The sequence below is a fragment of the Vreelandella sp. L-25 genome (genome assembly GCF_056857535.1).
This window is the reverse complement of record NZ_JBSXNH010000075.1, coordinates 57672-98326: the sequence shown is the minus strand read 5'-3', so window position 1 is coordinate 98326 and position 40655 is coordinate 57672. Positions and strand designations below refer to the sequence as shown.

Annotated in this window: 39 protein-coding genes (1 of these 39 only partly in view); 18 read left to right on the top strand and 21 right to left on the bottom strand. The window is 59.0% G+C overall.

Features of this window, described 5'->3' with window-relative positions; translation table 11 throughout:
• On the top strand, positions 1–457 hold a 457-nt coding region (locus AC13CN_RS12730), incomplete at its 5' end, for a phosphomethylpyrimidine synthase ThiC (RefSeq protein WP_483053192.1).
• Between the two features lie 4 nt (positions 458–461).
• On the top strand, positions 462–725 hold the full coding sequence (locus AC13CN_RS12725) for a hypothetical protein (protein WP_062374793.1): 264 nt from the start codon (positions 462–464) through the stop codon (positions 723–725).
• On the opposite strand, the gene AC13CN_RS12720 is transcribed toward AC13CN_RS12725, so the two are convergent.
• The 4 genes from AC13CN_RS12720 to AC13CN_RS12705 all read right to left on the bottom strand — a co-directional run bounded on the left by AC13CN_RS12720 (position 703) and on the right by AC13CN_RS12705 (position 4620).
• Complete coding sequence (locus AC13CN_RS12720; RefSeq protein ID WP_084812770.1) at positions 703–1821, bottom strand: DUF2955 domain-containing protein; 1119 nt, start codon at positions 1819–1821, stop codon at positions 703–705. The genes AC13CN_RS12725 and AC13CN_RS12720 overlap by 23 nt on opposite strands.
• Positions 1811–2872: an HlyD family secretion protein gene (locus AC13CN_RS12715; protein WP_062374792.1), complete on the bottom strand. Its 1062-nt coding sequence runs from the start codon at positions 2870–2872 to the stop codon at positions 1811–1813. Before AC13CN_RS12715 ends, AC13CN_RS12720 begins: the two co-directional genes overlap by 11 nt.
• Before the next feature lie 185 nt (positions 2873–3057).
• Complete coding sequence (locus AC13CN_RS12710) at positions 3058–3567, bottom strand: porin family protein (RefSeq protein ID WP_058575966.1); 510 nt, start codon at positions 3565–3567, stop codon at positions 3058–3060.
• A gap of 132 nt (positions 3568–3699) precedes the next feature.
• On the bottom strand, positions 3700–4620 hold the full coding sequence (locus tag AC13CN_RS12705) for an EamA family transporter (protein WP_483053191.1): 921 nt from the start codon (positions 4618–4620) through the stop codon (positions 3700–3702).
• Between the two features lie 153 nt (positions 4621–4773).
• Between AC13CN_RS12705 and AC13CN_RS12700 the strand changes: the two genes are divergently transcribed.
• Both AC13CN_RS12700 and pta read left to right on the top strand, forming a co-directional pair.
• A complete protein-coding gene (locus tag AC13CN_RS12700) occupies positions 4774–5958 on the top strand; it encodes an acetate/propionate family kinase (protein WP_074210922.1) in 1185 nt (394 codons plus the stop codon).
• Positions 5955–8138, top strand: a complete 2184-nt coding sequence (gene pta, locus AC13CN_RS12695) for a phosphate acetyltransferase (RefSeq protein WP_483053190.1) — start codon at positions 5955–5957, stop codon at positions 8136–8138. Before AC13CN_RS12700 ends, pta begins: the two co-directional genes overlap by 4 nt.
• Positions 8139–8254: 116 nt before the next feature.
• Here pta and cyoE read toward each other — a convergent pair whose 3' ends face one another.
• From cyoE to AC13CN_RS12665, 6 genes are all read right to left on the bottom strand, one after another.
• Positions 8255–9178: a heme o synthase gene (gene cyoE, locus AC13CN_RS12690; RefSeq protein WP_483053189.1), complete on the bottom strand. Its 924-nt coding sequence runs from the start codon at positions 9176–9178 to the stop codon at positions 8255–8257.
• Complete coding sequence (gene cyoD, locus AC13CN_RS12685; RefSeq protein WP_044629017.1) at positions 9136–9462, bottom strand: cytochrome o ubiquinol oxidase subunit IV; 327 nt, start codon at positions 9460–9462, stop codon at positions 9136–9138. Before cyoD ends, cyoE begins: the two co-directional genes overlap by 43 nt.
• Before the next feature lies 1 nt (position 9463).
• Positions 9464–10075, bottom strand: coding sequence for a cytochrome o ubiquinol oxidase subunit III (gene cyoC / locus AC13CN_RS12680; RefSeq protein WP_058575962.1), 612 nt, complete (start codon positions 10073–10075; stop codon positions 9464–9466).
• Positions 10075–12102 (bottom strand): cytochrome o ubiquinol oxidase subunit I, encoded by a 2028-nt coding sequence (gene cyoB / locus AC13CN_RS12675; protein ID WP_062374783.1) that lies wholly within the window; start codon positions 12100–12102, stop codon positions 10075–10077. The genes cyoC and cyoB overlap by 1 nt, the downstream gene beginning before the upstream one ends.
• A 2-nt stretch (positions 12103–12104) precedes the next feature.
• Entirely contained in the window at positions 12105–13151 is a 1047-nt protein-coding gene (gene cyoA / locus AC13CN_RS12670) for a ubiquinol oxidase subunit II (protein WP_288102434.1), read from the bottom strand.
• A gap of 309 nt (positions 13152–13460) precedes the next feature.
• Positions 13461–14228, bottom strand: coding sequence for a DeoR/GlpR family DNA-binding transcription regulator (locus tag AC13CN_RS12665; protein WP_062361389.1), 768 nt, complete (start codon positions 14226–14228; stop codon positions 13461–13463).
• Between the two features lie 280 nt (positions 14229–14508).
• On the opposite strand from AC13CN_RS12665, the gene AC13CN_RS12660 reads away from it, so the two are divergent.
• The 7 genes from AC13CN_RS12660 to cdd all read left to right on the top strand — a co-directional run bounded on the left by AC13CN_RS12660 (position 14509) and on the right by cdd (position 21423).
• Positions 14509–15354, top strand: coding sequence for an outer membrane protein OmpK (locus tag AC13CN_RS12660; protein ID WP_044629012.1), 846 nt, complete (start codon positions 14509–14511; stop codon positions 15352–15354).
• 34 nt (positions 15355–15388) lie between these two features.
• Positions 15389–16672, top strand: a complete 1284-nt coding sequence (locus AC13CN_RS12655; RefSeq protein ID WP_089675338.1) for a NupC/NupG family nucleoside CNT transporter — start codon at positions 15389–15391, stop codon at positions 16670–16672.
• An 83-nt stretch (positions 16673–16755) separates the two neighbouring features.
• Complete coding sequence (gene deoC / locus AC13CN_RS12650) at positions 16756–17562, top strand: deoxyribose-phosphate aldolase (protein WP_089675337.1); 807 nt, start codon at positions 16756–16758, stop codon at positions 17560–17562.
• Positions 17563–18915, top strand: coding sequence for a thymidine phosphorylase (gene deoA, locus AC13CN_RS12645; protein ID WP_253557123.1), 1353 nt, complete (start codon positions 17563–17565; stop codon positions 18913–18915).
• On the top strand, positions 18915–20159 hold the full coding sequence (locus tag AC13CN_RS12640) for a phosphopentomutase (RefSeq protein ID WP_253557124.1): 1245 nt from the start codon (positions 18915–18917) through the stop codon (positions 20157–20159). Before deoA ends, AC13CN_RS12640 begins: the two co-directional genes overlap by 1 nt.
• 93 nt (positions 20160–20252) lie before the next feature.
• A complete protein-coding gene (gene deoD, locus AC13CN_RS12635) occupies positions 20253–20978 on the top strand; it encodes a purine-nucleoside phosphorylase (RefSeq protein ID WP_253557125.1) in 726 nt (241 codons plus the stop codon).
• Between the two features lie 37 nt (positions 20979–21015).
• Positions 21016–21423: a cytidine deaminase gene (cdd, locus tag AC13CN_RS12630; protein ID WP_044629006.1), complete on the top strand. Its 408-nt coding sequence runs from the start codon at positions 21016–21018 to the stop codon at positions 21421–21423.
• A 139-nt stretch (positions 21424–21562) separates the two neighbouring features.
• On the opposite strand, the gene AC13CN_RS12625 is transcribed toward cdd, so the two are convergent.
• The 5 genes from AC13CN_RS12625 to AC13CN_RS12605 all read right to left on the bottom strand — a co-directional run bounded on the left by AC13CN_RS12625 (position 21563) and on the right by AC13CN_RS12605 (position 27332).
• Complete coding sequence (locus tag AC13CN_RS12625; protein ID WP_172515545.1) at positions 21563–22546, bottom strand: LacI family DNA-binding transcriptional regulator; 984 nt, start codon at positions 22544–22546, stop codon at positions 21563–21565.
• An 84-nt stretch (positions 22547–22630) separates the two neighbouring features.
• Positions 22631–23893 (bottom strand): ABC transporter substrate-binding protein, encoded by a 1263-nt coding sequence (locus tag AC13CN_RS12620; protein ID WP_253557126.1) that lies wholly within the window; start codon positions 23891–23893, stop codon positions 22631–22633.
• 63 nt (positions 23894–23956) lie between these two features.
• Positions 23957–25006, bottom strand: a complete 1050-nt coding sequence (locus tag AC13CN_RS12615; RefSeq protein WP_044629003.1) for a Gfo/Idh/MocA family protein — start codon at positions 25004–25006, stop codon at positions 23957–23959.
• Positions 25003–25782, bottom strand: a complete 780-nt coding sequence (locus tag AC13CN_RS12610; RefSeq protein WP_253557127.1) for a ThuA domain-containing protein — start codon at positions 25780–25782, stop codon at positions 25003–25005. Before AC13CN_RS12610 ends, AC13CN_RS12615 begins: the two co-directional genes overlap by 4 nt.
• A 140-nt stretch (positions 25783–25922) precedes the next feature.
• Positions 25923–27332, bottom strand: coding sequence for a hypothetical protein (locus AC13CN_RS12605; protein ID WP_044629001.1), 1410 nt, complete (start codon positions 27330–27332; stop codon positions 25923–25925).
• A gap of 111 nt (positions 27333–27443) precedes the next feature.
• On the opposite strand from AC13CN_RS12605, the gene AC13CN_RS12600 reads away from it, so the two are divergent.
• Both AC13CN_RS12600 and AC13CN_RS12595 read left to right on the top strand, forming a co-directional pair.
• Positions 27444–28418 carry a DnaJ domain-containing protein gene (locus tag AC13CN_RS12600; protein ID WP_253557128.1) on the top strand — a complete coding sequence of 325 codons (975 nt, stop codon included), beginning with the start codon at positions 27444–27446 and terminating at the stop codon, positions 28416–28418.
• 31 nt (positions 28419–28449) lie between these two features.
• A complete protein-coding gene (locus tag AC13CN_RS12595; RefSeq protein ID WP_058575949.1) occupies positions 28450–28881 on the top strand; it encodes a hypothetical protein in 432 nt (143 codons plus the stop codon).
• Here AC13CN_RS12595 and AC13CN_RS12590 read toward each other — a convergent pair.
• Positions 28798–31224 carry a mechanosensitive ion channel domain-containing protein gene (locus tag AC13CN_RS12590; RefSeq protein WP_483053188.1) on the bottom strand — a complete coding sequence of 809 codons (2427 nt, stop codon included), beginning with the start codon at positions 31222–31224 and terminating at the stop codon, positions 28798–28800. The genes AC13CN_RS12595 and AC13CN_RS12590 overlap by 84 nt on opposite strands.
• A 126-nt stretch (positions 31225–31350) precedes the next feature.
• Between AC13CN_RS12590 and AC13CN_RS12585 the strand changes: the two genes are divergently transcribed.
• Together AC13CN_RS12585 and AC13CN_RS12580 are read left to right on the top strand one after the other, a co-directional pair.
• The gene (locus tag AC13CN_RS12585) at positions 31351–32349 is read left to right on the top strand and encodes an amidoligase family protein (protein ID WP_474188273.1); all 999 of its coding nucleotides are present in this window, start codon (positions 31351–31353) and stop codon (positions 32347–32349) included.
• Entirely contained in the window at positions 32342–33010 is a 669-nt protein-coding gene (locus AC13CN_RS12580) for a gamma-glutamyl-gamma-aminobutyrate hydrolase family protein (RefSeq protein WP_044628996.1), read from the top strand. Before AC13CN_RS12585 ends, AC13CN_RS12580 begins: the two co-directional genes overlap by 8 nt.
• On the opposite strand, the gene tpx is transcribed toward AC13CN_RS12580, so the two are convergent.
• Entirely contained in the window at positions 33007–33510 is a 504-nt protein-coding gene (gene tpx, locus AC13CN_RS12575) for a thiol peroxidase (protein WP_044628995.1), read from the bottom strand. The genes AC13CN_RS12580 and tpx overlap by 4 nt on opposite strands.
• 112 nt (positions 33511–33622) lie before the next feature.
• On the opposite strand from tpx, the gene AC13CN_RS12570 reads away from it, so the two are divergent.
• Positions 33623–34333: a glutamine amidotransferase gene (locus AC13CN_RS12570; protein ID WP_044628994.1), complete on the top strand. Its 711-nt coding sequence runs from the start codon at positions 33623–33625 to the stop codon at positions 34331–34333.
• Here AC13CN_RS12570 and nfi read toward each other — a convergent pair.
• Both nfi and AC13CN_RS12560 read right to left on the bottom strand, forming a co-directional pair.
• Positions 34330–35019 carry a deoxyribonuclease V gene (nfi, locus tag AC13CN_RS12565; RefSeq protein ID WP_044628993.1) on the bottom strand — a complete coding sequence of 230 codons (690 nt, stop codon included), beginning with the start codon at positions 35017–35019 and terminating at the stop codon, positions 34330–34332. The genes AC13CN_RS12570 and nfi overlap by 4 nt on opposite strands.
• A 141-nt stretch (positions 35020–35160) precedes the next feature.
• Positions 35161–36873, bottom strand: coding sequence for a DEAD/DEAH box helicase (locus AC13CN_RS12560; RefSeq protein ID WP_044628992.1), 1713 nt, complete (start codon positions 36871–36873; stop codon positions 35161–35163).
• A gap of 571 nt (positions 36874–37444) precedes the next feature.
• On the opposite strand from AC13CN_RS12560, the gene AC13CN_RS12555 reads away from it, so the two are divergent.
• Positions 37445–37927 carry a PRC-barrel domain-containing protein gene (locus AC13CN_RS12555; protein WP_044628991.1) on the top strand — a complete coding sequence of 161 codons (483 nt, stop codon included), beginning with the start codon at positions 37445–37447 and terminating at the stop codon, positions 37925–37927.
• Between the two features lie 81 nt (positions 37928–38008).
• Here the strand turns inward: AC13CN_RS12555 and AC13CN_RS12550 are convergent, their stop codons facing one another.
• Both AC13CN_RS12550 and AC13CN_RS12545 read right to left on the bottom strand, forming a co-directional pair.
• Positions 38009–39001: a glutathione S-transferase family protein gene (locus tag AC13CN_RS12550; RefSeq protein ID WP_044628990.1), complete on the bottom strand. Its 993-nt coding sequence runs from the start codon at positions 38999–39001 to the stop codon at positions 38009–38011.
• An 81-nt stretch (positions 39002–39082) separates the two neighbouring features.
• Positions 39083–40003 carry a LysR family transcriptional regulator gene (locus AC13CN_RS12545; RefSeq protein WP_228219463.1) on the bottom strand — a complete coding sequence of 307 codons (921 nt, stop codon included), beginning with the start codon at positions 40001–40003 and terminating at the stop codon, positions 39083–39085.
• A gap of 593 nt (positions 40004–40596) precedes the next feature.
• Between AC13CN_RS12545 and AC13CN_RS12540 the strand changes: the two genes are divergently transcribed.
• On the top strand, positions 40597–40655 hold the 5' end (the start) of the coding sequence (locus AC13CN_RS12540; protein ID WP_054641367.1) for a peptidoglycan DD-metalloendopeptidase family protein. The gene runs 1636 nt beyond the window's last position; 59 of the gene's 1695 nt are visible here — the first part of the coding sequence; it begins with the start codon at positions 40597–40599; its stop codon lies off the right edge, out of view.

The following is a 40655-nucleotide window of genomic DNA, read 5'->3' as shown; positions in this document are numbered from 1 at the left end:
TGGCTGCGCCATGCTCTGCTACGTGACGCCGAAAGAGCACTTGGGCCTGCCCAATAAAGATGACGTAAAAACCGGCATCATCACCTACAAGATTGCCGCCCACGCGGCGGATTTGGCCAAGGGCCATCCGGCGGCGCAGCGCCGTGATAACGCGCTCTCTAAAGCGCGCTTCGAGTTCCGCTGGGAAGACCAGTTCAACCTGGGCCTAGACCCGGATACCGCGCGGGAGTACCACGATGAAACCCTGCCGAAGGATTCCGCCAAGGTGGCGCATTTCTGCTCCATGTGCGGGCCGAAGTTCTGCTCCATGAAGATCAGCCAGGAAGTGCGCGACACCTACCGCGACCGCACCCCGGAAAACGCCGCTGAAGGCGATGCCGAAGCGGTGAAACGCGGAATGCAGGAGCAGGCGGAGAAGTTCCGCCGGGAAGGCAGCGAGCTGTACCAGGAGGTGTAGCCCTGTGACACCCCAACCGGAGCCATGGGCTCCGGTTGTCCCTTTTGCGCAACAAGCATCACTTTTTCTTCTTGTTCTTCTTGGCCCCTTCCTTGGCATCGCCTTTACCTTTTTGCAGTTCGCCTTTGGCTTGCTGGGCTTTGCCTTTGACTGCGGCTTTGCTGCTGCCGGTGGCCTTACCTGCGGCTTCTTTAGCTTTCCCGGCGGCTCTTTTCAGCGTAGTCCGTCGTTAAAAATCACCTCAACTACTTTTCGAGCAGGCGAGTAGGTTCCCAGCGGTTGAGCAGATAGTGCAGACAAATCATCACCGATAGCGTGCCGATCAGCGCTATGCTCATGGACGAAAAGCGATACAGCGCGCTGTAGACCAAGTCCTGCTGTGGCCCCAACGACTGGCCGAACAGAATGCCCATGGTGGTGAGCCCGCCAAACCCGATGCCGGAACCGCCGCCTTCCAAGATGTGCTCCCGCGCAAACAGCATCAAACCCAGCCAATAAAGCAGAATCACCAGCACAAAGTGGTGGCTTTGGGTGTAGAGCGCCAGCTGCATCACCAGCGCGAGGTTACAGCCCAAGAGCGTGCCCACCGCGCGCTTGGCCGCCGACACCTGCGCGCCAAAGTAGCCCAGCGTAAACAGAATCAAGATGGTGGCCATTTGCGCCGAGAGCGACCCGCGCAGATCGAGCACCTGAAACACTACGAACGAAAGCGTGGCGGTGATGCCGCCAATCAGGGTTTCATGGCGGATTTGCGCCGTCGATTTGCTGCCTCTGGGTGGCGGTTGGCGGGGTTCCCTATCGGGGAACAGGGTGTACATTAGCATGGCGATGAACACCGCCAGCACACTGGCCATGAGGTTGCTGGCCAACAGGTCGCTCAAATCCACACTGGGGTAGCTGGCAAAGTGCAGCAGTATGCTGAGCGTCAATACTCCGTTGGCACCAAACAGAAACAGCGGGCCTTTGGCCATTAAGTTGAAACGCAGCAAAAACAGCCCCAGCACTACCAGCGTCATCACCACGGGCATGTGTTTTAACAGCCCGACCACCAGGCTCACCTCCAGCACGTTGAGGCTCACGTTGGAGAGAAACTGGCGAATGATCGAGCCATTCAGCACCGGCACCAACCCCAGCAAGAACATCGGGAATACGGTAAAGAAGACGCCGTAATTCCAGCCCATCAATTGGCTGATGATGAACCCCAAGGTGCCGCCGCCCGCGACCCGCAGGCACTGGCGCAGTCCGTTTTGGCTAAGTCCGTTCTGGCTAAACCCATTCTGACTGAGCGCCGAGGAAGCGGGCACTGAGCGCGTAGCGGATGTTCCCGTACGCGCACTTGATTGAGTAGGCGATTTAGTAGACATAATGAAGCCAGCTCACGAGCCGAGCCTGCAGCCAGGCAAACGGCTTGGCCAGCGCGTGCTCGCCGGGCACTAGCTGCACCGTGGCCCGCGCGCCGCTGGGCGGAAGCTCGTCCAAAGGCTCGTCCAGCGTGATGTGAATACGCACCCGCTGGGCATCGCGCACCCAGCGGTCGGAGGTCGGAATGTCCACCAGCTGCCCGTCGGCCACTTGCTGCCCTTCCCGCACACCGGCATCGAACGCGCTCACGTGGCCTGCCAACAGTCGTCCCGGCAGCGCATCGAACACCACCGTTGCTTCGTCGCCTTCCTTCACGTGGCGCAAGCTTTTCTCGCGAAAATCGGCCACGACGTCGACACGGCTGGCCACCAGCGCCACGGCGGGCTGGCCGGCCTGTACGTAATCCCCCGGCTGTAGCTGCAGGTTGGTGACTTCGCCCGCCTCCCGCGCTCTTACCGTGGCACGGGCCACGTTTAACTCGGCTTGGGCGAGCGCATTGTCGGCCTGGCGCAGCCGCAGGTTGGCGTCGCCCTCTTCACCTAGCTGCACTTCTAGGCTATCGATTTGCGCGCGGGCAAACGTCACGGCAGCTTGGGCCGTATGCTCGGCGGCCACTTGCTGCTCGTACTGCTGGCGGGAGATGCCCTGCCGCCCTAACAACGCCTCAGCGCGGTGGCGCTCACCGCTGCGCTCTTCGAACGTGGCTTGAGCTGATGCCAGCGAGGCTCGCGCCGCCGCCAATTCGGCGGTTAGCCGAGCGTTCTCCTGCTCGGCCTGCTCGCGATTCAGCGCAGCCTGCTGGCGTGCCAGCTCGAACGGCGTCGTATCTAGCTGAAACAGCACATCGCCCGCGTTCACCCGCTGATGGTCCCGCACCACCACGTCTTTCACCGGCGCGCTGAGCTCCGGCGCAATACGCGTCACGGGCCGCATCGCGCGCGCTTCCGGAGTCATGGGCATAAAGCTATCGGCGAGTAAGAAATAGACGAACAGCACTACAAACGCCGCCAGGGCTATTTTCACCCAGCGGGTAAATCGTTGATCAGGGGTCATGGGTATTACTCGTTCACTGGCCCCCAAGCGGTCACGTGCACTCGGGGTAGCGTTAGATGGAATACCTTAGTCTAACAAATTTATTAGCACGCTAACAATAATCGTAAAAAAACCCCGCTGCCGAGTCTGTGCTCGGTCAGCGGGGTCCTATTCCCTTGATGAATAAGCGCTAAACGCTTGCCGTGTTAGAAGCGGTAGCGAAGGCCTACGCTCGCCGCATCGAAATCGTAGGCGGACTCGTCCAGGTAGCGCATGTAGTCGGCACCAATCGAGACGTTGTTAGCAATATCCATCTCGGCACCCGCGCCGTAAGAGAGACCACTTTCGCGATTATCGCTGATCTCGACCTCGGAGAAACCCGCTAAACCGTAAAGACGGAAGTTGGGCGCTACCGGGAGGATGCCTTTAGCATACGCACCCGCCAGATGGTCTAGATCGGCGCCGCGATCCGAACCGCCGGTGCCTAGGTGGCCCTCGAGGGCGAAATAATCGTTGAATTGGGCACCACCGCGCAGGCGTAGGCCGACATCGTCACGGGAGTCGCCACGGTCAGGGTTGAGGCTCCAAAACATGGCATCGCCACCCACGTATCCTTGTGGGTATTGGAAAGATTCTTGGGCTTGGGCGGATGCCGCAAACGCACCTGCACCTAACAGAAGCGCTGCAGAGGTCAGTGATAGTACGGTCATCTTCATGGGGATCACCTCAGTTAAAAAAACAGTGTTTCCTTACGCTTTCGAAGTGTGGCCTAGGCCCATGAAGAACGCAATTCACCTACTGGCACTTGCATCGAGTTTCCTTTTTTCTTGCGCTGTTGATGACGTTTTCTAACGCCCTTTGGAAAGGCTCAGTACGACGATGCCCCCAACCACCACCGCGCCGCCCACGAGTTGGCTAGGGCTGAGCATTTGGCCCAGTACCAGATAGGCTATCAACAGCGACGCCACCGGCTCGAAGTTCATCACTGGAGCGTTGCGGGCCATATCTAGCCGGGGCACGAAAATAAACAGAATCGAGAATCCACTACCGTACAGCAGCGCCAGTAGCGTTAACCCTATCCAGCCAGTACTGTTATCCGGCAGGCTCATACCGCCCGGCACCGCCCCTAAAAACCCACCAATAATCATGGCGATAAACACGGTTTGCATAGTCAGCAGGCTGCGCAGCGTGCTGCCTACCCCGGCCAAGCGATGCTCGGTCACCCACAGCGCACAGGCAAACGCGAACGCGGCAAACAGACCAAAGCCAATGCCTGCCAGCCACTCCGGCCCCATGGCATCGGCGTTGGCCACCCAGCTAGGAATATCCAGCACCACCAACAGGCCAATCAGAATGGTGCCCATAATCAAGCAACTGCGCAGCGATGGCCGAGGGCCGCCCAGCGCCCAACTAATCAGCGCCAGTTGAATAGGAAAGGTATTCACTAGCAGCAGCGCAATCACCACCGGCAAGCGCGCCACGGCGGAATATAAGCTGACACTTTGCAGCGTAATAAGAAGCCCCACCGCGAGCTGCCAGCGCCACGCTCCCGGAGGCAGCCAAAGGCGTTTTTTCTGAAGAATCACCAAGGAAAGCAGAATCAAGCAAGCCACGCCTGAGCGCATCAACACCGCTAAGAGCAATCCTGTGCCATTATCAAACGCCAGCCGAGCTGAGACGTGGTTAGCAGCGAACATCGTCGCCACCGTCATCATCAGCAGAATAGCGAGATGTCGGGGTAGCAGTGTGGGGCTTGAAATTGAGGACATAGGAACAAAACGGCTCACGATTGGTTATATAAGGAACAGGATGCCGACATTTTACATAGAAGGCTAACAAAATTCTTCGCTGATTTTCCGCGTCGCAGCATGTTAAACTAAAGTCTATTCCCTTAACTTCCTCATTACGTTACAAAGGTGGTTATGAACGCACCGGTGCTGGTCATTAACTGTGGCTCTTCTTCTATTAAATACGCTTTGATCGATGCGGACCCGCAGGCACCACGCTTGGCCGGGCTAGCGGAGCGCTTAGGCAGCAGCGACGCCCGCTTGAAAGGTAAAGACAGCGCCGGTGAAAGCTTTACCCAACCGCTGCCGAATGCTGACCACGCCGACGCCTTGAACGCCATTCTTCAGCGTTTGGAAGGTCGCGTACCGGGGGCCGTGGGCCACCGCATCGTTCATGGTGGCGAGCACTTCACCCAAGCAGCGCTGATCGATGACAGTGTGATCGAGGCCATCGAGACCACCGCTGCCTTAGCACCGCTGCATAACCCCACCAACCTAGCGGGCATTGCCGCGACTCGTAAGGTGTTTCCGGACCTGCCTCAGGTGGCCGTGTTCGATACGGCGTTCCACCAGACGCTGCCGCCCCGCGCCTATCGCTATGCACTGCCGGAAGCGCTGTATACCGAGCACGGCATTCGCCGCTACGGTTTCCACGGTACCAGCCACGCCTTTGTTAGCCAGCGCGCTGGCGAGCTGAGCAGCCGTGGCGCAGGCGGCTGGCTGACCGCCCACTTGGGCAACGGCTGCTCCACCAGCGCCGTGTGGAACAACCAGAGCCTGGATACCAGCATGGGCCTTACCCCGCTGGAAGGCCTGGTGATGGGCACTCGCAGCGGTGACGTCGACCCCGGCCTGCATGCGCATCTGCACCGCCAGTTAGGTTGGTCGCTAGATGAAATCGATAACGTACTGAACAAGCAGAGCGGCCTGCTGGGGCTTTCCGGCCTGACCAACGATATGCGCGAAGTAGAAGACCAAGCCATGGCCGGGCACCCTGGCGCCAAGTTGGCGCTGGACGTCTTCTGTTACCGCATTGCCAAATCCCTGGCGGCGCTGTCTTGTGCATTACCTAAGTTAGACGGCGTGATCTTCACTGGCGGTATTGGCGAAAACTCGCCTATCGTACGTCGTGAAGTGCTGGCGCTGCTGCCCCACTTCGGTTTCAGCATGGACGAAGCCGCCAACGAAGCGACCATTCGCGGCAAGGAAGGCAAATTGGACACCGCGAGCCATAACGGCCCTGAAGTGTGGGTGATCCCCACCGATGAAGAGGGCCGCATTGCCATGGAAACCCGCCACTGCGTGGAGACCCCTGAATGAATAGCTCCCCCGAGCAACCGCAAGCCATTCTATTGGTACCCACCAGCGTCGGTGCTGGCCTAACGTCTGCTTGCCTTGGTTTGATTCAAGCGCTCGACACCATCGGCTTGAAAGCCGGCTTTCTGAAGCCGTTCATGCAGAACGAGCTGAACGGCCCGGGCCTTGACCGCTCGACGGCGCTGGTCTCGCGGACGCTGAACCAGCGCCCGCCCTCGCCTATTTCCCAGGCACGCCTGGAGCGGCTGCTGCGCGACGACCAAACCGACGAGCTGATGGAAAACGTCATCGAGCTCTACGAGCAGGTGGTGCAGCAGGCCTACCGAGACGGCAGCGCGCTGGATCTGATCGTGGTGGAAGGCGTCGTGCCGACCCAGCACACCACCTACGCCACTCAAACCAATGTGCAGCTCGCTCATGCGCTGAACGCGCGGATCATTCTGGTGGGCTCCGGGGATCTCAACGAGCCCCAGACGCTGGCGGAAGAGCTGGATATGCACGCTCGAAGCTTTGGCGGCGTCAGCTCCAGCCGCACCTTGGGCGGCATTCTGATGCGCATGAAAAACCTGCCCTACGGTCAGGAGGATGACCTTTCGGCCGCGCCGGGCACCATCAAACCGCAGTTGGAAGAGCCGGTACTCAACGAACTGCGACGCTACTCCCCGGCGCTAGCCACCGACCGCTTCCACCTGATTGGCGTAGTGCCTTACAGCAAAACTCTGAGTGCCCCGCGCACGCTGGACGTGGCCCGGGCGCTGAATGCCAAGATGCTCAACGAAGGCGAAGCCGCCAGCCGCCGCGTGCTATCTACCAGCCTGTGCGCCCGAAGTGCGGCCAATGCGCTGCATATCTTCACCCCGGGCAGCTTGGTCGTGGCCTCCGGCGACCGTGACGATGTGGTGCTGGCCTCCGCGCTGGCCACCATGAACGGCACCCAGCTGGCGGGCGTTTTGCTCACCAACGGTTTCTTGCCCAACGAGGGCATGATCGAGATGTGCCGCCCAGCGCTGAAAACCGGCTTGCCGGTGCTGGCGGTAGAAACCGACAGCCTGACCACGGCCCAGAACCTCAGCCAGCTCAGCAGCGAAATTCCCATGGACGACTTCGAGCGCGCCGAGCAGGTGGCACGCTACGTGGCGGCACACATGGACCTGGAGTGGCTGAAAGCCAAACTGAGCCGTGGCTACCCCCGCCGCCTGTCGCCGTCGGCGTTCCGCCATCAGTTGGTGAAGCTGGCCCAGCAGGCCAAAAAGCGCATCGTGCTGCCGGAAGGCGACGAGCCGCGCACCATCGAGGCGGCAATCATCTGCCAGCGCCGTGGCATTGCCAACTGCGTGCTGTTGGGCAAACGGGAGGACATCGAAAGCGTGGCCCACCACCGTGGCCTCACGCTGCCCGATGCGCTGACCATTATTGACCCGGAAAGCACCCGCGCCCGCTACATCGGCCCGATGGTGGAGCGTCGTCGCGGCAAACTGAACGAGCTAACCGCTGAAGCACAGCTTCAGGATAACGTGGTGCTGGGTACCATGATGCTACAGCTGGATGAGGTGGACGGCCTGGTGTCGGGCGCGGTACACACCACCGCCAACACGGTTCGCCCGGCGTTTCAGCTGATCAAGACGGCCCCGGAGTACAACCAGGTGTCGTCGATCTTCTTCATGCTGCTGCCCGAGCAGGTGGTGGTGTACGGCGACTGCGCGGTGAACCCGGACCCGGATGCCGAAACCCTGGCGGAAATCGCCCTGCAGAGCGCGCGCTCTGCCGAGGCCTTCGGTATCGAGCCCCGGGTGGCGATGATCAGCTACTCCACCGGCGACTCCGGCACCGGCGCCGACGTGGATAAAGTCCGCGAAGCGACCCGCATCGCCAAGGAGCGCGCGCCGCACCTGGCTATCGACGGCCCGCTGCAGTACGACGCCGCCGCTATCGAGAGCGTGGGCAAGCAGAAAGCCCCCGACTCCCCCGTGGCGGGCAAGGCCACCGTGTTCGTGTTCCCCGACCTCAACACCGGCAACACGACCTACAAGGCCGTTCAGCGTAGCGCCCGGGTAGTCAGCGTGGGCCCGATGCTGCAAGGTTTGAACAAACCGGTGAACGACCTGTCCCGCGGTGCCCTGGTGGATGACATCGTCTACACCATCGCCCTCACCGCAATCCAGGCCAGCCAGCGGGAAAGCTAGGCACTCGCCGAGCCCTGTATACGTATCCGCTGAAAGCCGCGCTAAAAAGAACGCCCCGAACAGTTCACTGTTCGGGGCGTTTCAAGTTTTGCGTCAGGTTCAATCGTTGTTAGGCATTACACCCACATGGGCACCATGGCTTCCAGCACCATCACCAAACTCATCGCGGTGATCGTCAGAATAGAGACCCCAAACACTTTCCTGGCCCAACGAACATCGTCATCTAACCGATAACCGCGCAGTGCGAGGTAGAGCCAGTAGCCGCCCATGACCAGCGCCACACACAGATACCCCATCCCTGCCTGGCTGGCCAGGACCAGCGCCAGCGAGGCGGGAATGAACGCCACGATATAGCCCAGGATGTGATGCTTGGCCATTTTGATCCCGTGCACCACCGGCAGCACCGGAATTGATGCCCGCTGATAATCCGCATAGCGGAAAATCGCAATGGCATAGGAGTGCGGCATCTGCCACAGGCAGAAAATCACCAGCAGCATGAACGCGCCGCTGTCGAACTGCCCCGTGACCGCGCAGTAGCCCACTACCGGCGGCATCGCACCGGAGAGGCTGCCCACCAGCGTGCCGTACTCGGAATGGCGCTTCATATAGAGGCTATACACCCCCACGTAGACGCCCCAGCCGATTACCGCTAGCGCCACCGTTAAGCCGTTGGTACCCAGCGCCAAGCAGACCACACCGGCTACCCCCAACAGCGCTGAAATGCCCAGCGCCTGGGTGATTGAGATGCGCCCCTTGGCCAGAGGGCGATGGCGCGTACGCGCCATCAGTGCATCAATATCCCGGTCGATGACGTTGTTACAGGCGCAGCCCGAAGCAATCACCAGGGCAATGCCCATCATCACCGAGGCAAAGGTGACGACATCGAAGGTGCCGTGGGCGGCTAGAAAATAGCCCCCCAGCGTGGCGATCAAGTTACCGCCAATGATGCCCGGCTTGGTGAGCGCCAGCAGGTCTCGCCAGCGGCTCGGTGCCACGTTTAGCCGATCATCATGTTGAGATGCAGATGCTGCATGATCCATAACGAGCCCCCTACCACCAGGACGAGTATCGTCAGTGTGAAAACGAAGGACATCACGTTCCAGCCTTCGTCGGCTTTGGTATTCATATGCATAAACATGACCAGCTGGACCAAAATCTGCAGCACGGCTGTTATAGCGATGACCACCACCGTCGTGGCGGTGCTCAACGCACCGCTCATAACGACCGCGAACGGAATCACGGTTAGCACTAAAGATAGCAGAAGCCCCGTCACATACGATTTAACGCTGCCGTGGGAAGACGTTGAAGATGATGAATGACTCATGTCACAGCACTCCCATCAGATAAACGAACGAGAACACGCAGATCCACACGATGTCCAGGAAGTGCCAGAACAGGCTCAGGCACAGAATCCGCGGACGTGTCATCGGGGTGATGCCCATGGTCGAAAGCTGCACCAGCATCACTAGAATCCACACCAAACCAACGGTCACGTGGAGGCCGTGGGTGCCGACCAAGGTAAAGAAGGACGAGAGAAACGCGCTCTGATCAGGGCCGTAGCCCTGATGAATCAAGTGCTGAAACTCGTACACTTCCATACCGACGAACGCGGCACCGAGCAAGAAGGTGATCGCCAGCCACGCTTTTACTTGGCCGACGCGCTCGGCATTCATCGCCAGTACGCCCATGCCAAAGGTGAAACTACTGAACAGCAGCAGAAAGGTTTCCACCAGCACAAAGGGCAGCTCGAAAATATCTGCCGCCGTTGGCCCGGCGGCCGTGCCTTTCATCAGCACGGCGTAGGTAGCGAACAGTGACCCGAAGATCACCAGGTCACTCATCAAGTAGACCCAGAAGCCAAATACTTTCGTGCCGGTCGCGTCGTGGTGCTCATGGGGCTCGGACGCGGCGCCATGATGTAGGGTATCGGTGGCCATTACGCGCGTGCCTCCACATAGTTGGTCTGTTCACGGTCAGACGCTGCGCTGCTCGGCGCAGACGTTTTGCGCTTTTCATGCGCGCGCTCGATGCGCGCCACTTCGGCGGCGGGCACGTAGTAGTCGATATCTTCGTTGAATACACGGGCGATGAAACTGACGACGACGCCCAATGCACCCACGGCTGCCAGCCACCAGATATGCCACACCAGCGCAAAGCCTAGAATCAGCGCGAAGAAGCTGATGACCGGCCCCGCCACGGTGTTACGCGGCATGTGAATATCGGTGTAGGGCGCTTCGTCCAACTGCTCGTTACCCCGCTGCTTTTGCGACCAGAAGCTGTCGATGTCACCGACTTCCGGCAGGCGAGCAAAGTTGTAGAACGGCGCAGGAGAAGAGGTCGACCACTCCAGCGTGCGGCCATCCCAGGGGTCGCCGGTTAGATCTGCATTCAGCTTGCGGTCGCGGATACTGACCCAGAACTGAATGATGGTGCAGGCAATCCCCATCATGATGATCACGGCACCTACCCAGGCCAGAATCATCCAAGGTTGCCACTCAGGATTGGCGTAGGACTGCATACGGCGCACGGCACCGAAGAAGCTCAAGACATAGAGCGGCATGAACGCGACGTAAAAGCCAATGAACCAGCACCAGAACGAGCGCTTGCCCCACTTCTCGCTCAGCGTGAAGCCGAACGCTTTCGGGAACCAGTAGGTCAGGCCCGCCATCATGCCGAACACCACGCCGCCAATGATCACGTTGTGGAAGTGGGCAATGACGAACAGGCTGTTGTGCAGGACGAAGTTGGCTGCTGGCAGCGCCAGCATCACGCCGGTCATACCGCCTAGAGTAAAGGTGATGATGAACCCCAGGGTCCATAGCACTGGCGAGGTCAGCTCCAGGCTGCCGCGGAAGATGGTAAACAGCCAGTTGAACACCTTCACCCCGGTGGGGATGGCAATGATCATCGTCATGATGCCGAAGAAGGCATTGACGTTGGCCCCTGCACCCATGGTGAAGAAGTGGTGCAACCAGACGATGAACGACAGCAGCGTAATGGCCACCGTGGCCCAGACCATGGTTTTGTAACCAAACAGGCGCTTGCGGGCGAAGGTGGCGATGACTTCAGAGAACACGCCAAAGGCCGGCAGAATCAGAATGTACACTTCCGGGTGACCCCAGGCCCAAATGAGGTTGACGTACATCATCATGTTGCCGCCAAAGTCATTGGTGAAGAAGTGCATGCCGAAGTAGCGGTCAAGGGTTAGCAGCGCGATGGTCGCAGTCAGAATCGGGAACGAGGCAATAATCAGGACGTTGGCGCACAGCGACGTCCAGGTAAAAATCGGCATGCGAAACAGGGTCATGCCTTTGGTGCGCATTTTCAGAATGGTAACGAAGAAATTAATGCCGGTGAGCGTGGTGCCTATCCCGGATATTTGCAGTGCCCATATCCAGTAATCGACCCCCACCCCAGGGCTAAACTCTATCCCCGATAAAGGCGCATAAGCGAGCCAGCCGGTTTTGGCGAACTCCCCTACCACGAGGGAAATATTGACCAAAATCGCCGAGACAGCGAACAGCCAGAAACTCAGGTTATTCAAAAACGGGAAAGCAACGTCGCGGGCGCCGATTTGCAGCGGCACCACCAGGTTCATCAGGCCGATGACCATGGGCATCGCAACGAAGAAGATCATGATTACGCCGTGGGCGGTAAAGATCTGATCGTAGTGTTCAGGAGGGAGATAACCAGCAGCCCCACCGGCCGCCATGGCCAACTGGGTACGCATCATAATCGCATCGGCAAAGCCGCGAAGCAGCATCACCAAGGCCACCACAAAGTACATAATGCCGAGCTTTTTGTGGTCAACGGAGGTAAACCACTCGTTCCACAGCCAGCCCCACTTACGGTAATACGTCAATGCGCCAAGTAGCGCGGCACCCCCGATCGCCATAAAGGCAGCAACGACCATAATGATCGGTTCGTGATACGGAATTGCTTCTAACGTGAGTTTTCCAAACATGCTTAACCCCCCGCTTCAACGCTTGTGGGATGGCCGCCCATGGCGTGGTCATCACCTGCATGCTGATTGGTAACGTGGCCGATCGCGGCCTGCTGTTGAGAAGCGCTGGCGCTCTCTAGCTCGCTGGATTCACCGTGACTTTCGTGGGCATCGCTGATGGCATCACCGTGGCTTGCATGACCGCCGTGCCCGCTGCCGTCACCACCGTGGAAGCTGCTGACAACCGACTCATACAGCTCGGGCGTGACCGCCGAGAAGTACTCCACCGGGTGGTATTCACTCGGCTCTGCCAGGGCGTTGTAGCCTTCAGGGAAGGTAAGGGTGTCATCGGCTGCGCGCACGTTTTCCACCCAGGCATCGAATTCCGCCGGAGAGGTGACGTGGGCATCGAAGGTCATCCCAGAGAAGCCAGCGCCGCTGTAGTTGGTGGAACGGCCGGGGTAGACGCCCTCTTCGTCGGCAATCAGGTGAACGTCGTTATCCATGCCCGCCATGGCGTAAATCTGGCTGCCTAAACGTGGAATGAAGAACGCGTTCATTACCGAGCCAGAACTCACTCGGAAGCGCACTGGGGTATCTACCGGGAACGCCAGTTCATTGACGCTAGCAATGCCCTGTTCGGGATAGATGAACAGCCACTTCCAATCCAGCGCCACGGCTTGGATCTCCATGGGCGCCACGTCGCTCTCAAGCGGCTTGTGGGGGTCCAGGCTGTGGGAGGTTTTAAAGGTGAGGAACGCCAGAACGGCAATGATCAAGCAGGGAACGGTCCAAACGGCCGCTTCGATGGCATTGGAGTGCGCCCAGTCCGGCAGATACTTGGCAACGCGATTGCTGCGCCGATAGCGCCAGCCAAACAGCAGCGTCATCACAATCACCGGAATGACCACAATCAGCATCAGCCCAAAGGAGGTCAGAATCAGCGAGCGCTGCTCAACGCCAATCTGCCCCTTGGGATCCAGCAATGCAGAACTGCAGCCCGTTAACAGCAAGCACAATACGGCGAGCACAAAAGTGCCTCGCCTGCGCCAGTGGGTAGGTAGTTGCATGGTGTGATCTCATCAGAGAGTTGTCTAAAACAGCCCACTATCTAGCCGACTAAATAGCCAGCTAAGTAGCAAGCTAACTATCACCCCATACTTTTCCCAGAACAGTGAGCGCAACTGCGTTGCTCCGGGAAAAATATGCGCCACCTTATGGGGTTAGTGGCGAGCCTTGGCCGTGCACCTTGCGTGCATCAACTAAGACGAAAGTATTTTCTATTGATCTCGGTCAATCAGAAAGAGACGCTATGCCGCACCCTGCGCACCCGTTTGGGCACAGGGCACTGGGGAGTAGTGGCTGAGGAGTGGCTGTTGTTAGGCGAGCGAGATGCTCAGCGTGGACAGCGGGTGGCGCTCTAACAAGCCCGGGGCACGCTCGTCGTCGGTGACGACGATATCGAAATCCTCCAGCGAGGCAAAATAGGCAGGACGCACCACGCCGAACTTACTGGCATCGACAATCAAAAGCCGCTGCATCGCGGTGGCAATCGCCGCCTGTTTAGGCCCAACTTCATGAAAATGGAAGCAGCTCACGCCTCGCTCGCAATCCACCCCAGCAGCGGAAATCAGCGCTTTATTGATGCCCAAACGCTCGATGGCCGCGCCCATGCCGTCGCTGCCAAATGATTGGGAGGAAGCGTAGAACAGCCCGCCCAGCAGCACTAGGCGCACATTGGGCAGCGCTGCCACGGCGTTGGCAACGTTAAGGGCATAGGTGACCACCGTTAATTCATGAAAACGGCTTAGCTGGCTGAGCAGCGGAATCAGCGTAGAGCCGCAGTCGATAAACAGCGTGTCGCCCTCTTCTATAAAGCTGGCGGCCCGTTGGCAAAGGCGCTGTTTGACCTGATAGTGGCTCGATTGCTGCTCAGTAAGGTCGTATACCGGCGTCACGCCGGGGCAGCTTGCCATCACTAGCCGCCCACCCAGCAGGCTAATGGCTGAAGGTTGCGTTGAAAGATCCCGACGAATGGTCATTTCGGAGACTCCGCACAGCTCGGCGGCATCGCGAAGATGCAGTGTTCCCCCGCTAGCCAACGCTTCTTGCAACATCGCCATGCGCTGTGCGCTCCGGTCATTCATAGCAGGCATCTCCTTATGATGCATGTTGTTATCGATGTTAGACCCAACTGGGCTACCTATGCTGCGTCAGCCCCTTACTGATTTCCACTGCGACACAGCGTTAGACTCCGCCATGATGCGCTTATCACATTTAAACAGCGTTGATGTGACAATGCTTGCAAATCAACGTTAAAAAAATAACACTCAATGTTATAATTTTAACATTACGCCAGCCTACACGACCCACAACGTCGGTACGCCAGTTGCTCTGGTACCGTATTATAACCCTGTTGAGGCTTCCATGACTGCTTTATCCCACTCTCGTTCTTCTTCGTTCGTCACGCTTGGCGCTGGCGTTTTACTGACAAGTGCTGCCTTGGCAACTCCAGCGTTTGCCGACGATGCCGAGCCGCACACCCTTGACCGCCTTTGGTCGTTTGCCAACGTCTCAGTCAACTATCTCGACTGGTCGAACGGCACCGAAGCGCGCACTGCTAGCAACGCAGCGAAAAGCGACTTTACGTATGTTGAAATCGAAGGCGGCGTTGGCTTTAGCTGGGGCGAATTTTACGGCTTCTTCGATTTCGAGAACCCCACTAACGATCAGTTCGACCAAGCCAGTGGCGGTAAAGACAACTTCCGTACCTCCGGCCAAGTGACCTCGCACATCTACCTGGGTGACAGCCCACTTTCGCTGTACGCCCACCTGTACGATTTCCGCGACTACGGCTATGAACTTCGCGAGCAAGACCAAATTCTGGGTCTTGGCTACCGCACCACGTTCGATAACGGCCTATGGTTCAAACCGTTCATCGGCGCCGCGCGGGTACAGAGCAATAGCTACACTGGCATGAACGGCTTTATGGCTGGCTGGGTCGCGGGCTACGACTTCACCGCTCTGAACCAAAACTTCAGCGTGACCAACTGGCACGAGCAGACCTTCGGCCGTGATGACGAGTACCTGACCCAGAACTACGTGGGCGATAAAGCAGGCAGCGTAGGTACCAACGGCGCACTGAGCCTGTGGTGGCACCCGTCTGATCTGATCACCACGGGCGTGCAGTACCGCTACTCAGAGAATAAACTGGGTACCCCGGACGCTTACCAAAATGCGATGATCTACTCAGTTAAGTTGAACTTGCTGTAATCGCTCCCACACCTCACGATCCGAAGGTACTCCCATGACCCTCATCATGAGCTTGGTTGGTATGGTCACCCTGGTGGCCATCGCCCTAATCTTCTCTTATGACCGCAAGTCGATTCGGCTGCGCACCGTACTGGGTGCTTTTGCTATCCAGGCCGGTATCGGTGCATTCGTGCTCTACGTGCCGTTCGGCCAGGCGGTGCTGCAAACCATTTCTGCCGGTGTTAGCCAGGTACTGGTGTTTGCTAACGACGGTATCGGCTTCCTGTTTGGCGGCCTAGCCGATGTGGAAAACGTCGGCTTTGTCTTTGCTATCAAAGTACTGCCGGTCATCATCTTCTTCTCGTCGCTGATTGCCGTGCTCTACTACCTAGGCATCATGCAGTGGGTCATTCGGATTCTGGGCGGCGCACTGCAAAAAGCACTGGGCACCTCGCGCACCGAATCGCTCTCTGCGACTGCGAACATCTTTGTCGGCCAAACCGAAGCACCGCTGGTGGTGCGTCCGTTTATTGCTCGCATGACGCCTTCGCAGCTATTTGCGGTGATGTGTGGTGGCTTAGCCTCGGTAGCCGGTTCCGTTCTAGCAGGCTACGCAGCGCTGGGCATTCCCATGGAGTATCTGGTGGCGGCCTCGTTCATGGCGGCGCCTGGCGGCCTGCTGTTCGCCAAGCTGATCATGCCGGAAACCCAGAACGTGGAAGATAGCGACAGCGTTTCCAAGGTCGATGAAGAGCTGAAAGAGCAGGACGACAAGCCTACCAACGTACTGGATGCCGCGGCGTCCGGCGCGACCTCCGGCCTGATGCTGGCGGCCAACGTGGGTGCCATGCTGCTGGCGTTCATCGGCTTGATCGCGCTGATCAACGGCATTTTAGGCGGCGTTGGCGGCTGGTTCGGCTTTGAATCGCTGAGCCTCGAGCTGATTCTCGGCTGGCTGTTTGCGCCGCTGGCGTTCCTGCTCGGCGTGCCCTGGGAAGAGGCAACCCTGGCGGGTTCATTTATCGGCCAGAAGCTGGTGGTCAACGAGTTCGTGGCCTACATCAACCTGGCCCCCTATATCGATGGGGAACAGGTGGTGGCGGCAACGGGTCAGATGATGACCCCGCACACCATGGCGATTCTCTCCTTTGCGCTATGTGGCTTTGCCAACCTGTCGTCCATTGCGATTCTGCTGGGCGGCCTGGGTAGCATTGCGCCCACGCGCCGCAAAGAGATTGCCCGCTTCGGTGTGAAAGCCGTATTGGCCGGTACGCTCTCTAACTTGATGTCGGCATCCATTGCTGGCTTCTTTATTGCGCTTGGCAACCTGACGGCTTAACGCAGCGAGCACCACACCATTCAACGGGCGCTGCTATGTTTTCGCAGTGCCCGTTTTGTCTTTTATCGATTTGCGAGAATTTCATGAACGCGACTGCCTTCCCCCAGCTCACTCAAGCCCAACTCACCCAAGCCGCTCGCCAAGCGTTGACGCTGATGGATTTGACCAGCCTGAACGACAGCGACACCGACAGCGTGATCGAAGCGCTGTGCCAGCAGGTGAAGACGCCGTTCGGCAACCCGGCGGCGGTGTGCGTTTATCCGCAGTTCATCGTCACCGCTGCCCGCGCGCTCAGCGCCCACAAGCTGGAGAGCCAAGTCAAGATCGCCACGGTCACCAACTTCCCCCACGGCGGCGACGATATCATGGGCGCTGCCCGTGAAACCCGCGAAGCCGTGGCGTCTGGCGCTCACGAAGTCGACGTGGTGTTTCCTTACCGTGCGCTGATGGCAGGCGATGAAGAGACCGGCCGCGAGCTGGTAGAAATGTGTAAAGCCGCCTGCGGCGGACAAGCCCAGCTAAAAGTCATCATCGAATCTGGCGAACTCAAAGAGCCTGCGCTTATCCAACGCGCTAGCGAGCTGGCCATCGAAGGTGGCGCGGACTTTATCAAAACTTCCACCGGTAAAGTACCGGTCAACGCTACCCTGGAAGCCGCCGAGATCATGCTAAAAGCCATCAAAGCCAGCGGTAAAAATGTCGGTTTCAAAGCCGCTGGTGGCGTTCGCACCGCCGAAGAAGCGGCCCAGTACCTGGCGCTGGCTGCCGACATCATGGGCCCGCAGTGGGTGACGCCCGAGTACTTCCGGTTCGGTGCATCCAGCCTACTGACGAACCTACTGAACACGCTAAACGGCAATGCCGATGCCGCGACCAATGGAGGCTACTAAATGTCGTCAAACGCATCTCACCACGCCCTGCTCCCCCAAGAACTGATTCGCCTGAAGCGCGACGGCCAGCCGCTTCCCGCTGAAGAGATCAAAGCCTTCGTACAGGGCATCGCCGACGACCGCATCAGCGACGCGCAGATTGGCGCCTTCACCATGTCGGTGTTTTTAAACGGCATGAGCCGCGAAGAAGTCGTGGCATTGACCACCGCGACGCGCGATTCTGGCCACGTCATGCAGTGGGATTCCCTCAACCTGCCCGGCCCGATTGTGGACAAGCACTCCACCGGCGGCGTGGGCGATCTGGTATCGCTGGTGCTCGGCCCCTGGGTCGCTGCCTGCGGCGCGTTCGTGCCGATGATTTCTGGCCGTGGCCTGGGCCACACCGGCGGCACGCTGGACAAGCTGGAATCAATCCCCGGCTACGACCCCTACCCCGCGCCCGAGCGCTTCAGCGATGTCGTAAAATCCACCGGTGTGGCGATTATCGGCCAAACCGGCAACCTCGCCCCGGCGGATAAGCGCATCTACGGCGTGCGCGACGTGACCGCCACCGTGGAATCTATTCCGCTGATCACCGCGTCTATTTTGGGCAAGAAGCTGGCCTCTGGCCTGGATGCCCTGGTGATGGACGTTAAAGTGGGCAGCGGCGCATTTATGCCCACCCCGGAAAAATCCCGCGAGCTAGCGAAAAGTATCGCCAACGTAGCCACTCAAGCGGGCACGCCCACCACTGCGCTGCTCACCGATATGAGCCAACCGCTGGCCCCCTGTGCCGGTAACGCGGTAGAGATCGTCGAAACCCTGGCGCTACTGCGCGGCGAGCGCGCCAACAGCCGCGTGATGCAAGTCACCCGCGAACTCGCCGTTGAGATGTTGATTGCGGGCAAGCTGGTGGCTAACCGCGAAGAAGCCCTCACCAAGCTCGATAAAGCGCTCACCTCTGGCGCGGCGGCGGAAGTCTTCGCCCGCATGGTGCGCGAACTAGGCGGCCCCGCCGACTTTATGGAGCGCTCGGACAGCTACCTGGCCACCGCCCCGGTGATTCAAGCGGTGTACCCCGAACAGAGCGGCATCGTGCAGCGCTTCGATACCCGCGCCGTAGGTATGAGCGTGGTGGAACTGGGCGGCGGTCGCCTGCGTAACGACGCCAGCGTCGACCACAGCGTCGGGTTTAGCGATATCGTCGAAATCGGCGACAGCGTGGATAGCCAGCGCCCGCTGGCCATCGTTCACGCCCGCACCGAAGAGGCCGCCGCCCTCGCCGCCGCCCAGCTACGTGCGGCGGTCACCATCGGTGACGCTGAAGCCACCGCCGACACACTGCTGCAAGAGACCTTCCGAGGAGAAGCCTAATGCGCCGTGCCATTGTTTTAGTACTCGACTCTTTTGGAATCGGTAGCGCGCCGGACGCCGACAAATTCGGTGACCAGGGGGCTGACACCCTGGGCCACATCGCCGCCGCCTGCGCGCGCGGCGAGGCCGATACCGCCGAGCGCTCCGGTCCGCTGAAGCTCCCCAATATGGCCGCGCTCGGCCTGTTCCACGCCCACCGGGATGCCACCGGTAGCGTGGCGGAAGGCGTCAGCCTGCCCGAGCAGTTGAACGGCGCTTACGCCCACGCCAAAGAGATCTCCAGCGGGAAAGACACCCCGTCCGGCCACTGGGAAATTGCCGGTGTGCCGGTGCGCTTTGACTGGGGCTACTTTCTCGACAAAACCAACAGTTTTCCCCAAGCGCTGCTGGATAGCATCGTTCAAGAAGCCGACCTGCCCGGCGTAATCGGCAACTGCCACGCCTCGGGCACCGAAATCATTGCCTGCCTGGGCGAAGAGCATATCGCCACCGGCAAGCCGATTGTGTATACCTCCGCAGACTCCGTGTTCCAGATTGCCGCCCACGAAGAGCACTTTGGCCTAGAGCGTCTCTATGCCCTGTGCGAAACCGTGCGCGAGCTGCTGGAGCCCTACAACATTGGCCGCGTCATCGCCCGCCCGTTTATCGGCGACGACCGCGAAAGCTTTGCCCGCACCGGCAATCGCCGCGACTACAGCGTTGAGCCGCCGACCCCCACCGTGCTGCAAAAGCTGGCTGAAGCCGGCGGTGAAGTGGTGTCGATTGGCAAGATCGCCGACATCTACGCCCACTGCGGCATTACCCACAAGGTCAAAGCCAGCGGCCACGACGCGCTGATGGAGGCCACCCTGGCGGAAGTGGCGCGCACCGCCAACGAAACCAGTGACCGCCCGACCATGATCATGACCAACTTCGTCGATTTCGATTCGGTCTATGGCCACCGCCGGGACGTTCCGGGCTACGCCGCTGCGCTGGAGCACTTCGATGCCCGCCTGCCGGAGCTGCTTGCCGCCCTTAACGACGACGACCTGCTGCTGCTCACCGCCGACCACGGCTGCGACCCTAGTTGGGAAGGCACCGAGCACACCCGCGAATACGTGCCGATCATGGTGCGCGGCGCAGGCTTCGCCCCCGGCCCGCTGGGCGAGCGCGGCACCTTTGCCGACATTGGCCAAACCCTGGCGGATTTCTTTGCCGTCGACGCCATGGCCGATGGCGAGAGCTTTTTACCGAACGCGGCATAAAAGCCGACAACCCCATTAGCACGCTGATGTGCACGGCCTGAATGCCACTGATTGGGTTATTCAGGCCAAACATTTTTTAGAGAGGAGTGTTCCATGGCTACCCCACATATCAATGCCGAGAAGGGCGATTTCGCCGATACTGTACTGATGCCCGGCGACCCGCTGCGCGCCAAGTACATCGCAGATACCTACCTGGAGAACGTGCGCCAAGTAAACGACGTGCGCAGCATGTTCGGCTACACCGGCACCTACAAAGGCCGCGAGATTTCCGTAATGGGCCACGGTATGGGCATCCCCTCCGTCTCCATTTACGCCAAAGAGCTGATTACCGATTACGGCGTGAAGTCGATCATTCGCGTGGGCTCCTGCGGCGCGGTACGTGACGATGTCAACGTGCGCGACGTGGTGATCGGGCTGGGTGCCAGCACCGACTCCAAAGTGAACCGCATGCGCTTCAATGACCACGACCTGGCCGCCATTGCCGACTTCGAGCTGGCCAGCCACGCCGTGGCGGCCGCCAAAGCGCAGAACGTCGCCGTGAAAGTCGGCAACATCTTCTCGGCGGACCTGTTCTACAACCCGCAAACCGATATGGCCGAGCTGATGAAGCGCTACGGCATCCTCGGCGTCGAGATGGAAGCCGCTGGCCTGTACGGCGTGGCAGCTGAGTTCGGTGCCCGCGCACTGACCATCTGCACCGTGTCTGACCACATTCTGAAAGGCGACTCGCTCTCCAGCGCCGACCGTCAAACCACCTTCAACGACATGATGGTGATTGCGCTCGACACCGTTCTACGCGACGACGCTGCCAGCGCTTAACCGCTTGGAATCAAGCGCCCACTGAGAGGATAACGCCATGAGCCAAGCGGATCAGGCCCTGGTAGACACGCTGTTGACCACCCTGGGCAACGCCTACGCGCCCTACTCCAACCACCCGGTTGCAGCGGTCATGGAGTGCCCGGATGGTCAGCAGTTTGCCGGTAGTAACGTGGAAGTGGCCCACTACAAAGGGCTATGCGCCGAAGCCTCGGCCATTTCCGCCATGATTACCGCTGGCCAGCGCGAGCTTGCCAAGGTATACGTCATGGGCCCTGGCGAGCATCTCTGCACGCCCTGCGGCGACTGCCGCCAGCGCATTCGCGAGTTCGCCACCCCCAGCACGCAAATCATGGTGCTCTCCAAGCAGGGTGAGGTGCTAAAAACCTACACCATGGACAGCCTGCTGCCCGATGCCTTTGGGCCGGAGCAGCTGCCGGGGCGTTAGAAGGCCATGATTTACGTTATGAGCGCAGGCCAGACAAGGCGAAATTAACCGAAAAAGCGGAGTTTACAGATAGTAAATGAGCATTTTGAGGTTAATTTCAACGCAGTATGGACAAGCGTAATAGTAAATCGGGGTCTTCTTAGCTCGTTTCTCGCAACACAAGCGCCACCGGCAGCGACACGTGCCGGGGCGCTTTTCCCGCCAGCGCTTCGCTCAACAGCTCGACACTCATCGCCGCAATGGCCGCAATATCCTGGCGCACGGTGGTTAAGCCTGTAGCTAAGGTAGGCAGGTCGTCAAAGCCGGTAACGGCCACGTCTTCGGGCACACGAATATCGCGATCTTCCAGCGCGGCGACACAGCCGAGCGCCAGCTCGTCGGTAGCGCAGACCAGCGCATCGAACGGTAGTGGATCGTCGTAGTTGAGAATACGGTTAAGGTAGCGGTAGCTAGTGAGCGAGTCGGACGTAAACCGATAGGGCAGGCTGAGTAGCTGCTCGCTAAGCGCTGCCTCTGCCATCGCTTGCTGGTAACCGGAAAGGCGGCTGTGGGGGCGCGGTACGTCCAACTCTCCGCCCACAAAGGCAATCCGCGTTCGCCCTTGTTGAATCAGATGCTGAGTGATCTGGTATAGCCCGGAGACATCGTCCGGAGCCACCGAAAAGCCTTCCCCCGCATTGCCAATGCGTACAAACGGTATGTCCGCCGCGCGCAGCACGCCTGGGCGCTCGTCTTCACCCGTTTCCCCTAGCAAAATCGCCGCGCCCGCCCGTTCGGGCAGCTCATGGGTTTGGTCGTGGTGGAAAAAGATCGGCACCATGCCCTGCTGGTGCAGCGCGACGGTCAGGTGCTGGTAGAGCAGAATATAGTAAGGGCGCAGCTCGATATCTTGCCGCCCAAGGGAGATTCCTACGACGGCGGCTTTGCCGCTGATGAGCTGCCGCGCCGCCGCGCTGGGCTGATAGGCCACTTCGCGGCTGATGGTGAGGATTTTGTCGCGCAGCGCGTCGCTGATCCCTGGCTTGCCATTGAGTGCCCGGCTTACCGAGGCAATCGAGACCTCGGCACGCCGGGCGATTTCACGAATGGTGGCGGTTTGCGCGCTCGGTTTGTTCTGTTTCATGCCATGCCTCAGCCAGTCGGGCCCTGATTGTACAAAAAGCGGGGCCGAAAATCGCTGAATGCACGGACGCTAATGCCGCTTGCGCTACCAGCCACGCCGCCCCAATCGCGCCAGCTCGCTATCCAACTGCTGCACCGCCTGCTCCGGCGTGACGCTGCCAGACAGCGCGTCGTGCACGCGGTTGAAGATCGCGTTGGAGACCCGCGGGTAGGCATCGCCGGTGACGCTGGCCGGGCGCGGCACGCCGTTCATCACCGTCTCATATAGCTCGCCGATAAACGGCTGCGCGGCCAGCACGTCTTCATCCTCATAGAGCGCTGGGCGCGTGGGGTTGCGGCCAAACTCGATGGCGTGGGCTTTTTGCTGCGCTTCAGCGGTGAGATAAGCCACCAGGTCAGCGGACGCCTGCGGCTCATCCGAATAGCGGGACACCGCCCAATTCCAGCCGCCCAGCGTCGCGACGGACTCGCCCTCTGGCCCGCTGGGCAGCGGCGCTACGCTGAACTTGTTCTGGATCGGCGTGCCGTCCGCTTGGCCCAGCGACCACACGTAGGGCCAGTTGCGCATAAACACCGCGTTGCCCGCCTGGAAAACGCCGCGAGCCTGCTCTTCCATGTAGTTACGCACACCTTCTGGACTGATATCCCCCACCCAAGAAGCCGCTAACGCTAGGGCTTCCACCGCCTGGGGATTGTTCACCGTGACCTGCCCCTCGGCATCCACAAAGGTACCGCCGCCGTAGCTCGCCACCCACTCCAGCGCGTTGGTGGTCAGTCCCTCGTAGGCACGCCCTTGAAAGACGAAACCATGCATGCGCTCGTTACCCGCTTCCCGCTCGGCGTTTTGAATGCGCCGGGCAGTGTCGGTCAGCGCTTGCCACGTCTGCGGCACGTCAGCGCCGTACTGCTCGAGCAGATCATGACGGTAGTAGAGCAGTCCAGCATCGGTAAACCAGGGCAGCGCGACCAGCTTGCCCTGCACGGTGTTGTTCTCCATCAGCGAGGGAATAAATCCTTCTGCTGCGCCTTCCGGCAGGTAATCGTGCAAATCCACCAAGTGCTCTGCCAGCAGGCCCGGCCAGACGATATCCACCATCAGCACATCAACATCTTGGGATTGGCTGCCCAACAGCTGTTGATAAAGCGAAAGCTTTTCCGTAGGCGAGGCTGGCGTGGTGACGATATTGACCTGATGGCCGTTGGCCTCGGCCCAGCGCTGGGCAAGCGCCGGGCAGAAATCCGCCGCCCCGCCATCGCCACAGGCCACGGTGATCTCGGCGGCCAGAGCAGGCAGTGCCACAGGCAGTAACGTCATCAGCAGCAACGGTGTTTTCAATGTTGAGCGCATCGTGGAATCCTCATCTTGTTATTGGGTGTCTTGCGGTCAGAGATGCTCGATGAAATCTGCTGATCAACTGGCAATTGCCAGGCTGCGGTCCTCCAGGCTGGAAACGAAACAGGCGTCCAGCACGGTTTGAATGGCCGCACCGCGAGCAAAATCGGGCTGGTCGTTCTCCCCCGTGCGAATGCTCTCGATAAAGCGCTGATAAATGCTGGGCGTGGGCGGCGCCTTGACCGTGCTCCAGCGGGCAGGATGCACATCGTCGTTCAGGCACACCTGTACCTCGTCTTTGGAGGCATCCAGATCCACGCGGATGGCGCCTTTATCACCGTGAACGCTCAGCGTTAACGAGTTGTGGTGGCCGGTGGCCCAGCGGGTCGCCTGGATGGTGCCCATGGCACCGTTAGCAAAACGTACGCGCATCAGCGCCGTGTCGTTGGCGTCCAGCACGTAGTCGCCAATGCGGTTATCCGGCGCTTTATCGAAGCAGGTCAGCTCGCAGTTCACCCGAGTGATATCGCCCACCGGGAAGCTGGCGAAATCGACGATATGCACGCCCACATCGCCTAGCACCCCTTTGCTGCCGTGGGCTTCCGAGAGCCGCCATAGCCATTGGCTCTCTTGGTCCCAGCGGCCCCAGGCGTTGCTGACCAGCCAGCTTTGGCGGTAGCTGGCGTCCACATGGCGCACGGTGCCAATGGCGCCGCCGGTGACGAGCGCGCGGGCGTGCTGAATGGCAGGGGCGTCCCGGTAGCTCAAGTTGACCATGTTGATGACGTTGGCGGCCTGGGCGGCGGCGGCCATCTCATGGGCATCCTCGGCGTTGGTAGCCAGGGGCTTTTCGCACAGGATATGTTTGCCCGCCGCAATGGCGGCCAGCGACGTGGCCTTGTGCACGCCATCCGGAGTGACATTGCTCACCGCGTGGATATCGTCCCGGGCCAGCATGTCGTCCAGCGACTGGTAAACATCGGCAATGCCATGGCGCTCGGCGAAGGCCTGGGCCTTGGGGAAATCACGGTCGCATACGGCAACCACTTCGACACCTTCGAGTCGGCCATAGTGCTTGGCGTGCTCGCCCGCCATGCTGCCCGCGCCAATAATCGCGATACGGATCATTTGAACCCCTCCTCACCGGGTTTGTGCAGGCTTTCGCCCTTGATCTCGACCGGGTTGGGCGCCTGGTCGGCGGGGACGTTGGGGCAGCTGTCGATCCACCGGGAGCCTTCCGGCTGCGCCCAGACCACGGCATTTTTGAGCACCCGCTTGACCTGCTCGTCGTAGTAGATCGGGTAGGTTTCGTGGCCGGGGCGGAAGTAGAAAACCTTGCCGTTGCCACGCTTGTAGGTCAGGCCGGAGCGGAACACTTCGCCGCCTTCGAAGGCACTGATGAAAATCACTTCGTCCGGGTTGGGTACCGCAAAGGGTTCGCCGTACATTTCGGTATGGGGCAGTTCAATGTAATCGCCGAGCCCTTGCACGATGGGGTGGCCAGGATTCACTACCCAGAGCCGCTCACGCTCGCCGGCTTCTCGCCATTTCAGCGAGCAGGTGGTGCCCATCAGCCGTTTGAAGATTTTCGAGTAGTGGCCGGAGTGCAGCACAATCAAGCCCATGCCCTGCAGCACGCGTTTTTGCACCCGGTCAACGGTCTCTTCCAGCACGTCGCCGTGGGCGGCGTGGCCCCACCACAGCAGCACATCGGTATTCTCCAACGTCTCTTCGCTGAGCCCTTGTTCTGGGTCTTGCAGCGTGACGGCGGTAGCGGACAGCGCCTCTGACTCATTCAAACCGTCGGCGATGCACTGGTGCATCCCGGTAGGATAAATGCGCGCTACCACCTCGTTGGTTTGCTCGTGGACGTTCTCGCCCCACACGGTGATTCGCAGTGTCATCGCTCTCTCCCAAGCGTGTTCGTGTATGACTTCACCAGCCGTTTCGACCGGCGCCTGGGCAAAAAGTAAACGTTTACGCGATTAGAGTAAACGTTTACTTATTAGCTTTTAGTCGCATCTTCAATGTCGTGCCACAGAGATTATTTATCGGTGTTTTCCGCCACGCGTTCTACATCCACGATGCCCGAGCGGCTGACCACGACCTTCCAACGAGCAAGATAGGGCGTGTCCTCGCTGCCGGTTTCACGTATCACTAGGTTGAATAGATGACGCCGCTCCACACTCTCGCGCACCACCTGACCATCTTTGAGCCGGTAGATGTGATGTTTCTCTTTGCTCATTAGGCGGGTCAGCATCGAGAGGTCGATATGCAGCGTTTCGCGGGTGTGTTCATAACCACTGAGAAAGCGCGTTGGCGACATGCGCGAGCTGGAGCGATAGTGCATCACCACCTCGTCACGCTGGGCCACGGTGCGCCGCCGCATCTGCTGAATATCGTCATCCAGAGCGGAATAGCGCTTGTAGTCGAACCACTCAAGTTGCCGCCCTACCAGGGCGTTGCGGGTGGGGTCGATGTATTGGCGACGCCATTTGGGGCGGCCACGGCGTAGCCAGCGCCATAGCGTGTTACGCAGGTCATCTTTGAAGACTTCCCGCAGCGCATAGAGCAGCGCCATGGCCAGCACAAACAGTGCGGTAATATCCCCCAAGGCGTTGCGTAGCTGCAGAACACCCAGCGACACAAACGCCATCACCACCGCCGTGGCCAGCGCTTTGACCGCCTTTTGTTCGCCGCTACCCAGCTCCAGGGTACGCTGCTTGAGGGTGATCGGTTGCTCAATCAAGAGCCGCAGCAGGCGCATTTTATTCGACATGCGAGTCGGATCTTCCATGACCCGTTCGGCGTTGTACTCCTGGGCCTGACGGTACTCCCCTTCGCGCTGGCAAATGGTAATAAAGCGCCGCTTGATATCACTAAACGGCCCGCCCCGTGGCATATGCGCGACTAGAGCTAATAGCTGCTGCTCGGTGAACCAGGAGAGGTAGTTGTCGATATTGGCAAAGTATTTATAAAGACGCTCGTCGCTGGGCGGGTTGCGCCGCAGGCGTTTGAGAATGCCGTCACTCAGGTCACTCATTTCCGCGAGCCGTTCGGTCAGTGCGTTGGCCTTCTCATTCCAGGCGTCTGGCTCATCGGTTGGCTCGCGACGCAGCTTACGGGCGTCAGCCAGCAAGGCTTGGGTGGTGCGCTCCAAGGCCCCCACGTATTGATAGGCGTAAAGGCTGAGGCTCAAGCGGTAAGAGTCGCTACCCAACTGGTTACGGCTAGCCAATCGGCTATGCACCAGCGGCAAGTGATACTCGTCGCTGTAGTAAGTGCGCGAGACACTGATCGCACCATGATAAAATGCCTCTTCGGAAATGACGTGAGTGCTCAACCCAAGCTCTTTGGGCACGAACAAATACACATCGAGCGTATGCGAGGTTTCTTCTTTTAGCCGCCGCGATAGGCGCAGTTGGAAGCTATTTTTACGCTCAACGTTGATCACCTCACGAATCTCCTACTTCATTGCCAAACACGATGATATACCATGGTGAGCTCGCCATAGTGGTCTGCTAAACAGAGGCTACGGTTTACTACTTCGCCTTGGAGCTAGGGAATGTCCACCGCCCGTTTTTCACCCTTTGAGCTGCTGCTGCTCAAAAGCCGCAGCCAAGTGGATACGGCCACACTACTACTGCTGGGCTGGGTGCTGGTGCACCGCCAGCACGTCTCGGAAGGCCAGCGGCGTCGCCGCTTGGCCCAGGTGACATCGCAGTTTCGCCACGGACACGAACTGGGGCCGGTGATGAGTATTGCCCACAGCCAAGACCTGCACGCCATTCAGCTGGCCGCCGAGGTGGTACGCAAAGAGTGTTCTAAAGAGCGTAGCCTGAGTGTGATGCACCAAGCGATTACCGTGGCCACGGACGACGGCGATATCTCGCTTGCCAACCATTATATCCTGCGTTTTTTAGCCGATTTGCTAAACGTAGCGCCGGCCACCTTGGGCACGCTTTTTCAAGAGCTGACCGGCCAGCCCTTGCGCCCACCAGAAGACCCAAGCCGCGACGCCTATTGGCAAACCCACGACCCGGCTTATTACGCCCAGAAGGCGCAAGAAGAGGCCGACGCCGCCCAACGCGAGAAGGCATCGCAAGAACAGGCTGAACAGCAGCAGCGGGCCAAAGCCGATAAACAGCAGGAAAAGAAGCAGAAGCAGCAGGAAAAAAAGCAGCAAAAAGAGGACGCCCGCCGTGCCAAAGCGCGGGCGGAGCAGTCCAGCGCCGAACAGGCCCGAGCCGAACAAGCGCGTCAGGAGCGAGCACGCCAGGAACAGGCGCGACAAGAGGAGTCACGACGACGCCAGCAACGTAGCAGCCCACCGCCTCCCGATCGCACTACCCGCGCCCTGGCCGTGCTGGGGTTAACCCCCGGTGCCAGCAAAGCTGACGTGCGCCGGGCATATCGGCGCATGGCTCAGCTACACCACCCGGACCGCTTCTACTCCGAGAGCAAGCACCAGGTCGCTCTGGCGTCGGCGCGTTTTCAACGCATCAAAAATGCCTATGATTATTTGATGCAAACCTACTAATCACTACGCTTGGAAAGAGACTTCCTGGATTATGCGCGACCTGTACCAACGCCTCGCCCTGACGCCGGATGCCAACAACCAGCAGATTAAGAGCGCCCTGGCCCGCTGCCCCAATAGCGCACTACGCCAGGATGCTACCTCCGTGCTCGCCGTTGCCCCACACCGGGAAACCTACGACACCCTTCACCACACCCTGAGCGACATTGGGCGCCTGCGCGCCCGGTTGGGCCTAACCCACGGTGCCCATTGGCAGGGCGATGTGGCCAATGATTTTTCGCTGCCGCCAGATAACGCGATCTCCCGCCACGATGAGCTAGTTGACCGCGTCAGCCACGCGGTCTCGCTCTATAACCGCTGGCGTCGCCTGCGGGGGCCATGGTTACTCATCGCCGTTTTCACCGTGGGGGCGGGCATAGGCCTCGCTTTGGGGTTTGCCTTGAGCTTGGGGCTTGGCTTGGGCTGACGTGCCGTGGCGCTCCCGCTCGTCTTGACGGATTTCCGCCTGAGTGGGGCGTGGTGCGGGCTTCGGGGGCGCGGGCTTTTTATGTGGCTCTTCATTGGAAGAAGAACGGCTCTCCTCGCCCCGCTCCATGCTTAAATCGGTGCCGGAGGTGTCTTCCATACGCGACTCAGAGCGCGCTTCCATGCTGACACTCAAACGCGGTACGCCCAGGTCGATCTCTTGTGCTTCCATGCGCTGCTTCAGCAGCAGGTTAAAGGCGCGGGAAACATCCCACTGCATTTCCGGTGCGGTGCGAAAACGCATCCGCAGGATGGGGCAGCCCTCTTCGAAGCCCTGCACGCCCTGCATCTCCAGCGGCGACCAGATGTAGTGGCGCATCATCGGGTCCTTGCGCAGCTCCTGGGCGGTCTCCTGCATCAGGGTAATCGCATCGTCGATTTTCATATCGTAAGGAATGCGAATACGCATCAGCGCAATACCGAACTGGCGGGACATATTGTGGATCGATTCGATACGACTGAAGGTGATGATGTGCAGCACGCCGTCCAGGTCACGCAGCCGCACGGTGCGCAGTGTTAACCCTTCTACTGTGCCCATATGGCCGTTGATCTGCACAAAGTCATCCACCGCCAACGAGTCTTCAATCAGAATAAAAATACCAGTGATTAAATCCTGCACCAGGGTTTGGGCACCAAAACCAATCGCCAGACCGATCACACCGGCACCCGCCAGCAGTGGCGTGACGTTCACCCCAAGGTTGGCTAGCCCTGCGATCACCGCGATGATGAGAATCGCTACGAAAATGACGTTGCGGATCATCGGCGTGATGGTTTGCGCCCGCGCCTGGTTCACGCGCCGCCCACGGGAGCGAGCCGAAGAGGTCAACGCCCGCTGAATGGCCGTATCGGCAAAAATCCATACCAGCCAGGCCAGCAAAACCGTAGCACCAAGGCTCACCAGTGCTTGCCCGATGCGGGCGCTGGCCACCGCCTGCTGGCCTAAACCAAACAGCGAACCGCCCCACACTTGCATAGAGAGCTCGGCGAACACCATCCACGCGCAAATATGTGCCAGCACGAACCCGAAACGTTCCAAACGCTTGCGGTACTGACTGAAGCGGCGGCGATGGCGGCGCTTGTTGAGCCGCTCGGCTTGGCGGCGCAGCAGCCCGGTCGCGACTAGCGTCAGCACTAGTAAACTGGCAGAGACAATCGAGCGCGCCAGGGCCGTGCCCACATCCCCCACGGTAATGAAAATCGCTAGCAGCGAGCCGCCAACCATTAAAAGCGCCGGGATATGCCACAGCCCTCCCAAGGTACGAATCATCTCAACCGCGGCGCTGGCATCGCGGCGCTGCTTGTAAGGCCGGTTGCAAATCAGATGACGTATGGGGCGCTGAAACTTAAAGATAAAGCGCGCCGATATCAGCGCTGCCAGCATGTTCGCCAGCACCGATACCAAGCCGGAAAGCTCTGCGCCCAGTAGTTCTACTAAGCGCGTGGAGTTCACCGCATCGCCCAAGGCAATCAGCGCGCCAATCACAAACAGGCCACGTAGCGCTTTGTGCTGTAACACCTGCACTGCCGGGAAGCGATGGCCCCGACTGAAGAAGGCGATCACGGTCTCAAACACTACCGAGAGCGCGCGGCCACATAGGCAGATGTACGCCACCACCAGCACCACGGCACGCCCTGGGCTGTAAGGCAGGATTTGACCGATGCCGAGGGTAATGGCGAAGGCCAGCGTCCACGGCAGCATGCGACGTAAAAAGTGCACCGCCAGCAGCCACGCTTTGGGGTCGCGGGGAAGATCCAACGGCCAGTGGCGACGCGTGGCGACTAAGCGGCCAAAGGCAATCATCACTACCAACAGCGCGCTCCATACAAAGGCCAACACGGCGCCGTCGGCCACCGCGCGAATGACCTCCCCTTGGTCAGCGCCCTCATGTAAAGCGCGTAAGTCATCCGCCCCCTGCACTAGCTGGCGTGACCACTCGTCAATCGGTGAATCTCCCGCCTGGGCCTGTTCGCCAATGTCGGTTAGCGTATCGGCCAGCGCGCCTAACAACCCCTGGCGAACGACACCATCCTCCTCGGCGGCCTCGGTGCTCACCTGCAGCTCGCGCAGCGAGTCCAGTAGTGCGGTGCGCTGCTCCTCATTTTCGAGCATGGAGATCACATTGCCAAGCGAGCGCTGAAAATCTTCGTTACTTACCTCGGACTGTTCCGACGAGTCGCCACCCGTCAGGTTAGGCAAGGAAACACTCTGCGCCAGTGCCGCCGCGCTGAGCAGCATGCTGAGCACTACGCCTACGATGATTTGGGTTATCCAGTGCTGTCGCACACGTCACTCCCGACATAGACCGGCCACAGGTACCGGTGATTAACATTTACTTCGTTGATTACGCTCAGCCTCAACGCGTGACTATGATAGGCTGACCCTTCAAACGTTCCTCTCAAGGATACCGAGATGACGCTGCAAGCCCCACCCAAACGCGTAAATAAAGATGGCCAAACACGCTGCGTCGGCGTTGAAATCGAGTTTGCCGGGCTACCGCCCCGCGAGACGGCTGAGCTGGTGCGCACGCTATTTGGTGGGGAGCTTAACGTGGTCAGCCCTCATCGGCTACAGGTGGAAGGCACACGTTGGGGAGAGTTTGGCATTGAGCTGGATACCCAATACGCCCACCCTGATAAAGCACTGCTGGAAGAGCACCATGAAAGCGACAGTGAATGGGCGCGCCAGCAGCACCAGCGGCGAGTAGAGTTTCACCAAAAAACCCGCGAGCTGATCGGCGATATGGTGACCGGCTTGGTGCCCACCGAAATCGTCTGCCCGCCTATTCCTTGGGACGAGCTAGAAACACTCGATACGCTCTTTGAAACGCTGCGGGAAAAAGGCGCCAAAGGCACCGATGCCAGCCTGCTCTATGGTTTTGGTCTACACCTGAACCCTGAGGTGGAAAGCCAGGAGGTGGAGTACCTGCTCGCCATGATGCGCGCCTACCTGCTGCTAGCCAATTGGCTGCGTGAAGAAATTAAGGTGGATATCACCCGCGAAGTGCTGCCTCACGCCAACCCGTTTCCCAAGGAGTACGCCCGTAAGGTGCTGGATCTGCGTTACCAGCCGGACCTAGATACCTTCATCGACGACTACCTGGCCGATAACCCTACCCGTAACCGCGAGCTGGACCTTCTGCCGCTGTTTGCCCACCTGCGCCCGGAACACCCTCACGCGCTGCTGCACGGCCAGTTGACCAAGCCACGGCCCACCTTCCATTATCGGTTGCCCAATGCGCAGCTGTCGCAGCCGGGCTGGGGCAGCGTAATGGAGTGGAACCGCTGGGTGGAGGTAGAGAAGCTGGCCCACGATCAGAACAACCTTCACGCCCGCTGCCAGGAGTACATGGCCGAACAGCGCCAGCCCTGGTGGCAGCGCCTCAAGCGCAGACTGTTTGGCCATGTCTAGACCCCTGATCGGCATCACGACCTCGGATTACAAAAGCCAGCTTGCCTGGTGCTTCGACTGGTTTGCCGTCTGGCGTCACGGCGGCAGGCCGCTGCGGCTTTCCCCTTCCCGCCCCTTGCCAGAGCATCTGGACGGCCTGATCATTGGCGGCGGGGACGACATTCAAGCCCACCTGTACGGCGGCGAAGTGCAGCTCGACGTGCGCTTGGATCCCGCCCGGGACGAGTTAGAATTGAGCTTGTTGAATCGGTTCATTCCGCAAAACACACCGGTGCTTGGCATCTGCCGGGGCGCTCAGTTAATTAACGTACATTTGGGTGGCACGCTGGACCCCGATATTTATACGACCCATGAAGGCTTGAAGCGGCGGCGTACCGTGCTGCCCCGCAAAACCGTCGATATCGTCGGCGGCAGCCAACTGTATCAACTGCTGGGCGTCACTTGGTGTCGGGTGAACAGCCTGCATCACCAGGCCGTTAACCAGGCGGGAAAAGGCATTAAAATCGTCGCGAGAGACAGAGATGGGCTAGTGCAGGGGATTGAGTCCGAAGCCCACGACTTTCTGATTGGCGTACAGTGGCATCCCGAATGGCTAATCTTCAACCGCCCCCAGCAGCGTTTGATACGTGCGCTGGTGAAGGCGGCCAAGGCGCCCCGCTAGCCTTTCAGTGCAGCCAATGCCGCGTCGTAATCAGGCTCGTTCTTCAACTCGCTGACCAGCTCGCTGTGCAGCACGCGGTTGTCCGCATCCAGTACAACGACCGCGCGGGCACACAGCCCTTCCATGCTGTTGTTACACAGCGCCACGCCCCAGGCTTCCTGGAACTCCCGATGACGGAAGGTGGAGAGCATCTCAACGTTATCCAGTCCTTCGGCTCCGCAGAAGCGCTTGGCGGCGAACGGCAGGTCAGCCGAGACTACCAGTACAACGGTATCTTGCAGGCTGGAGGCCAGCTCATTAAACCGCCGGGTAGACATCGCACAGGTGGGCGTGTCCACACTGGGTATAATGTTCAACACTTTACGTTTGCCTTGGTAGGTGTCCAGCGTGACATCTTCCAGGTCGCTGTTGGTCAGCGTCATCGCCGGGGCAGCTTGCCCAACGACAGGTAGAGTACCTGCTACATCTATCGGCTGCCCTGCACGAGTAATCTGTTGCATATCAAGCTCCTAATGTATGGTAAAACGGTAATTAAACAAGACGTTTCAGCTTACAGCGTAATGACCTGATTCGGCTATCTTTCCACCGCCGCGATACGATAACGAGAATGCCATGGCCTCTTTAGTCATTATTAAAACCGGGGACGCCTTCCCTGAAGTGGTCGACCAACACGGTGATTTTGAGCAGCTGTTTATCCGGCGGCTGAACGATGCGTTACCCGAGCAGTTAACGCTAAAGGTGTGGGATGCGCGGCTGACGGCGACGCCTCCCGACGACATTGCAGGTGCCGTGATTACCGGTTCTCACAGCATGGTGAGCGAGCAGCCCTCCTGGAGCGAGGCGCTAAAACCCTGGCTGCAGCAAGCACTGGCCGATAACCTGCCGCTGCTGGGCGTTTGTTATGGCCATCAGCTAATGGCGGCGGCGTTTGGCGGTATTAGCGACTATCACCCCGCTGGCCGAGAATCGGGCACTCGGACGGTACGCTTAACCCAGGCAGGCCAGCAAGACCCGCTCTTTAGCCAACTACCCGGGCACTTTCCTGCTCACCTCACCCACGCACAGTCGGTGATGCAGCTTCCTCATGGCGCTACTATTCTGGCCCACAACTGCCACGACGCCCACCAAGCGCTACGCTACGGGCCGCGCCAATGGAGCGTGCAGTTTCACCCTGAGTTTTCACCGCCCGTCATGCGCGCCTACATTGAGCGCCAGCGCGCAGCCCTGCGTGACCAGGGTGACAACCCAGACCAGCTACTCAATGAGATTAGCGAGACGCCAGAAGCGACCAGCCTGCTGCAGCTTTTTATCGACTTTATTTAACGCTTCTTTTGATCTCGCCGCGATGCCAGCCGATCTGCCAAGCGGGTCGGCTCAGGCAGCTTGGTTGGGCCCAGGCAGCGCATTACCCACTCAAGGGAGGTATCCAGCGAAAGCCGATGCCCCGGCGAGACGAATACCGGCTTTACGTTCCCCCGCGAGCGTAGTACGGCACCAATCACCTCCTGCCCGGCCATGAGCGGTACCCAATCGCCCCGCGCTTCACCAACCTCTGCATGCTTACCAGTCAACCGTGACTTGGCGATACCGATGGTAGGTAGATCAAGCCAAAGCCCTAGATGTGCCGCGACCCCTAGCCGCCTGGGGTGGGCGATGCCTTGGCCATCGACCATCACCAGCTGTGGCTGAGTCTTGAGCTTGGCAAACGCACCTAGCACAGCGGGGATTTCGCGAAAGGAGAGTAGCCCTGGAATATAGGGCATGCGTGTGGGTTCGCGATGCACCACTTGCTCGACCACCGGTAGATACGGAGCCTCTTCTGGCAACCACTGCAACACCACCACTGCCGCCCGCGTCACCGCCCCGCCCTCTTCAAAGCCAATGTCTACCCCCGCGATATACCTCACCGGGTTGATGCGGTCACGGCTCTCTAACTGCTGGGCGAGTTGTGACTGCAGCGCAATCGCCTGTTTGGGTGACAGGCTCCATTCGTGTAGCGCAGCGTCCATGCATGCTCCTTGTGACTATCAAAGTGAAGTACGTATAGCGTAGCCAAAAAAAATCCCCCTACGCCAGTTGGCGCGAGGCCAGTGGCATAGGGGGATCGACGTGACTCAAGCGTTAGGCGATGTTAAGCGCCCAAGACTGAGTTACGCACGTTCGCGGCGGCGAACCGGCGCATCACCATCGTCACGACGGCGGCGCGGTGCACGCTCAGACGCACGGTCTTCGCTGATTTCCAGCGGGCGACCGGCCACACGGGCACGAGCCATCTTGGCCAGAATGGTAGACGGCAGACCGCTAGGCAGTTCAACGACCGAGAAAGCGTTGCGAATATCGATACGACCGATACGCGCGCCTTCAATGCCGCCTTCGTTCGCCAGCGCGCCGACCAGTTGACCCGGCTTCACACCGTCTTTATGGCCAACGGAAACACGGTAGCGGGTCATGCCTTCGCTGGGCGCGCTGGAGCGCTCGCGACGAGCACCGCCCGGCTTGCCCGGTGCGCCATCGCGCGGGGCACGCTCTTTGCGCGGTGCCTGAAGACGACCAATCGGCGCTTCGTCGGCGCGGGCCATGGCGGCAAACGCGCAGGCCAGCTCGACGGCGTCGTGACCCTCTTCCACCAAACGCTCGACCAGGGCACGCTGCTCTTCTGCACCTTTCGTCAGCGCGGCAACAACGCGATGATGGAACACTTCATCACGGTGGGCGCGAATAGCGGCTTCGTCAGGCAGCGGCATTTCAGTCATTTTCTGACCGGTTGCCTGCTCCATCCAACCCACTTTGCGACCTTCACGGAAGCCCGCGAAAGTGATTGCGATGCCGCTACGGCCCGCACGACCGGTACGACCGATACGGTGGGTGTAGGCTTCAGCGTCTTGCGGCAGGTCGTAGTTGATAACGTGCGTAATACGCGGAACGTCAAGACCACGGGCAGCAACGTCAGTCGCAATCAGCACGTCCACTTTGCCACGCTTCAAGCGGGTAATCGTGCGCTCACGCAGGCTCTGATCTAGATCACCCGATAGGCCAGCGGCGTTGACGCCACGAGCAGTCAACTGCTCGACCAGCGTGGTACAGGCAGCACGTGTACGTACGAACACGATGGCCGCATCCACCGGCTCCACTTCGAGAATACGCGCCAGCGCTTCCAGCTTGGCACCACCGTCGACACGCACGAGGCGCTGCTCGATGTTTTCACCTGTGGTGGTACGCGACTCGATCGCCACCTTTACCGGGTTGACCAAATAACGGTTGACGATGCGCTCGATTTCAGTCGGCAGGGTCGCCGAGAAAAACACACGCTGAGCATCTTTCGGGGTATCGGCAACCACGCGTTTTACGTCGTCGATAAAGCCCATGCGCAGCATTTCGTCGGCTTCGTCCAGCACCAGCGCAGACAGGCCATCTAACTTCAGGCTGCCACGATCCAGGTGGTCAATCACGCGGCCCGGCGTGCCCACTACCACTTGGGCACCACGCTTCAGCGCCCCTAACTGCTCACGGTACTCTTGACCACCGCAGAGGGTAGCCACTTCCAACCCCTGAAGGTTTTGGCCATAACGGCTAAAAGAGACGGCGACCTGTTGAGCCAGTTCGCGGGTCGGCGCAAGCACCAGTACCTGGGGCTCGCGACGCTGCATGTCGAGACGCGACAGCAGCGGTAGTGCGAAAGCAGCGGTTTTGCCGGTACCCGTTTGCGCTTGGCCCAGCATATCGCGACCTTCCAGCAACGCAGGAATGGTCTGCGCCTGGATGGGTGAAGGAGTTTCATAGCCCTGTGCTTCAACAGCAGACAGAACGGCAGGCAATAGAGCCAGATCGCCGAAGCTCGGCGAGGCGACAGAAGTCGAGGTCATTAATCACACCTTGGTAGGCCGGAAGAACCGGCAAAAAACATCGTAAGCGTCTCTGACTCTGTTTTCATGCAGCGCGTAACAGTACGCTGCAAAAGAACAAGGCTCCGCATCGCGGATATCGTCATCAGTGGAGTCGGAGACGCCGGTCGCACCTGGCATTCGGTTGGCAACACCGCATTTGCGGGCCAACCGCTGTGGCGACCTTCTGCGCCGATTTCACCCGTTTGGTGAAATGCTGGAGGCGCGCCATCTTCACAGCAATGAACATCCAGTCGAGGGGATGTTCCTGCAAACGTTCTGCTCAATGCCACAAGGCCACTGAATCAACGCTTGCCGTCGTGATGGAGGGGTCAACACATGCGAGGAGCGCGCATCCTACCACCCCACTGGTGAGCTGACCAGCTTTTTTACTTTAACCAATATCATCCTGAAACTTGCACTTGTTCACTATTGGTCTAACCTGAGAGGTGCCTCACGTTGTTCAAGAACTTCAAGGCGTGATGCACATGAACTGGGATCAGATTATTGTTAGCGTTAAAACGCTACTTTTATAGCCACATGGAGAGAAGCTATGCGTAAATCAATCCTCACGACTGCAATTACAACGGCACTGCTTGGCGGTATGGCCTTTAATGTTCAGGCGCAAACAGAGCCGCAGGGTATGTACTCTGCCGATGATATCCTTGATGCAGAAGTGTTCTTTGCCAATGGGTCAGGCGAAGAGATTGGCGAAGTCGATGACATTTTGTTTGACGAAGAGATGCGTATTTCAGCCCTCGTAATCGAGAGTGGTGCTGTACTTGGCTTAGGCGGACGCGAAATTGTAGTGAACACTGACCAATTTACGCTTGAAACGCATACTGAAAACGATGGCGACACTGAGCATCGCATCATGTTGGAAGCTACATCTGAAGAAGTGGAGTCATTCCCAACGTATGATCGCGACTGGTGGGAACAAACCAAAGCGAACGCACGCGATGCTTGGCAAACCACTAAAGAAGGTGCACAGAGCGCTTGGCAGTCTACTCGTGAAGCAATAGATGCCAACGAGTAACACGTTTGTTTGCTGATACACAGCAATATAGGAAAGGGCCACCCAAGCGGATGGCCCTTTTTCGTACATAGCGTACAGCATTTAGCGGCGACGTATCCCCTGTCCCGGTAAACGCTCCCGGTCGTGCGGGCGCATAAAGTCCAGTAGCGGGCCTGCTGGTACAATACGCGTGGGGTTAATCGTGTCGTGGCTGTAATAGTAGTGTCGCTTGATATGATCCATATTGACGGTCTCCGCCACACCCGGCCACTGGTAAAGCTCACGCACGTAGTTGGAAAGGTTCGGGTAATCTTCAATGCGTTTGAAATTGCATTTGAAGTGGCCAAAGTAGACCGCGTCAAAGCGAATTAGCGTTGTGAAGAGGCGAATATCCGCTTCGGTGAGCCACTCCCCCGCGAGGTAGCGATGCTCTGCCAGTCGCTTCTCAATGCGCTCTAACGCATCAAAGAGTGCGGTCACGTGCTTCTCATACACCTGCTGCTCGGTGGCGAACCCGGATTTGTAAACGCCATTATTGATATGGTCGTATACGTCATCATTTACTTCGTCGATGACGCTGCGCAGATCTTCTGGGTAGAAATCCAGATTATTGCCTGTCAGCTCATCGAAGGCTCGGTTGAAGATACGCAGCAAATCAGCGGATTCGTTATTGATAATCGCGCTGCGCTGTTTATCCCACAATACCGGCACCGTGACCCGCCCAGTGTAGGTCGGGTTGGTCATGGTATAGAGCTGGTGGTGAAACTCAGCGTGATTGATCGGATCGCCGCTGGCGCCTTCGTCTTGATGGTATGTCCAACCGTTGCCCAGCATCAGCGGGCTAACGTGAGAAGTACCTATCAACGGTTCCAGACCTTTCAGTTTGCGCATGATCAGCGCACGGTGCGCCCAGGGGCAGGCGAGCGATACATAAAGGTGGTAGCGATCCGCTTGGGCCGGATAACTGTCGCCTTGCGACTCTTCACTACTGCCCACCCAATCGCGCAGTTGCGCGGACTCACGTACAAACTCACCGCCATGCTTTTTGGTGTCATACCACTGGTCTACCCACTCACCGTTTACAAGCAGTCCCATCAGGCGTCTCCTACGTTGAACGTTTTATACTGTGATTGACGTTCAGCATACCCCCGACTGATTCAGGCTCAAGCGCATGTTTTACGGCTGTTCATTCGAGGGAATCGAACGTTGCTCGCAGACTTCTTTTACTGCCCGCTTTAACGCTGCCGCCATGGCATGGGCCGCAGGGCCTGCGCGGTCACGGTCACGGAAGATCAATTGAACGGGGACTTCGCGTATACCCCCGGCGCTTAGCGGCAGCGGCTTCAACTGACCGCTGGCCAGCTCATCGGCAATACGCGTTTCCGGTATCCAGGCAAACCCTAGCCCGCGACGCAGCATATCTAATGACGTACTCACATGCCCGACCGTCCAGCGCTGCTCGGCTTTTAACCAGCCAGCGTTGGTAGACTGGCGTAGCGCCGAGTCGCGCACCACTAACTGTCGATGCTGCGCCAAGTCGCGCAAATCCAGCGAGCGCCCCAACTGATGCAGCGCATGGCCTGGATGCGCGACGGCCACAAAACGCACATTCACTAGCGGCTCCCCCAGAAATCCCTGCGCTTCGATGCCAGAAATCACCAAGTCCGCCCGGCCGTCGTAGAGCATTTCAGTACCGCCATTGAGCACGCTCTCGTGAAGCTGCACTCTGACCTGCGGGTAGGTGTCAGAGAAGCGCTCCAACGCTTTTGCCAGAGCAGCCGCAGAAAAAATTTGGTCGATGGCCACCACCACTTCAGCCTCTAAACCCGCCGCAAGCCGCGACGCTACATCTTCCAGTGACTCCGCACTCTCGATCAATTGGCGCGCACGGCGAAGCAGCAGCTCGCCTGCTTCTGTTAGGCGCACCTGTCGACCTACCGGCTCAAGCACCTGAATACCCAACTGCTCTTCTAATTTATGGACCGCATGATTAAGCGTGGAGGGACTTTTGTGGATAGCCTCTGCCGCCCGTGCGAATCCACCGTGATCCACCACGGCGGCCAGCATCTGCCACTGCGCTAGTGTTACCCGAGACATTTCGATTTCCTCGACGCCATACAGCGAAACAACCCACTTCATCTTCGAAAAAATACCACTAGAATGCCAGGAAATAGCGTCGAGTACTCGTTCTCTGACAAACACTGCGTAAACGGCAGCGCGCTAAGACAAAAGCTCACTCGCCAAAAATACAAAAAATTACAAAAAACCTGTTCGTTATCTTTAACGCTGCCTCAATTATTTGAGTAATGATCATCGTATAGGCTGCTAACGTGGTGTAGATCCTCTCACTCAGACCCTGTTTGGCTGCTCATTAAAGTCGCAAAAAGAGATAAAAGCCTTTTAAATTAGACGCAAGCTGTATAACAGCTTTCGCAATGCCTAACTTACATCCATGGTTAAGAGCAAAATAATGAGGGCCTTCGCACACCAGCATGCACGTTCAACGTTACTTTTGTTAGCAAACGGCGTTCATAAATCCTCACCCAAGTTGAATAATTCCGCTTTTTAGCGAAAGTATGTTTTGTGTATAGATGTACAGTCTATTCACTCCTGCCTCCATGGGGTATGGTTCCCGAGTTTGCTTACTATCATGTTACTTTTATTTCACGAACTCGGCGGCCCATTTACCCATGTTGCGAATCCTTCATTCGCTGCCCCGCACGCATAAATTATTACTGTTACCCGTGGC

Coding starts and splice junctions, on each gene's coding strand:
- AC13CN_RS12720 (WP_084812770.1), bottom strand. CDS start 1,821: ATGTCTACTAAATCGCCTACTCAATCAAGTGCGCGTACGGGAACATCC.
- AC13CN_RS12715 (WP_062374792.1), bottom strand. CDS start 2,872: ATGACCCCTGATCAACGATTTACCCGCTGGGTGAAAATAGCCCTGGCG.
- AC13CN_RS12710 (WP_058575966.1), bottom strand. CDS start 3,567: ATGAAGATGACCGTACTATCACTGACCTCTGCAGCGCTTCTGTTAGGT.
- AC13CN_RS12705 (WP_483053191.1), bottom strand. CDS start 4,620: ATGTCCTCAATTTCAAGCCCCACACTGCTACCCCGACATCTCGCTATT.
- AC13CN_RS12700 (WP_074210922.1), top strand. CDS start 4,774: ATGAACGCACCGGTGCTGGTCATTAACTGTGGCTCTTCTTCTATTAAA.
- pta (WP_483053190.1), top strand. CDS start 5,955: ATGAATAGCTCCCCCGAGCAACCGCAAGCCATTCTATTGGTACCCACC.
- cyoE (WP_483053189.1), bottom strand. CDS start 9,178: ATGGATCATGCAGCATCTGCATCTCAACATGATGATCGGCTAAACGTG.
- cyoD (WP_044629017.1), bottom strand. CDS start 9,462: ATGAGTCATTCATCATCTTCAACGTCTTCCCACGGCAGCGTTAAATCG.
- cyoC (WP_058575962.1), bottom strand. CDS start 10,075: ATGGCCACCGATACCCTACATCATGGCGCCGCGTCCGAGCCCCATGAG.
- cyoB (WP_062374783.1), bottom strand. CDS start 12,102: ATGTTTGGAAAACTCACGTTAGAAGCAATTCCGTATCACGAACCGATC.
- cyoA (WP_288102434.1), bottom strand. CDS start 13,151: ATGCAACTACCTACCCACTGGCGCAGGCGAGGCACTTTTGTGCTCGCC.
- AC13CN_RS12665 (WP_062361389.1), bottom strand. CDS start 14,228: ATGAATGACCGGAGCGCACAGCGCATGGCGATGTTGCAAGAAGCGTTG.
- AC13CN_RS12660 (WP_044629012.1), top strand. CDS start 14,509: ATGACTGCTTTATCCCACTCTCGTTCTTCTTCGTTCGTCACGCTTGGC.
- AC13CN_RS12655 (WP_089675338.1), top strand. CDS start 15,389: ATGACCCTCATCATGAGCTTGGTTGGTATGGTCACCCTGGTGGCCATC.
- deoC (WP_089675337.1), top strand. CDS start 16,756: ATGAACGCGACTGCCTTCCCCCAGCTCACTCAAGCCCAACTCACCCAA.
- deoA (WP_253557123.1), top strand. CDS start 17,563: ATGTCGTCAAACGCATCTCACCACGCCCTGCTCCCCCAAGAACTGATT.
- AC13CN_RS12640 (WP_253557124.1), top strand. CDS start 18,915: ATGCGCCGTGCCATTGTTTTAGTACTCGACTCTTTTGGAATCGGTAGC.
- deoD (WP_253557125.1), top strand. CDS start 20,253: ATGGCTACCCCACATATCAATGCCGAGAAGGGCGATTTCGCCGATACT.
- cdd (WP_044629006.1), top strand. CDS start 21,016: ATGAGCCAAGCGGATCAGGCCCTGGTAGACACGCTGTTGACCACCCTG.
- AC13CN_RS12625 (WP_172515545.1), bottom strand. CDS start 22,546: ATGAAACAGAACAAACCGAGCGCGCAAACCGCCACCATTCGTGAAATC.
- AC13CN_RS12620 (WP_253557126.1), bottom strand. CDS start 23,893: ATGCGCTCAACATTGAAAACACCGTTGCTGCTGATGACGTTACTGCCT.
- AC13CN_RS12615 (WP_044629003.1), bottom strand. CDS start 25,006: ATGATCCGTATCGCGATTATTGGCGCGGGCAGCATGGCGGGCGAGCAC.
- AC13CN_RS12610 (WP_253557127.1), bottom strand. CDS start 25,782: ATGACACTGCGAATCACCGTGTGGGGCGAGAACGTCCACGAGCAAACC.
- AC13CN_RS12600 (WP_253557128.1), top strand. CDS start 27,444: ATGTCCACCGCCCGTTTTTCACCCTTTGAGCTGCTGCTGCTCAAAAGC.
- AC13CN_RS12595 (WP_058575949.1), top strand. CDS start 28,450: ATGCGCGACCTGTACCAACGCCTCGCCCTGACGCCGGATGCCAACAAC.
- AC13CN_RS12585 (WP_474188273.1), top strand. CDS start 31,351: ATGACGCTGCAAGCCCCACCCAAACGCGTAAATAAAGATGGCCAAACA.
- AC13CN_RS12580 (WP_044628996.1), top strand. CDS start 32,342: ATGTCTAGACCCCTGATCGGCATCACGACCTCGGATTACAAAAGCCAG.
- tpx (WP_044628995.1), bottom strand. CDS start 33,510: ATGCAACAGATTACTCGTGCAGGGCAGCCGATAGATGTAGCAGGTACT.
- AC13CN_RS12570 (WP_044628994.1), top strand. CDS start 33,623: ATGGCCTCTTTAGTCATTATTAAAACCGGGGACGCCTTCCCTGAAGTG.
- nfi (WP_044628993.1), bottom strand. CDS start 35,019: ATGGACGCTGCGCTACACGAATGGAGCCTGTCACCCAAACAGGCGATT.
- AC13CN_RS12560 (WP_044628992.1), bottom strand. CDS start 36,873: ATGACCTCGACTTCTGTCGCCTCGCCGAGCTTCGGCGATCTGGCTCTA.
- AC13CN_RS12555 (WP_044628991.1), top strand. CDS start 37,445: ATGCGTAAATCAATCCTCACGACTGCAATTACAACGGCACTGCTTGGC.
- AC13CN_RS12550 (WP_044628990.1), bottom strand. CDS start 39,001: ATGGGACTGCTTGTAAACGGTGAGTGGGTAGACCAGTGGTATGACACC.
- AC13CN_RS12545 (WP_228219463.1), bottom strand. CDS start 40,003: ATGTCTCGGGTAACACTAGCGCAGTGGCAGATGCTGGCCGCCGTGGTG.